The organism is Paenibacillus sp. FSL H3-0302, assembly GCF_037982245.1.
Taxonomy (GTDB): Bacteria; Bacillota; Bacilli; order Paenibacillales; family Paenibacillaceae; genus Paenibacillus_AQ; species Paenibacillus_AQ odorifer.
The window spans coordinates 1,960,829-2,018,499 of the sequence record NZ_CP150284.1; the positions used below are offsets into that span (position 1 = coordinate 1,960,829).

Genomic DNA, 57,671 nt, shown 5'->3' on the forward strand with positions numbered 1-57,671 from the left:
TTTGCTCACTGGAGCGGTAAGTGCAGGATTGATGTATGCAGGCACTTGCCTTGGTTATATCGAAGTGAAGGATTATCGGATGTGGCTGTACTTATGTCTCGGGATTGTGTTGTTCACCGTAGTTATCGGCTATATGGCAGGCCAGCGGATTCAGCGCCGGATTGATCATCTGGATCTGAATATGCTGCAGGTAGCCAAAGGAAATCTGTCCGTGCGGATGCCAGAAAGTGACGATCAGTCTTTTGCCCGAGTGTATCACGAGTTTAATGTCATGATGGATACGGTCGAGAATAAGATGCAACTGCTACAGCGATTGGGTGAACAAGAGGTTATTGAGAAGGAACAGGCAGCGGAGAGTGCGGTGTTGGAGGAAAGAAGGCGTATGGCCCGGGATCTGCATGATACGGTGAGCCAACAGCTTTTTGCCATCCATATGTCGGCTTCTTCGCTGCCTAAAGTGCTGAAGGTCAATGAAGCTCAAGGTCAAATGGTCATGGACCAGTTGATTACAATGTCTCAGATGGCACAAAAACAAATGAGAGCATTAATTGCACAACTGCGTCCGGTGGAGCTGGAAGGTCGAAATCTGTTCGAGGCGCTGGAAAAATGGTTTCCCGATTATTGCCGCCAGAATGGCTTGAAAGGAATGAAGGAGCTCGAACTTCAGGGCGAGTTATCGGAAGCAATCGAACATCAGCTGTTCCTAATTATTCAAGAGGCGATGGCGAATATCGTGAAGCATGCCGGGGCTAGACTGGTGAGTCTATCGCTGCGTGAAGGATCAAGACAAGTTGTGTTGAGTATTAGTGATGACGGTCAAGGTTTTGAACATGTGCAGCAAAAACAAGGCTCCTACGGTCTCACCACCATGCGCGAACGGGCGGAGAAACTGGGTGGGCAAGTGGAGATTATTAGCCGCAAGGGTGCGGGAACGACGATCCGTGTACATATTCCTAAGTTTGTTCAAGGGAACCCAGAATTAGAGCAGAATAGATCGTTAGGAACAGATACACAGGACGAGGAGGAGTAGAGCATGAGTGTCATAAAAGTGTTGCTCGTAGATGATCATGATATGGTACGGATGGGCCTCAAAACTTATCTAATGCTGGAGCCTACATTCGAGGTCATCGGTGAGGCGGCGAATGGACAAGAGGCGCTGGAGATGCTGCGTGCGGGTGGACATGAAGGTCTGCCTGACCTCGTGCTGATGGATTTGATGATGCCAGTGATGAATGGTGCCGAGACCACAAGAGCAGTGCTGGCTGAATTTCCTGGCCTCAAAATCGTGATCCTCACCAGCTTCCTGGAGGATGATCTTGTTGTAGATGCTATAGAGGCTGGTGCAGTCAGCTACGTGCTCAAAACAGTGTCGGCAGAAGAGTTAATCTACGCATTGCAAGGGGCTTACCGCGGCATGCCAGTCATGACGGGTGATGTGTCACAGGCGCTGACCCGTGGTATTCGCCAGCGCACCGTGCAAGGTGATTCCTCCGGTTTAACAGAGCGTGAGAAGGAAGTCCTGCTGCTTATAGCTGAGGGCAAGACCAATAAGGATATCGGTGAGGAGCTGCATATCAGCATCAAGACAGTGAAGACGCATGTCAGCAATCTTTTGATGAAATGCGAGCTTGATGACCGTACCCAGTTGGCTATTTACGCTCATCGGAAGGGCTGGGCTCAGGGGTAGGACTTGTAGACTAAGGTGCATTACTATTTGAAATGGTTTTAGAAGCTCGGGCCGCGATGTTTTTCGCGCCCGAGCTTCTTTTTTTACTTTCCTGCCTAATCTCCTCCCATTTGCCTATATCTTTTATCTGCGCTTAAATTGTTTTTAATGTGACCTTAAGGTTTAAAGTACAAAATAAGAACATGAAAACAAATTAATCCTTGTCACGGCGACAGGAAGCAGGAGGAAAGATAAACATGGACGATAACAAAAACAACTTCAATCGCGACAATGGACCAGCACCAGATCGGGAATGGGACAATAATAACAATAGCAGCAATAATAATAATTCATCTGAAGCAGGATCATCATCATACTACTATTCTTACGGACCTTTTAAATCTTTGAACAAAGATGAGAATAACGCTGACGGCGGCGCACAACACTACAATCGGATGGAGCCAGAACGTGTCGAGGTTACACCTCCACAGCCTGTAAAGCCATTACCTTATAACACATCGCTTCGCACCACTGGCTATGATGGCAATGGTGGTGGCCGCGGAGGAAATGGCGGTGGCGGTTCTGAAGGTGGCGGCGGCTGGCAATATAATAAAAAACCAAAAAGCTCGTTAAAAACAGTGCTGGTATCATTCCTAGCCGGTATGGTCGTTCTCTCGGGCTCAATGTATATGGCAGACAGAGGTAACTGGTTTACGGGAGATACAGCTACAACGGTTGCTAGCTCCGGAACGAATGGAACGGCGAAGACAACGGGCGAGAGTGCAGGTGTTGCGCCTTCTACTTCTACTACATCCTTGGTGACTGGATCTCGTGATGTGACAGGTGTTGTTGATGCGGTGGGACCAGCAGTTGTTAAGATTGAGACACTAGTTAAATCTAATTCGCGTAATGGAAGCTCATCCAGCCCGAATCTGAGTGATCCCTTCTCACAATTTTTCTTCGGGGATCAATACAGTGGAAATGGTTCTTCCCAAAATGAACAGGATTCCAAATCAGGATCGGATTCTTCATCACAGCTTATCCCTTATGGAATTGGAACAGGCTTCATTTATGAGAAATCCGGCTATATTTTGACCAACCAGCACGTAATTGACAATGCCGATGTAATCCAAGTCACCGTGGATGGCGTAACCAAGCCTTATGAAGCGAAGCTGCTAGGTTCTAGCAAAGATCTGGATTTGGCTGTGCTTAAAATTGAAGGAGATAGTGATTTCCCTACAGTAGCACTGGGAGATTCGGATAGCATAAAGGTAGGTTCAGAAGTGGTTGCTATCGGTAACCCGCAAGGCTTCGACCATACTGTAACTTCCGGTGTTCTTAGTGCAAAAGGACGCAGTATTGATATTAACGAAGAAGATGGCAGTGGAACACGTAATTACAAAAACCTGCTGCAAACCGACGCTTCTATCAACCCGGGTAACTCAGGTGGGCCGTTGCTCAACATGAATGGGCAGGTAATTGGGATGAACGTAGCCGTCAGCACGGATTCTCAAGGTATTGGTTTCGCAATCGCTGTGAATACGATTAAAGAAGTCGTAGATAAACTGGAAGCCAACCAAGCCATTCCGAAAGAGCCAGTACCTTTCATTGGTGCAACTCTTATGACGATTACAGATGAGGTTGCTAAGCAAATGGGTACGGATATTAAAGAAGGTTCTGTGGTTGCAGATATCATCTATAAATCCCCAGCGTATACCGCTGACCTGCGCCCTTACGATATCATTACCGGTGCGAATGGAACGAAGTATGCAACCAACCAAGATCTGATTACTTTCATTCAAACGTTAAAAGTTGGTGACAAAGTAACATTAAATGTTGTGCGCGACGGTAAAACCATGGATCTCTCAGTTACCATCGGTAACAAAAATGATTTTGATACAACGACTACACAACAAAGTCAGCAGCAATAATACCGGACGGTAAGTCACACGGAAGGGGCGACCCTTCCGTTTTTGTCTAATTGTGATGTAAACTGCTACAATATATAAAAAGAACTGAACAATGGGGGCTGCTTGATGCGACCGAATATTCTAATTATTGATGATGACGAAAAGATTATTTCTATGCTGCGTAGAGGTTTAGCTTTTGAAGGTTACGATGTGAAAACAGCGGTGAATGGAGCGGATGGATTACGGGCAATCTTGAGCAGTGATCCGGATGTGGTAATTTTGGATGTAATGATGCCTCAGGTGGATGGCTTTGAAGTATGTCGCCGCTTGCGGGAAGGGGGCAGTAATGTTCCTGTTCTCATGCTTACCGCGAAGGATGAAATTGAGCACCGTGTAAAAGGGCTTGATCTGGGTGCGGACGATTATCTGGTTAAACCTTTCGCGCTGGAAGAACTGCTTGCACGTGTACGTGCGCTGCTTCGGCGTAAGAGTGAGCAAAACGAAGGTGGAGAGCAAGCGGTTTCTTATGAAGATATTACGCTGGATGTGGATTCACGTGAGGTTACCCGCGCCGGTAAAAGACTGGAGCTAACAGCAAAGGAATTTGAGCTGCTTCATCTTTTTATGCAAAATCCGAAACGTGTGCTTTCACGGGATCTGATCATGGATAAAATATGGGGTTATGATTATAGCGGTGAATCTAATGTGCTTGAGGTATACATAGCTATGCTACGTCAAAAGACGGAGGAGCATGGCGGTAAACGCCTCATTCAAACGATCCGGGGTGCCGGTTACATTCTAAGAGGTGACAACTAACATGTCTATAAGATTGCGGCTGACTGCTTGGTATTCAGGGATTTTGGCCGTTATGCTGCTGGCCTTATCAGCCGCAATTTACGGTTTTGTTTATTTTAATACTTATGGGGACTTGAAGGATCGTATACAAAAACAGGGTGAGCAGCTTGTAACCAATCTCAATCCTAACTGGGCGTATGACGGTTCATTGCAAAGTGTGAGCATAAACCCCTTCTTCGGCAACAAACTGGAAGAAGCTAATATTCTGGTGCAAACCTATATCTATAATAATGAGAACCTGCAAAAGTCAGAGAACTTGCATTATCTAGATATCCAATTCGATGTTCCGAAACTGGAAGATATTGATAAAGCTCACGGGTTCAAACAGACTACGCTTGGCGGATATCATTTGATGGTTTATCAGATACCGATATATGACTTGAATAAGAGTCCTGTGGCCCTTCTGCAGGTGGCAACACCGTCAAATTCGGAAGACAAGCTCTTGGAGCGTTTAAAAAATATACTACTCGTAGGTTCTTTTGCTACCCTGATCGCGGCATTTACCTTCGGTTTGTTCCTTGCGCGCAAATCCATGAGTCCAATCGGCAAAGTAATTGAAGCTGCGAATGGGATTCAGACGGGGAATGATTTAAGCTCGCGGATTGAATACGATGGGCCGCCAGACGAGATAGGAAGACTTATTGAGACCGTTAACAGTATGCTTGGGCGTATGGAAGGGTTCTACACAGAGCTGGAGGATTCGTATGCGGCTCAGCGCCGTTTCGTTTCAGATGCTTCACACGAGCTTCGGACACCGCTCACTACGATCCGCGGAAATATTGATCTGCTGCAAAAGGTTTGGGAGATGGAACCCGGAGAAGGGAAGATGAGTGAAGCTGAGATTCGCCAGCTATCGCTTGAATCGGTGCAGGATATCGCAGACGAGTCTAAGCGTATGAGCCGCTTGGTAGCGGATATGCTCTCGCTCGCGCGTGCGGATACTGGACGTACTTTTGATATAGAGCCCGTGGCACTGGAACCGATGATGAATGAGATTGCGCGCCGCGCCTCTTTCCTGCCCCGTCAAGCCGAGTGGGTTACAGGTGATATGTCAGTCTTAAATGGCAAATATATAGTTGGGAATAAAGATTATCTACAGCAAATGCTCTTTATTTTTATTGATAATGCCTTTAAGTACACGCCTTCAGGCATCGTGAGTTTGGATACCCTCTTCTATCAGAATCAGATTGGCATTCGGATCACTGATACAGGGATTGGTATGGATAAAGATGAGGTTCCATATATCTTTGACCGTTTCTATCGTGCAGATGAATCGCGTGGAATTACGGAAGGGATTGGGCTTGGCTTATCCATTGCTAAGTGGATTATTGACGAGCATGGTGGGTCTGTGGAGGTTGTTACACGCCAAGGTGAGGGTACCACTTTTGTCATCTGGTTGCCGCTTCTCTTTGCTCCGCCGCTGGAATAGGGTATAATTTAGAAGTGTCCTATTACAGATGTCAATGAAAGCAGAAAGCTGGTGAACTCATGGAAGTCATTAAAATCTCTCCCCGGGGATATTGTTACGGAGTTGTCGATGCAATGGTTATGGCACGGCAGGCTGCGCAAAATCTCGATCTTCCCCGGCCGATTTATATACTGGGTATGATTGTTCATAACAGTCATGTCACGAATTCGTTCGAAGATGATGGCATTATTACTTTGGACGGACATAATCGTCTGGATATTCTGGATAAAGTGGATAGTGGGACCGTCATATTCACTGCACACGGGGTTTCTCCTGAGGTACGCAAGATGGCTAGAGACAAGGGTCTAACTACGGTCGACGCTACCTGTCCTGATGTCACGAAGACCCATGATCTTATTCAGGAAAAAGTAGATGACGGTTATGAGGTCATTTATATCGGCAAAAAAGGCCATCCGGAACCGGAGGGTGCTGTGGGTATTGCCCCTGAGCATGTGCATCTGATTGAAAAAGAAGATGAGATTGCTACGTTATCCATCTCTTCTTCACGTATTGTCATTACGAATCAGACTACTATGAGCCAGTGGGATATTAAACACATCATGAAAAAGCTTCTAGAGACCTTCCCAGGTGCTGAAGTGCATAATGAGATATGTATGGCTACCCAGGTACGTCAAGAGGCTGTGGCGGAACAAGCGGGGCAATGTGATCTGGTGATTGTTGTCGGTGATCCGCGAAGCAACAACTCCAATCGTCTGGCACAGGTGTCGGAAGAAATCGCTGGGGTTCCTGCCCATCGTATTTCTGATGTGTCTGAACTCCAAACAGAATGGCTAGAGGGTGTAAATATCGTCGGGGTCACTTCTGGCGCGTCCACACCTACACCTATCACCAAAGAAGTGATTAACTACTTAGATCAGTATGATTCGGCTAATCCGGAGACGTGGGAGATCAAACGTACAGTGAATATGGCGAAGCTGCTGCCACCGGTTAAGAATAAGAGTGCAAGTACTACTTAATGTATTGGGCTAGGCTCGAACTTATATATTATGAACGCTGCAACAAGAGCGCTTAACTTCGTCAGTCGAGGTTAAGTGCTCTTTTTTATCGAAAGAACGCTTCCGGCATAGGAATTAGAATATAGATTGACTATAATCGTTTTTTGAGGTAAAATTGCTTTAGTGATTAAAAGCATAAAAGCTTAAAAGCGAACACGCGTCGTAGCGCGATAGTATTTAACGGAATTATTATAAATTTTAAATGTAGAGAGGGAGTTATAAATATGATCGTCATTACATCAAATCAAACACCGGAAGAACAGGTTAAAGATATAATTGCCGTAATCGAAAAAGAAGGTTTGCAGGTGCATCTCTCCAGAGGAGCAGATCACACGGTGATAGGTTTAGTGGGAGGCGTCACTCCTAAGCTCGCCGAGCATTTGCGGCAAATGAAGGGTGTAGAGAACGTCGTGAAGATCTCCAAATCCTACAAGCTGGCCAGCCGGGATTTCCATCCTGAGGATACGATTATTGATATCAAGGGTGTGAAGATTGGTGGAGAAAACCTGGTAATCATGGGCGGACCTTGCGCCGTTGAGTCTCCAGAGCAGATTGATGAGATCGCCCGGCTTGTTAAAGCGTCTGGTGCTCAGGTACTTCGTGGAGGCGCGTTTAAGCCCCGTACAGGACCGTACAGCTTCCAAGGCGTAGGTGTGGAAGGTTTGACTATGATGGCTGAAGCAGGAAAGCGTCATGGGCTGTTGACCATTACAGAGGTTATGACACCAGAGTATGTTGATATCTGTGCGGAACATGCGGATATTCTGCAGGTGGGTACACGGAATATGCAAAACTTTGATTTGCTGCGCAAGCTGGGGACCTGTGGCAGACCTGTTCTTCTAAAACGTGGCTTCAGTGCGACCTATGACGAGTTGCTCAATGCAGCGGAGTACATTTTGGCAGGCGGTAATAAGGATGTAATGCTCTGTGAGCGCGGGATTCGCACATTTGAGACCTACACTCGTAACACGCTGGATCTATCGGCTATTCCTGTGCTACAAAGCTTAAGCCATCTTCCAGTAATCTCTGATCCAAGTCACGGAACCGGTCGTCGTGAGTTAGTTGAGCCTATGGCCAAAGCTTCTGTTGCTGCTGGCGCAAATGGTCTAATTATTGAAATGCACACAGATCCGGACAATTCCATGACAGGTGATGGTGTTCAATCGTTATTCCCTGATCAGTTTGATAACCTGCTTAAGGATCTGGAAAAGCTGGCTCCAATTGTTGGACGTAAGTTTTCAACTTCGCCAGAAGCGGTTTCGGTCCTATAAAATTTAATCTAATAGCTTCCTCGGAAGCCCTCTTAACCCGCGACCTAGTGGGAAAAGAGGGTTTTTTTGGAGTTGGATAAAATAAATGTGACATGGAAATATGCGAAAATAACAGATTTCACGAAAGCGTTAGAATATCTTACATTGCTGAAAGAAATACCTGACATAAGCATTGACGATGTTAGGTATGAGATTTATAATTACGACAGCAAAAAAAATTAAAACAAGAACATTTGCATACTGTGAGCGGCCTAATGTTCGGAACTTGGGGGAGGAAAAATTCATGTCGGTTGAAAAAGTGTTGCAAACAATTAAAGAGAACAATATCGAGTGGGTAGATTTTCGATTCGTAGATTTAGGTGGTCGTGCCCACCACATCTCTCTGCCAGCTTCTGAAGTGGAAGATGAAACTTTTGTAAATGGGGTAGCATTCGACGGTTCTTCCATCAAAGGTTTCCGTGGTATTGAAGAATCAGACATGGTTATGATGCCTGATCCGAATAGTGTATTCATAGATCCGTTTACAGCTCATCCAACGCTGAACGTGATGTGCGACATTTTCACTCCTGATGGCGAACGTTATGAGCGCGATCCTCGCGGTATTGCTGTGAAAGCAGAAGAATTCCTGCAAAAAAGCGGAGTAGGTACATCTGCATTCTTCGCGCCTGAATCAGAATTCTTTATCTTTGACGATGTTCGTTACGAAAGTGGCATGAACAGATCCTCATTCTTCGTAGATTCTGAAGAAGCGGCTTGGAATACGGGTCGTAAAGAAGAGGGCGGCAACTTGGCATTTAAAGTTGGCGTTAAAGGTGGATATGTTCCTGTAGCACCAGTTGACTCCCAACAGGATATCCGCAGTGAAATGTGCCGTCTGCTCGCTGAAGTTGGACTACGCATTGAACGTCATCACCATGAAGTAGCCACTGCAGGTCAAGCGGAAATTAACTTCCGTTTTGATACCTTGAAGAAAACTGCTGATAATCTCATGACTTATAAATATATTGTACAAAACACTGCACGTCAGTATGGCAAGGTAGCAACCTTCATGCCAAAACCGCTGTTCGGTGATAACGGTAGCGGAATGCACGTGCATCAATCCATCTTTGACGGAGACACTCCTTTGTTCTACGAAAAAGGCGCTTATGCTAACCTGAGCGAAATGGCTCTTCATTATATCGGTGGTATTTTGTACCATGCACCAGCATTGATCGCTTTGACTAACCCAAGCACCAACTCCTTTAAACGTCTGGTTCCTGGCTACGAAGCACCGGTTAACTTGGTTTACTCCAAAGGAAATCGTTCTGCAGCAGTTCGTATCCCGGTAGCAGCTGTGACACCAAAAGGCTGTCGTATCGAATTCCGCACACCGGATTCCACAGCTAACCCTTACTTGGCATTCTCCGCAATGCTGATGGCAGGTCTGGACGGAATCAAGAACAAGATCAACCCGCAAGAACTGGGTTATGGTCCTCTGGATAAGAACATCTATGAATTGTCTGATGCAGATAAAGAAAAAATCCGCAGCGTTCCAGGCAGCCTGAGCGAAGCGCTTGATTCTTTGGAAGCTGATTACGAGTTCCTAACAGAAGGCGACGTATTTACTAAGGACTTCATCGATAACTATATTGCTCTGAAACGTTCTGAAGCACAAGAGGTTGCCATTCGTGTTCATCCACATGAATACGCCTTGTACTTCGATCTATAAGATTCCTGCTATTATAATCTTTATAATAAAAGAAGCTATCTCAAAAGTAGTGAATTCTACTTGGGGCAGCTTCTTTTTTATGAATCAGGAAAAGTAATGGATTTTACTGTGCCCTATGACTTTATGCTAAGAAAGACTACACTAGCCCCCGTTCAGGAGCGCCGCAGGACTCTCTAATGATAAGCTCTGGCTCCACGCTGAAAGAACTCGTGCCGGATTGGTTGTTTATTAGATCATATAGCATTAGCGCTGCTAGGCGGCCGATCTTATCTTTATTTTGGCGGATGGTAGTCAATAGGGGGGTTGTATAATTGCAGGCCTCGATATCATCACAGCCAATAATTGCGACAGTTTCAGGAACGGCGATAGAAGCCTCTTTAAGAGCACGCATCGCCCCTATAGCAAGCTGATCGGACGCCGCGAAGATCGCTCTAGGTAAATTTCCATTCTCAATCATTCTACGCATCGTCTCATACCCGCTGGCCTCAAAGAAGTTACTTCCGTTTAAGAACCAATTCTCGTTAATAGGCAGTCCTAAATCTTCAAGAGCTTTGCGATAACCACTTTCGCGCATATTGGAGATGTCTGAATCTGAGGAACTGCCGATGTAGCCAAGCTCTCGATAGCCCAGTAAGTAAAAGTGTTCCACCACTTTGGAGGACATTTTGAAATTATCCGACATGATAAAACCAGAGTTGTCACCGGTCAGCTTTAAATCTACGCCGATACACGGAATTGCACTGTTGTCTAATTCGCTGATAGAGGTTTCTAGCTCCTGTCCGGATAGAAGCACACACCCATCTACATTAAAATGCTGGCAACGGGCAAGATAATCGTTAGTATCGCCACTTTGGAATTTTTCATTGGAAAAAAAGATAAGGTCGTAACCTAGTAATCCCATTTGTTTTTTGAATGAATTTAGCACCTCGATGAAAAAAGGGTGGGTAAAGTCGACATTCAGCATTCCGGCAAAAATCACTCCGATTAGATTGGATGATTTCGTAGCCAATGTTTTAGCTGAATTGGAGGGGGTATATCCAGTTTCTTTTATAATTTGTTGAACCCTTGTCTTGGTATCTTCCGAAATATCACTGTAGTTATTAATGATTTTGGATACTGTCGAAACAGAAACTCCAGCAATTTTCGCTATATCTTTGATGCTGTAGGCCAAATTAAGTCCCCCTTATAGTGAAAAATGTTCCGTAATATATGTTTAAAATCTACTCAAGGCTATTTTTTATGACTTGAATTTATGATTTACGAAATAGTTTCGTTACTTATTTTATAGTTCAATAAGATTATAGTCAATGGGATGTTTACTCTTAAACTAGGATTATGCTTGGTTTTAAAGGTTTTTTTGAATATTTGGTTCAAAAAACGTTCAAAAACGAACAAAGAAAAAAGACTTTACAAAGACAAATAACGATGTAATAATAAAAACACCGAAACCGCTTTCTGTGATATCGTCCTTACTGTTTCGTGATTTTCAGGAATTAACATGTGGTTTCGTTAAAAGGGTCATAACAAATTATCTGGGGGGTAACAAAATGGTAAAGAAGCTTTCTGCGGTATTGTTGAGCTCAGCGCTAGTGCTCTCATTAGCAGCATGTGGAAACAGCAATAACAACGCGAATGGTGAGGCTACTCCGGGCAGCGGAACAAACAAGCCTGCATCTGGTGATAAGAAAGTGATTAAGATCTTACACTGGAAACAAGAGAATATTAACAAGGTCATTACAGAAATTAATAAAAAGTTTGAAGAAAAATATCCGGAATACAAAGTGGAGTACACAACCACGGGTCCGGATGATGAATTCAAACAAGCACAAAGAGCAAGAATTACAGCTGGTGACGTAGATGTTCTTGCCGATCTATCCGGTATGAGATTGTCCCCGAAAGATTGGACACCAGGTGCGAAAGTGCCAGACTGGCAACAATGGATTGATTCCGGACTGATTGCTGATCTGAGCAACGAAGCTTTCGTTAAAAACTACAATGCGAATGATATTGCTAAAGCCGGCACTTATAAAGATAAAGTGTATGCAATCCCAACCGGTAAAGTAGCAATGTCAGGATTCTTCTATAATAAAGAAATTTTTGAACAAAACGGTCTGACTGTACCTACAACTTGGACAGAGTTCATTAGTGTTCTAGATACATTGAAAGCTAAGAGTATTGTTCCAATCGTAGTGGCTGGTAAAGACGTATGGCCATTGAAACTGCCAGTGTTCGGTTTGCAAGCTAAGATTCTGGGTGGCGGCAACCAACAACAATGGATTGAGGGCGTTTGGAAGGGAACTTCGGCATTTAACGATGCTGAGGCTGTAGAAGTATTGGAGAAAATGAAGACGCTTCAAGATAACTACATCATCGACGGTTTCTTGGGTATCGACTATGCAACAGCACCTTCGTTTTTCGCAACAGGAAAAGCAGCTATGATTGCTGACGGAACTTGGGATGCTCCTACGATCGCGGCAGCAAATCCAGATGTGAAATTTGGTTACTTCCCAATCCCAGCTACAGAAGATGCTGCTAAGAATAATTCTCTTGTCGGTAAATACGATGTAACTTGGTATGCAGCAGAAAAAGGCCCGAACAAAGAAGGTGCTTTGAAATGGCTGGAATTCTTCTCTGAACCAGAAAACTACACAGAATATGTTAAAGCAGCAGGATTCTTGCCTACACAAGACAATATTGCCACTGAAAGTGATTTTATTGACAAAGAACTTGCTCCATACATGACTGGAGATTTCGAGCTTGCTTATGAAATTATGATGATTAACCGTGACAACGTTGGTGAACACATTGCAGCTGAAGGCGTTCACACTGAGTATTTGGCACCAGGCGGCGAGTTTAAAACCGCTAAAGAGCTTGCAGACGTACAACAAAAAGAATGGGAAGCAGCAGCACCTAAATAAGTAGCTATCCCAATAAATAAAAAAGAATCTACAACATACTGTACACCAAACATGTTTTACAGCTTCGGGGTCTGTTTTGTGCAGGCCCCGATCATTTTATTGAATTAGGATTGGGTAGGTGAGAGAAATGTATCCGTTCGGGAAAGGTTTTAAACGATATATACCGCTTCTGCTGCTAATGATTCCATTATCATTGTATGTAATTTTCTATTTTGGCCCATCTATGATGACGGTCATCTATTCATTTACAGATATCACTAACGTTCCTGGAAGCAAGATGAGTTTCGTAGGCCTTGACAATTATTATGATGTATTTTACTCAGGAAATTCAGGCGAGCGTTGGGATTCCATTATACGTACTATTTATTTCATGGTTATTGTAACCATTGTACAGAACGGTGTCGGTCTGCTTATGGCCGTAGTTATCAATCAGAAGCTGAAAGGCGATTATTTCTATCGCGCGGTATTCTTTTTACCGGTTGTGCTTGGTGTGGCGGTAGTTGCACTGGTATGGGGCATGATGTTCGATCCGCTGAGTGGTCCGGTTAACCAACTGTATGATTCTTTGTTCGGTTATAAAGATATGTTCTTTGGAAGCTTCACTCATGCGTTCGGTTATATTATATTTACGCAAATTTGGATGTATATGGGATATTCAATGTTGATTTTCCTTGCGGGACTACAATCCGTACCCAAAGATTTGTATGAGGCTGGATATATAGACGGAACTACGAAGTGGCAATCTTTTAAAAATATCACATTCCCACTTATCGCTCCATCCTTTACGATTAACATTATTTTGTCTATTATCGGTGCGATGTCCACCTTTGATATTATTCTCGCAACTACGGACGGTCGCTTTAACACAAGAACGATGGCATATGACGTTTATAAAGAGACGTTCCGTGGTTCTCTACAGATGGGACTTCCTTCCGCGCTTTCCGTGGTTCAGTTCCTTATGATTCTGGTGTTTGTAGTATTTGCAGTGAAACAAATGCGTAAGAGAGAGGTGGAATATTAATGAAGGATTCCAAAACCGCCAAAACTCTCTCTTATATTCTGATTGCAGTGTTGCTTGTTTTGTATATCATGCCGTTGTTATTTGTAATCAATATTTCATTCAAGTCCTTTACAGAATATCTGTTAGATCCTATCGGTCTCGTAAAAAGTATTCAATGGGATAATTATAAAGAAGCTTGGCTACAGGGTAATTTCTCTAATTATTTCTTAAACAGTCTGCTGTATACAGCCGTAGCAACAGTGCTGACCCTAATTGTTTCGTTATTCGGGGCCTTCCCGGTGGCGAGAAATTATGTGAAGTGGAGCGGATTTATTTATTTGTTCTTCTTGATGTCTCAGTTCCTGCCGAATCCAATGGTCGCACAGTTCAAGCTGATGCTTACCATGAAACAGGAGCTAGGATTTGTAGGTTATGACACGAAGCTGGGTTACATTCTCCTTAAAACAGGCGGAACGGGTATCGTGTTCATGATGTTTGTAGGTTACATCAAAGGAATTAGCCGGGAGATGGATGAAGCAGCAGGTATGGATGGCGCTGGATATATGCGTTATTTGTTCCAGATCATCATGCCACTTATGAAACCAGTAATTGCTACAGGTGTTATTCTAACAGCAATTAGTATCTGGAATGACTTCGTGGGGCCGGTCATGTATTTACCGAGTCCAGAAAACTATCCAATCACCTTCGGGCTTAAAGAATTCCGCGGTCAATACGGAAACAACTGGCCTATGTTGGCGTGCGGGATCATGATCGTATCTGCACCGCTTATCATCCTATACACCTTCATTCAAAAGTATATCGTTGACGGTGCATTGGCAGGTGCGGTTAAAGCTTAAGTAGTTGTGTAAATGAGAGGATGGAGAGAATGGATCGTAATAAAATTCATGGCTTCGAATTCACCGGAAATGATGGGGAATTCAGGCTTCAGCAACCGGATCGCAGCAGTTTTCTATATTTCCCTCTAGTGAATGAAGGGGGAATGATGTCGACAGTAACTCCAAAACTTCATGGTCAGGTTACCACAGGTCATAATTCATTTTTAACACCGCCATTATCTGTTGAAGATTTGCATAATTCGCGGGCTTCCCGCAACTTCTGGGTATACGTAGACGGCAAGGGAGCTTGGTCGGCAGTGGGGAACTCCGCTAAGCAAAATGCCGATTTTTATACATCGTCTACTGATGAAGCAGTACTAGAGGCTGGTTTCTTGTGGCAACGCGTAACGCGTTGTAACGCAGAGATGGGTGTTAAAGCTGAAATCACCAGCTTTGTGCCAAGTGGTAATGATAAAGTCGAATTAATGAAGGTTACGTTGACCAATACAGCAGCAGAGGCTATTACGCTGACACCGACAGCGGTAGTTCCGATTTACGCGCGTTCGGCGGATGATCTGCGCGATCATAGACATGTAACCTCCTTGCTTAACCGGATTTATACTTCACCCTATGGTGTTGAGGTTCAGCCTGCGCTCTCCTTTGATGAGCGGGGACACCGCATCAATCACACTTCTTATGGAGTATTTGGTGCAGAGGGTGACGGCAGTCAACCTGCGGGGTTCTTTCCGGTGCAGGAGGAGTTCATTGGAGAAGGTGGAAGCCTGGATTGGCCGGAAGCTGTTATCCTGAACAACACGCCGGAGATTGGCAAGGGCGGAGGCGTACAAAGAGAGGGATATGAGGCTATCGGGGGTCTTCGTTACGAGACGCTTACTCTGTCTCCTGGTGACAGCCATTCTTATATAGTAGTTATGGCGATCCATAATGAGAGAATTGATGTGGATGCTTTGATGAACAAATATGGTACATCTGAAGCCTTTGATCATTTGCTTGAGGAGACTAAAGCCTTCTGGGCAGATAAAGTGAATATGGTAGAATTTCATACCGGTGATTCAGATGCTGACCAATGGATGAAATGGGTTACGATTCAACCCGTGCTGAGAAGACTTTATGGTAACTCCTTCTTGCCTTATCATGATTATGGAAGAGGCGGACGTGGCTGGCGGGATCTTTGGCAGGATTGTCTAGCACTCCTTATTATGGAACCGGCTGAAGTACGCAGCTTACTGCTGAACAACTACGCTGGGGTAAGAATAGATGGTAGTAATGCCACTATTATCGGTCAACAGCCTGGTGAATTTATTGCCGACCGTAACAACATCCCGCGGGTGTGGATGGATCATGGGGCTTGGCCGTTCTTAACTACTATGTTATATCTGGATCAGAGTGGTGATCTTGATTTCTTATTGCAGGAACAGACGTATTTCCGCGATACCTTTATGAGTCGCTGTAAGGAACGTGATACTTCATGGGATACCTCGCTAGGAAGTGATCTCAGAACAACTTCTGGTGAGGTTTATAAAGGTACGATTCTGGAACATATCCTGCTGCAAAATCTGGTTCCGTTCTTTAATGTTGGAGAGCACAATAATATCCTGCTGGAGGGTGCAGACTGGAATGATGGTCTTGATATGGGCGCAGACCGGGGTGAGAGTGTAGCTTTCACAGCATTCTACGCAAGTAACTTATTGGATATTTCTCGTGTGCTGCGTACGCTAAAGACTTCTAAAGGGCAAGAGACAGTTGAATTGGCAGAAGAAATGAAACTATTGCTAGATTCGCTTGGTGAGCAAGTGGATTATGAATCTGTATCAGGCAAGCATGAAAGACTTAATCAATATTATGCTGCCGCTCCGAACAAAGTTAGCGGTATTCGTGCAGCACTCGACATAGAGACAGTAGCGGACGATCTGGAACAAAAAGCAGAGTGGATCTTTAATCACTTGCGCCGCAATGAGTGGGTGGAAAGTGAACAAGGTGGAGGCTGGTTTAACGGTTATTATAATAATGATGGAGAACAAGTGGAAGGGGAATTCGCAGAAGGCGTTCGAATGACGCTTACAGGTCAAGTATTCCCGCTGATGGGTCATGCAGCTGCGCCAGAGCAAATTCCGCATATCATTGCCGCCGTGGATCGTAATCTACTGGATGACAAAATTGGGTACAGACTTAATTCCCGTTTTGGAGGCATCCAGCAGAATCTGGGTCGCGCCTTTGGCTTTGCCTTTGGACATAAAGAGAACGGTGCTATGTTCAGTCACATGACCATCATGTATGGCAATGCGTTGTATAAACGCGGATATGTGAAAGAAGGACATAAAGTATTAGAATCTCTGTATAGCTTAAGTACTGACTTTGCAAAAGCCCGCATATACCCAGGAATTCCTGAGTATATTAACGAGCAAGGCAGAGGGATGTATACGTATTTAACAGGATCAGCAAGCTGGCTGCTGTTAACTATGGTTACTGAAGTATTTGGTGTAAAAGGTAAGCTAGGCGATCTTTTGTTGGAACCGAAGCTTGTTAAAGAGCAGTTTGATTCTGAGGGAAAAGCCTCTATTAAGACAATCTTCGCGGATCGCGAGTTTGAAGTGGTCTATAAAGCCACAGGAAGCTTAAACTACGGGGAGTACCAAATACACGCTGTTACCCTGAATGGCAGCGAGGTGACGCTGCAGCGCGGCTCAGGAAGTGCGATTATTCCGCGTGAAGAGTTGCTCTCTCTGCAGACAGAGAAATGCCACTTGATTGAAGTGACATTGGCGTAGCTTTATACGATATTTTAAGACGTCTGCACCGTTATTCATAGCGGCTGCAGACGTTTTTTTCAATAATGAATATTTATTCATTGTAACAATGAACGAAAGGGCGCGTTAGGTATGGGTTACAGACTGTCAAATGGCATATTAACTGTCGATATCGCTGATATCGGAGAGTATAAGGGCACACGTTTTGACTGGACAGGATTTATTACACAGGTGACATTAGAAGAGGGGAAACATACGTTTTGTGTGCCGGAAAGCTTGAAGCCAGGCGAAGGAACTGGGGGCAAGGGGCTTTGTAATGAGTTTGGCATTTCCCGGGCAATTGGATATGATGAAGCACCAATCGGAGGCTGGTTTCCAAAAATCGGAGTCGGATTGTTACAAAAAGGAAATTCCCTATTATACAGTTTCAATGAGGAGTTCCCCTTAACCTCTTTTAGTAAGGATATCGAAGCAGGGAATGATGCGGTCACCTATACGATCCACCCGATGGAAAGCAACGGATATGCTGTGCAGCTAACCAAAACGATTTCTTTACAGGGGGATCAATTAATAATTGCATATGAACTGCATAACAAAGGGCAAAAGCCTTTCCATACGGAGGAATATATTCACAACTTCATCGGAATCGACGGGTTGAATATTGGGCAGGATTTCGAACTGCGTCTTCCGAGGGAACTCAAGGTAGTAGAACCAGAATCCTCCTATACGAAAGAATTGCTAGAGGTATCCGGGAATACCCTTACTTGGTCAAAGGAACCGGATAAACCCTTTTATTGCAAGTTGAGCGGTTGGGAAGGTGAGGAAAATGAGTTCACCTGGGAGTTGGTTCATAAGCCTAGTGGAACAGGCGTGCGAGAGAGTGGGGACTTTCCAGTAGAACGTATGGCCCTGTGGGGAGAAGGTCATGTAGTCTCTCCTGAAGTATTTGTGAACATTAGTCTTTTACCGCGTCAAAGCAAGAGCTGGCGCCGATCTTACCGGTTTTTCACTGCGAAATGAGTACCGTCTTAACCTTTTATGTGAATAATTATACTTGCTGGTGCGGGAGAATATTGCTATCATAACCATATCCATATTGATAGGAGAGAAAGGGTGGGGAGCAGTTTTGAATAAGAGAGCATACAATTTTAATGCCGGACCGGCAGCATTGCCGCTTACGGTACTGGAACGCGCACAAGCGGAGTTTGTTGATTTCCGGGAAAGTGGAATGTCTATCATGGAGATGTCGCACCGTGGTGCAATTTACGAATCCGTGCATAATGAAGCGCAGGAACGTCTGCTTTCGCTCCTCGGCAATCCGAAGGGCTATAAGGTATTGTTCGTACAAGGCGGAGCAAGCACACAGTTTGCAATGATCCCTATGAACTTGATTTCCGAAGGCCAAGTAGGTAGCTATGTAATGACAGGTAGCTGGGCAGATAAAGCTTATAAAGAAGCCAAATTGGTAGGAGGCGCTCATGTTGCTGCTTCTTCCGAAGATAAGAAATTCTTGGCTATACCTGAATTAAGTTCGATCAAAGCTGCGGAGAATGCTGCTTACCTTCATGTTACTTCCAACGAGACCATTGAAGGAACGCAATATGCAGAATTTCCGGATGCAGGCTCGATTCCGTTAATCGCGGATATGTCCAGTGATATACTTTGCCGTCCAATCGATGTGAACCAATTCGGAATGATCTATGCCGGAGCACAAAAGAACCTTGGACCTTCAGGCGTGACTGTAGTTATCGCGAAAGAAGAATTGCTTGCAGAATCACCTTCTAACATTCCTACTATCATGCGTTACAGCACTCATTATAAGAATAACTCTCTTTACAATACACCTCCATCTTTCTCTGTATATATGGTGAACGAAGTATTAAAATGGATTGAGGAGCAAGGCGGCTTAGCTGGCATCCATTCCAAGAACCTTGAAAAATCGGGTCTGTTATATGATCACATCGATGGAAGTGACGGTTTCTACCGTGGTGTTGCAGAACAAGGCAGCCGCTCTATTATGAACGTTACTTTCCGGATGCAATCAGAAGAACTCGAAAAGCAGTTTGTCAAAGCTGCTGAACTGGAAGGTTTTGTCGGCTTAAAGGGTCACCGCAGTGTTGGGGGCTTGCGTGCTTCCATCTACAATGCAGTTCCTTACGAAAGTGTAAAAGCACTATCCGATTTCATGAACCATTTCCGGCAAACTCAAGGTTAATGAATTCTATCTATAACCTTCCGCCTTCTTGGTGGAAGGTTTTCAGTTTGTTTGGAGAAGCTATGGTTAGGCACTAGAGTAAAACATCTGGCTATTAAGCCTTTAGAGAGGAAGGAACCATATAATGGCACTCCATATCGTATTAGTCGAGCCGGAAATTCCGGCCAATACTGGCAACATTGCGCGTACTTGCGCCGCTACCGGCACTCATCTTCACTTGGTTCGTCCACTCGGATTCCGTACAGACGATGCTACATTAAAAAGAGCAGGATTAGACTATTGGCATGCTGTTACTATTGAATATCACGACTCCTTTGCTGAGGTTTTGGAGAAATATAGCGAGGGGCGTTTCTTTTACGCAACGACGAAAGCAGAGAAAAGATACAGCGACTTTAAGTTCCAAGATGGCGATTTTTTTGTTTTTGGCAAGGAAACGAAGGGGCTTTCTGCAGAGATTCTAGAAGCAGGTAAAGAAACAAAAATGCGCATGCCAATGAGTGATGCTGTGAGATCTCTGAATTTATCCAATTCGGCAGCAATTATTGTGTACGAGGCGCTTCGACAATTGGATTTCCCTAATCTTATTTAAAAAAAGACAAATTTTTTATTTTTTTCAGCAGGATTCGACAATTAGGTAACGAAATATATTGAAAGAGCCGAAATAAGTAGTAGCTACTAAATAATTTTTCTTGAACAGGAGAGGTGTACGTTAGTTATGAAACCTGCTGGTGTAGTTCGCAAAGTGGATCAGTTGGGTAGAATTGTTCTGCCTAAGTCCCTGCGTAAAAGGTATCAGATGAATGAAGGCGACCCGGTTGAAATTTTGGTACAGGGTGACCATATCATCTTGGAGCGTTACCGTCCAAAATGTGTTTTCTGTGGATCGATGGATGGTGTAAGCGAATATAAAGATCGTTATATTTGTTCTGCATGCCTTTCGGAAATGACTCAATTGCCAAGACATGCCTAAGAAGTACATATTTTGAATTTTGACAGCCAAGAGCTTATAAAAAAACTGTCCTCTTCGTAGAACTCTTCTACTTGGGGGGCAGTTTTTTTATGATACGAAAAATGCCCCCGCACCAAGTGGCTGCAGGGACACATCGGCTTTATAGGACTTTTGTTTTGTCGTCGTTGTAAGATGAGGTAAGGATGCCGACCGTAAATAACACAAATACGAACATTACGATCCAAAAGGTTAATGAGAACGACATACTAACACCTCCAATAGCGAATGTATTCGTTATCAAGATTATAACCTGCAATTTAATAAAAATAAACGCAAATGTGATATGTTACATAGACAATTTACTATATTATTTAAAAAACAGAAAATTCGTTGGCACAGCTCTTAGATTTCCATCGGATGGTTTATTGATAACTCTTCCGTTAAAGATCAATGAGGAAGAGCCACCACCATCTAAATTATAAGCATCTACGAGACCCATATTCGATAATTTGTTCTGAATCTCCTCCAGCTGTGCACCAGAGCTGCCATACTCATTATATCCATCCGCTACAAAAAGCAGGATCTGATCATCTTTATATTTGCCGATCACGGTACGTGGTGCCCGATTAGGGGATGTTTTCCACTTTTCGGGTATGGGTGTTTTGATGTTGTTTTTAAGGAGGACAGGCACAAAGGTGGCGCCGAATACCGGATCTAGCTGATCTAATTGTGCGCGACTGTAGAATTTCCCGCCGATTAATTGCCCGGATTTGTTCAGCCCAACAAAACTTAGGTCCTTGTACGTCGGCTCAAAACCGTATAAATACTTTCCATCCACTACAGTTGTGCTTAAGGGATAACGTTTTCCGGATTGATCTGCAAAGCCGCCCGCATTAATACCAGCAATTGCACCATTACGCTGTACGGCATGCATAGTAGTTTCCGCACCGGAGGCTGTCTCCGCCAAGCTCATCTTCATAGCGGTCGGGTCCTTCAATTTGATTTTCAACGCATAAGCTTTGTAGTTTCCTGGATTCAATCGATATAACTCAACTCTTATACGGTCGCTAGTAACGATCTCTGAAGGTATACCAAGCTTGGCTGAAATCCTGCGGTTATAGATCAGTTCAGGCCGGGTCGCCTGAGTCTGTGCTGTTTCGACCAGCTTATTCATCGTAGTGGTAGTCTCTTTATATAGCTTGGCACTAGCGCTGACAGCATCAATGGTGTAAGCTGCGGAGGCCTCTGCCAGCGTCAGCTCTTTTTTTAAGGAAGCTGTTTCATTCACTGGCCCAGCGCTTGGTGTGAATTGTCCTACATCAAGGTCTAGCTGTAGCGGTGGTCGATACCACGACATACAAATAACCAAGCCTATGAACGGTGCAGTTAGAAGCATGAAGAAGCGGTTTACTCTTTTGACTGGCGTCATCATTTGATCAGATCCATTTCTTTCTTCAAAGCTTCTAACTGTTTGCTTACCTCACTCAATTGCGTATATAGCTTGTTGCTGTTATCTGTCTTGGCACTAGCATTATCTTTAGTGAAGGTTAATAGTTCGTTAAAGCTTTGCACTGTATTCTGCAATTCCTTCACTTCTTCAGAGAGAACGGCAATTTTTGCTTCATAGTCGGTCTTCAAAACGGTAAGCTGCTGCTGGCTCTGAGTACTAAGTTCGGTAAGCACCTGTTGCTTCAGATGGTTCGTGTAGCTGTATACAGCATATACGCCGAGTCCGATCATCATAATCCAGAACAGTAAAAACCATTTTACGGAAGGGCCGTTTCTCGCAGTAGTAGAGCGCGAGCGTACCGGGGACGTTTCCGCTAGCGGTTGCATTTTATCACCTCGGGTTGGTCTTTTTTTCAAGTCCCCATTCTATCAGACTTTGACAAGATTCGCAAAAATGTAAGAGAGTATGAAAACTAGAAAAAGTAATTGCATCCTATTAAACTACTGCGATACAATTTCTATAGATTGGAATTCTGATAGACGTACACAAGGTAACCAGCTAGAGATTATACAGACAAGTCATCATACAGCCTTGCTTGCGTTTTAACCGGAAACGCTGCGGCGCTTTCCTTTCTAGATGATTATATATAGAGCAGGGGGTCAGGGCATTAATGATGAAGGTTTGGCAGGTGGTCATTGTGGGGTGTCATCCTACAAGTATGCTGGGGACAAAATTGATTTTGGAAGAGGAAGAGGGGCTTAAGGTTCTGGGAATGTATTCCACTTGGGACGAAGGCGCTACCATCGTAAGGGAAAAAAATCCCGAGCTAGTGCTAGTAGATTATCATATGCCTGAGGGAAATATTGAGAGTGTGCTGTTAAATATGAAAAAAAGCTCACCAAACTCACATTTTGTCGTGATGACAGACGAAGACGGGCGAGAACTGCTTCAGCCCCTCGTAGAACTAGGAGCCAGCGGGATATTCTCGAAGGGAGCTTCTCCCCGTCAGCTTTTACAGCTGATCCTGGGTTTACGGGAGGGTTTTCTTTCAATGCCGTTGGAATGGATTGAAAAAGGAGCTTGGCCGATTTCGACATTTAAAGGATTAGATGATGTTCTGCAACTGACGGAGACAGAGATGTTTATCATGGAGCGAATCGTTCAAGGGATTACCTACGATAAAATTGCGCTTGAAATTGCGGTAAGCCGTCGGTCCATTGATAATTATTTGCGCAAAATCTATGTAAAGCTAGATGTTTCGACCCGGGCACAAGCGATTGAGAAATTCGCGCTCTTCTCAAGACAAAACAGGCAAATCTACGCCTAACCCACGCTTTACGACATAATGACGTATGGGGTGGAATATTCTTGGAGTAGAAGTAAGAATATCATGTTGAATGGGTAACCATCCCATCCTTGGATGAGGATGACGAAGCCGTTTCTACTTGGTAACAGGGAAGGGGGATTTCGCATGATTTACGAATTTTCTGCTCGCGCACACACATTGTTGTCGTCATCGCTTCTTAGTATCCGCACCCAAACACGGAGAAGCTCCATGATATCGCTAGCTGAAGAATTACCAGCGGAAGAACTATTCCCATTGTCACTGCTTGCTGAAGCAGCATCTACGGTGATTTCAGCAGATGCGGGAGCACTGCAATATGGTGATCCTGCAGGGTACGGACCGCTTCGGGAGTGGCTTGCAGGGGATTGGCTTAAAGAAAAAGGGGTAAATGTTGTTGAAGGTGGAGTTCTGCTAACAACGGGTAGCCAGCAAGCCATTGATTTGTTGTCGCGGGTGTATATTGATCCAGGAGATCGTGTATTAGTAGAAAATCCGACCTCTCCAGGATTTTTGCAGACTCTTCGGATGCAGGGGGCCGTTATTATTCCTGTACAGGGTGATTTGGACGGGCTTGATCCGGAGCATTTGCGGAGCCAGATCGAGCTGCATAAGCCGAAAATGCTGTTCGCAACCCCTAGCTTTACCAATCCAAGCGGCATTTTATGGAGTTTGGAGAGACGCCGCGCAGTATTGGATTTATGTATCGCATATAACATCTTGATTGTGGAAGATGATTCTTATGGGGATTTGCACTTCCAGAAGCAGGGTGAACACAAGGCTAAAAGATATCCGTCTTTGTATGCACTGGAAAATATCAGCGATGGCGGACACGTGCTTTATATCGGTTCGTTCAGCAAGACCGTTGCGCCCGCGCTGCGGACGGGCTGGGCGGCAGGCAGCCGAGTCTTGATCAGAATGATGTCTGCGGCTAAGCAGATGGCCGATTGGCAGTCGAGCGCATTAAATCAGCGGCTGCTGCATCATTTATTGGATGTGTCTGCGTTTGATCTGCGTGAGCATATCGCGCAGCTGAATCGAGAGTATAACACCCGTCTGAAGCTTATGGTGGAACTGCTCAAGCGGCCTGCTTGGAAGGGCAGCTCCTATGACCTTCCATCAGGAGGCATGTTCCTGTGGGTCGCACCACCAGAGGGAATGGATGTTATGGCGTTGCTCAAATGTGCGCTGGGTAAGGGAGTGGCTTTTTTGCCAGGTCCGTTATGTAGTGTAGATGGAGTCAGCAATCACCTTCGCCTTAACTTTAGCCATCCCGGCAGGGATGAGCTGCTGCTTGGCATGAATCTGATGAGCGAAGCGGTTAAGGAGTTCACAGCACGGAGTTAGGTAGTGGAATGAAAGTTGTGAATGAAAGATTGAAATGAATGACATGATGAAAACACAAGACACTTTTAGAGCTAAAACAAGGACAGAATTACAAGTCGGGCAAGACGAAGTTCGTGATGTGAGATTAATTAGGGAAATCCTCCCTAAAACTGGTCGATTTGAACTCTAAAATGGACTGTTTAGGGAATTTCTCCCTAAAAAATCAAGGGATTCCCCGTTTTAGGGGTAAATCTGGCGAAAATCAGGGAGGAATTCCCTAAAATGCAGTTTTTAGCGTGTGAATCGAAGAATATTGGGGAGGATTTCCCTAATAACTTAGTGTGCCCTTTTCGGAATGGTGTTTTTAAAGCTTATTTTGCTTTGAATGATTCAGCAAGAGTAGCTTGTTAAAGCAAGAGTAGAGAAAATAGTAATTAGTAAATAGCGCTCGTGTTCGAAGATTGTAAATAAGTTAGTTAAGTACAGTCAAGTAGAGCTGGATGAGGTACGCATGAGACATGAACGTGGTAAGAGTGAGATGCAGACATGTAACGTGGGAAGAGCGAGTTAAACACGCGGTAAGAATGCAATTCGAATAGGGAACGTATGAGTACTAATGAGATATGAGTAAAATAAGACATGGTACGTATGAGATACTAGTGTGTTAAAAATGTAATCTAAATGTGGTATGAGTGTAGTAAGAGCGTGGTACGCATCAGATACTAATATGTTAAGTGTAAGTTAAGAACATGGAATGCACAGAGATAGGTTTTAAATAAGATTAGACATACGAAAAAGCATCCCGTAGTTGGGATGCTTTTTGGCGTTATTTACACATGTTATGTGTGCATCAGAATAATAAGTTTAAAGTCTGAGTAAATGATTAGAACCGAGCTAAAAGAATAAGACCCGACTAAAAAGAAATAGTCGATAGAAGTACTGTCCAGGCTAGGTTAGCTAATTAATGGGATGATTGCTGTTATTGGGTACGCCGCTTGTTATCGCGGCATATTCCACCAGCGCCGCATGACCGGCTGGGGTTAGGGTGTAACGCCCACGGCTTACCCGGTGAAACCAGCCGTAGTAGTTATTCTGAAGCATAGCGGCGGCGGTGGGTACGCCGCTACGCTTCCGCAGCTCGGCCGGAGTGATGCCGGCCGAGCGGGGAGCGCTTCCTGCGGCCAATACGGCCGCTGGAAGCGTGCTTGAGGCAGCGCTAGGGGCATCGCTTCGCGTGCCTGCCGCCGCTGCCTCCCGTGCTGCCGCGTCCCCGGCAGCACGGCTCTCCGGCGCTGAGCTCAGCGCCGGAACCTGTTCAGCGGTGCCCTCCGCTGAACGTCTGGCAGCTGCGAGCGAAGCCTTCGCCGCTGCCTTCTCTGCAGCGGCGAAGGCGTCCGCCTCCGCTGCTTGCAGAGAAAGCGCGACACGCAGCGCTTTCTCGCGGTAGGCTGTCACGAGCTTGACGCGCGTGCTGCCGCCATGTTGTAGTCTCCGCTGCGCTCGCGGAACTCATAGAGCAGGCGTTCGCGCCGCCGCTTATTGCTGCGCTGCGCAGGCGGCTTCTCGTCTGGCTCTACGAGCACCTCGACCAGCGGTGCTTTGGTCTTATAAAAGATAACAGTGATCAGCCCAAGACCGAGCTTACGGCATAATCCGCTAAGCTCGCCCCAGCGCTGGTTCACCGCTCCTTTTTTATCACGGACACGTTCCACTGCGAGATAGACGGTGGGACTGAGCTTCAACCGTTCTACCCCTTGCAGCAGTAAGGCGAGATTGAATGATTTTTTCATCTCCACAATCAGAGGATGCTCAATGTCCTCCCGAATCCCCACCAAATCGCAGGTCCGAACCTCACCTTTGATGCTGTAACCCTGCTTTTCAAAAAAAATCTTCAAAGGAGCATACAGCTCCGTTTCATGTCGTACCGCCATCTTGTCACTCCCGTAGGCCCTTATTTTCGGGTTTCCCAATAAGGTTTTACAGCCATTTTCTGATTCTCTATTATAGCACAGTAAAAAAGAGGTCAACTATTCCGCGCTTGCCGCATAGGTATGTAATACACTTTTTAACGCTATAGGAGAGCAAGTAGAAGAGCAAGTAGGAGCGCAAGAGGAGGCAGCGAGCAATGGACATTTTTGAGCGTATAGCTTCGTATCGGGCTGAGAACGACCGGTTGGCGTGGAGCGGCACCTTCAAGCAGTATATAGAACTGTTGAGAAAAGACCCCTCTCCCGCAAAAACCGCTCACTCCCGCGTTTATGACATGATTAAGTCGCACGGCGTAGAGGACATAAACGGACGCAAACGGTATAAGTTTTTTGAACAGGAGATTTTTGGACTTGATCGTGCAGTCGAAAAGTTGGTCGAGGAATATTTTCACTCTGCAGCACGTCGGCTTGATGTTCGCAAACGGATTTTGTTATTGATGGGACCTGTCAGTGGGGGAAATCGACCCTGGTCACGCTGCTTAAACGTGGTTTGGAACAGTACTCGCGGACAGATGCGGGTGCGGTATACGCAATAGAAGGCTGCCCGATGCATGAGGACCCGCTGCATTTGATCCCGCTGGAGCTCCGTCCGGAGATTGAGAAGGAACTTGGTGTACGTATTGAGGGCAACTTGTGCCCATCCTGCCAGATGCGTCTAAGAAATGATTATGCTGGTGACATTGAGCAGGTTAAGGTGACGCGTGTTATTCTGTCAGAAGAAGAGCGGGTAGGGATTGGTACTTTTAGTCCCTCTGATCCGAAGTCTCAGGATATCGCCGATTTGACAGGAAGTATTGATTTTTCGACCATTACTGAATTTGGTTCGGAATCTGATCCGCGTGCCTACCGTTTTGATGGGGAGTTGAACAAAGCTAACCGTGGGCTGATGGAATTTCAGGAAATGCTCAAATGCGACGAAAAGTTTTTATGGAACCTGCTGTCACTGACGCAAGAAGGCAATTTCAAGGCTGGCCGCTTCGCGTTGATAAGTGCGGACGAAATGATAATTGCTCATACAAATGAAACCGAGTATAAGTCGTTTATTTCTAATAAAAAGAATGAAGCGCTCCAATCCCGTATGATTGTTATGCCTGTTCCGTATAACCTCAGAGTTTCGGAAGAGGAAAAAATCTACGCGAAGCTGATCGCCCAGAGTGATATGAGTCATGTGCATATTGCACCACATGCGCTGCGTGCCGCCGCTATTTTTTCTATCCTAACCCGTCTTAAAGAAAGCAAAAAACAAGGTATGGATCTGATCAAAAAGCTGCGGATGTACGATGGCGAAGAGGTCGAAGGCTATAAAGAGGCCGATCTTAAAGAGATGCAAACGGAGTATTTAGATGAGGGCATGTCCGGAATTGATCCGCGTTATGTTATCAACCGCATTTCCAGCGCTCTGATCAAAGGAGATCTGCAGTGCATGAACGCACTGGATGTCCTGCGGGCGATAAAGGATGGCCTGGATCAGCATCCGTCGATTACAAAAGAGGAGCGGGAGCGTTATCTGAACTTCATCTCCATTGCCCGCAAGGAATATGATATTTTAGCGAAAAGTGAAGTACAAAAGGCATTTGTCTACTCCTTTGAGGAATCTGCGAAGACACTTTTCGAGAATTATCTAGATAATATCGAAGCTTTCTGCAATTGGTCGAAAATTCGTGATCCGCTGACGGATGAGGAAATGGAGCCGGATGAGCGGTTAATGCGTTCGATTGAAGAGCAAATTGGAATCTCTGAGAATGCAAAAAAAGCGTTCCGTGAAGAGATCCTGATCCGGATTTCCGCGTATTCACGCAAAGGGAAGAAATTCGAGTACAACAACCACGACCGTCTGCGGGAAGCGATTGAGAAAAAGCTGTTCACAGATCTCAAAGATATTGTCAAAATCACCACCTCGTCCAAAACACCTGATGAAAGTCAGCTCAAACGAATCAACGAGGTATGCGCCAGACTTATTGATGGACATCACTACTGCCCAATTTGCGCCAACGAGCTGTTGAAATACGTGGGAAGTCTGCTTAACCGTTAAAAAAGAATTCATTTATGCGGGGTGTTCCAAAAGCCATGAAAATGGCTGTGGAGCACTCTTTTTTTGCCCTTCCATGTTGTATCTTCCTCCTTTTACCCTCCTAATGTTAATCTAAACACCGCAACCCGTCTGACTAATTTGGCTGTTGTGCGTAAGAAGTTGCTAAAGGACACAGGTGACCCTAAACGTAGATTTTGAGCATATTTCGCAGGCTATCGGACCCCATGGTCGCTATTAGCAGGAAAAACCCTAAATATGAGCCGTTTTTGACTAATAGCTGCACTGGAGTCCGAAACTCCGCTCAAAAGGCGATGTTTTTGCAATTAACGTCATCTGGGTCCTTTAGTCAGTCGTTGGGAGCAACAGAACTGAAGAGTAAGTAGTTACGTGGATCCAGCGTTGTCTACTTCGAGGCTTACCCAAAATGATGGTGACTAAGAATACGCAGAGTTGTGATCCTTTTGTAAATGGAGGATCACTGCTCTGTTTTTCTATACAGGCAATAATGCAGCTCAGCAAAACAGGAACAGTCCATTTCCAGCGCAGTTGATATAATGAAATCACCGTACGGGGAAAGGCTGGTGCTGCACTTGAATTACAGTAAAGATATAGAAAAATGTGTTGAATATATAGAAGCTCATATTAAAGAAAATATAACGGTTGAAGAAATAGCGACGGAGGTCGGATATTCGGTGTATCATTTTTGCCGAGTGTTTAGCTTGTGCAAAGAAATGTCTGTGATGGAATATGTGCGGAGCCGAAAATTATCCTTAGCCTCAATTGAATTATTTGCTGGAAAAAAGATCATTGATATTGCGCTGGACTATGGTTTTGAAACACAAAGTGGCTTTACTAAAGCTTTTCGCAAAACCTTTGGTTATAGTCCGACACAATATGCGGCACGGATGGATGGGTTTAGTAAAGGAAATTCAATATTTGATATCGGAGGTTATATTATGAATCCTGTTTTTGTTCGTAAGCCTGCTTTTAAGGTGGCTGGTTATGGTATCCAAACTAATGTTGCGGGTAGTATGTACACTAAGGATATTGCTTCTTTTTGGAGCCATTATGAGGGTGAAAACCTGGAGTCCAAAATGTATAAAATACTAAACCCGCCTAAACACGGAGAAGTTGGTTTATGTATTCCGTCTTCAGATAACGGCAATGCCACCTATCTTTTGGGTGTTATTGTTGAGGACTACTCCAAGGTAGAAGCTGATATGTTGACGATGGATGTGCCAGAAGCCGAATATGCCGTGTTTACAACACCTCCAGTGGATACTTCAACGGATACAGAGCAAATAGAGTTTGCCCAAGTCATAAAAAGCAGCTGGAAGTACATCTTCGAAGAATGGTTTAAGGACAGTGGTTACGTTTATGACGAGACTAAGCTGGATTTTGAGTTTTACGATGAACGCTGCCATTCGCGGCCAGATACAGTGATGGAGATTTACGTTCCTGTGAAAAAGTTGACTGAATAGTCGATAAGGGCAAAGACCGCGCGGTGATAATTGTAATTTCAGAAATGTTTGGACTTTAGGTCGCTGACAAAGGCGAACGCTACGGACCTACATTTTCAAACTTCCTTACGTTACGTTCACCTGAGCATTTGCCATGTGCAGTTATTAAGTTGATATGAGGGTGTCGATGGAGGTCCGCAGCGTATTACCGCTGTGGGTCTCCTTTTTTAGGAACCTCCATATGGAAACCAATGATACTTTTGGGGTGTTTTTTTATCTAATCAGTTTATGTTTGACGAGTATGTTCTTCCGTAGTGTAATAGAGTCAATTAGAAAGGTAATTCGAAAATAACGGGGAGTGGGGCAGATGATTAGAGAAGCGAGAGCTGATGACTGGAAAGACATAGCGGAATTATTAGAACAGTTGGGATATCCAGATACAGAAGTGTTCATGCAAGAAAAAATAGAAAAGCTAATCCTACATCCGGACGAGGAATTATTGGTTTTTGAGGAAGATGATAAAGTGGTAGCTTGTATTTCCATGCATTACATATCCCAATTAGGTCTGGTAGGAGAGACTGCAATTATAAGTTATCTTGTGGTGAGTAATGCCATTAGGAGCAAAGGAATTGGACGAAAGCTTGAGGAGTATTGCGCTGATTTAGCTAGAAAAAGATACTGTGATAAAATTCAGGTTCATTGTCATTCCAGAAGAACTGATGCGCATAGATTTTATGCTCGACAAGGATTTGTTGAGGCTCCAAAATATTTCTCGAAGTCGTTAAAAGTATCTGAATCCTCATTTTAGTCATAGCAAAAAACGGCAGACCAGGGTGTTAATACCCGTTTAGGTCTGCCGCTTTTTTTAGTTTAAATAAACTTCCGCTGCACCTTTTTGCCATCGTATGAAAAACGCGCCTTTTTGTCTTCCACAACCGTCTGTAGATGAACCGTCCGCCCCCATAAAGAGTAGATGTGAGGGAGTGTGCGCTCCAGATACTTCAGATCCAGCTCGATACTTTCATAGCGATGAGTTATAAATAATTCACCATTCTTCTCGAAGTCTGCGTCCTCAATGACCAAGTAAGGAGACCCGCCATTGACCCGGGCGAGCACCAGTTGATCTCGTACATTTTCCCATGCTTTATCGGTGATTTTCCATTCGGGGCCTTTTTTCTCAAAAACATAAAGATCGAGGTCGTTCACCAATTCCTTCGACAGATAGCTGCGGATAAAGGAGGTATCGGATTCCAACTCACGTACTTCAAAGATTTTCTCACGGTCCCAGCGGCGTTCGATGTCTTCAAAGATTTTCAGCCCCAGATAGTAAGGATTCAGGCTTTGCCGTGAGGGCTGCACGACGGATGAATTCAATTTTGCGTATTCCACAGTTTCCTCTTCGGTCAGATCTAGTTCGCGAACGATGCGCTGATGCCAGTAGGAAGCCCAGCCTTCGTTCATGATCTTCGTCTCCATCTGCGGCCAGAAGTAGAGCATTTCGTCATGGAGCATCGTCATAATGTCACGCTGCCAATCCTCCAAAACAGTGGAATATTGCTGGATAAACCAGACCATATCTTTTTCTGGCTCCGGGGGAAAGCACGGTTTCCAGAGGGTGCTTCCTGTGGCCCGGTATTGCTTTTATCTAAATTCCATAATTCGTCATAAGGATTGGATGATTTCGAGCCGCCTGGAGGGGCGTCTTTGAGCTCCTTCATCTTAGCTTCCAGTAGGTGAGTTTTGCCCAGCTTGCGTGGCTGGATCAGACTGGGGTCTATATGCTCCTGGATAGCCAGCACTGAATCGATGAAGCTCTCCACAGCATCAGTTCCGTAAGTTACAGAATAATAAGCAATCCGATCTGCTGTAGCTGACATGCTCTCGACCATATCTCGGTTGGACATGGAGAAACGCATATTATTTTTGAAAAAATCACAGTGCGCTAGCACATGGGCAACGATCAGCTTATTCTGAATCAGTGAATTTCCATCCAGCAGGAAGGCATAACAAGGGTTGGAGTTAATAACGAGCTCGTATATTTTGCTCAGTCCGAAATCGTATTGGGATTTCATTTTATGAAAGGTTTTTCCAAAACTCCAGTGTCCAAATCGTGTAGGCATTCCATAAGCGCCGAATGTATAAATAATATCTGCGGGGCATATTTCATAACGCATGGGATAAAAATCTAAACCGAAGCCAGTGGCTATTTCCGTAATCTCGGCAATGGCCCGCTCTAGCGCATTAATTTCTTCGCTTGGCATGAATCTTTCTCTCCTTCCTACTCTGGGCACCGCCTGTATGGGGCAGAACCTATATGAAATGCGGATACCTGTATCGAAAAATGCTATTCATACTATGTATATGGGAGGAGGGGAGGCAATATGACGGGGGAACTATCGTAGCCACCACCCAAACGTATTTATAAATAGATGATTCCTCATTCAGAAATTTGGCGAATTCTTCCTCGCTGTCACTGTATGTGGAAATTCCATCCTTGCGATCCTTCTGAGCTTGTTGAAGTTGAGACAGGACACCTTCATTGTTGAAAATGACTGAAGTCATTCGCTTCTTCTCCAACAAAGATAATACAAACGAAAAGTATAACAGCGAGAGAGATTTTCAAGGCGTCTTGAAGTAAAGAAGAAACTATGGGGTGGAGAATTTATAGAATGGTTTCTATACTAGCCTAAAATGATATTTGTCAAACGGTTTACCGCCGTATGCAAAGTTTCTTTCCCCTCTACACAAGCCATTGCAACCCCGTAGATGCCCCAACTCCAAAATGTAGCCAGTAAATAATGTTCTTCCTTCACACCATGCTCTTTATCTAATAAAGTTTGAAGTGTTTCCGTCAATCGTTGTTTAATTTCATAGTCCATTTTCGATTTGAATTCTTCAAGAGCATGTTGACATTGTAAGGATAAATTTATTTGAGAACTCATAATAGCTTGGAGGGACATAATAATTGTTTGTTCATTGATGACTTCTTGTAAGGCTACTTCATTAAAAATTTCTTTCGTAAGAACTTCTCTTTGAATCACATCGATTAAATCGTATTTATCCACAAAATGATAGTAAAATGTTGAACGGTTAATCTCTGCTTCTTGTGTAATATCACTAATGGTAATATCACTAAAATCTTTTTGTTTAATCAGTCTCATAAAACCATTCATGATATTTTCTCTTGTTCGTTGAATCCGCGGATCTTGTTTTTTCATTTGTACCTTCCTTCTTAAAATACTAATACTTTTTGACACTTGTTGGATTAATGGGTGACCCCATTATAACAGAAAAAATTTTCGAAAAAAACACTTCATGGTCCATTTTTTGTATGGACTACGAAGTGCAGTATAAAGATAATAAACGATTAGAAGCTTTGTGCTAATTGCTTGGCACGCAAGATGCCTGCTGCTTTAATTTTCTCGGCATTATTTGGCATTTTAGCTTGACCTTCAATAAATAAACCTTCATATTCAGTAATACCCATGAAGTTCATAATATGTTTTAAATATCGATCGCCTAGCTCTTCATCTGCTAAATGACCTTCTGAATAAAAATCACCGCGAGCTTGAATATGAAGCACTTTCTTATTATGAAGTAAGCCAACAGCACCAGTCTCCGTATATCTAAACGTCTTACCAGGTACAGCTACGGCATCGATGTATGTTTTCACAACGGATGGGAATGAGAAGTTCCACATCGGCGTTACGAATATCATTTTATCCGTTGCAATAAATTGATCGAGAATTTCGTTTAGGCGACTAACTTTCGCTAATTCCTCAGTTGAAAGAGCGTCAATATGCTGTCCTGCACGAAGTTTCCCCCAACCACTCATAACATCTGCATCTAAATTTGGAATATCTTCTTTGAATAAATCCAAGGTCACGATTTCATCCGTTGGGTTGGTCTCTTTATATGTTTCAATAAATGCCTTTCCTGCTGCCATACTAAACGAACGATTTTCGTCATTTGGATTTGCTGTAATAAATAATACCATAGTGATAATAATCTCCTCTATTCTTTTATGTTTACAACAATTGTTGTTAAAGTTAGTATAAAACGATTAATCTACTAAACAAACCATCAATTTTATTGAATTGTTGCAAATCCAACACTCAGCTAGCATTGATTGAAATAGTTTTGGAAAAAGAGAAGCGGCCAATCGGACACAATCCACGAAGGGGATGAATCTGAAATAAAAAAGCTCTCCATAAACGATGCTTCATCGTTTGTAGAGAGCCTTTTTGCGTAAGCACCTTAGCTGACCGAAGCCCAGCCTTCGTTCATGATTTTTGTCTCCATCTGTGGCCAGAAGTAGAGCATTTCGTCATGGAGCATCGTCATAATGTCACGCTGCCAATCCTCCAAAACAGTGGAATATTGCTGGATAAACCAGACCATATCTTTTTCTGGCTCCGGGGGAAAGCACGGTTTCCTGAGGGTGCTTCCTGTGGCCCGGTATTGCTTTTATCTAAATTCCATAATTCGTCATAAGGATTGGATGATTTCGAGCCGCCTGGAGGGGCGTCTTTGAGTTCCTTCATCTTAGCTTCCAGTAGGTGAGTTTTGCCCAGCTTGCGTGGCTGGATCAGACTGGGTCTATATGCTCCTGGATAGCCAGCACTGAATCGATGAAGCTCTCCACAGCATCAGTTCCGTAAGTTACAGAATAATAAAATCCGATCTGCTGTAGCTGACATGCTCTCGACCATATCTCGGTTGGACATGGAGAAACGCATATTATTTTTGAAAAAATCACAGTGCGCTAGCACATGGGCAACGATCAGCTTATTCTGAATCAGTGAATTTCCATCCAGCAGGAAGGCATAACAAGGGTTGGAGTTAATAACGAGCTCGTATATTTTGCTCAGTCCGAAATCGTATTGGGATTTCATTTTATGAAAGGTTTTTCCAAAACTCCAGTGTCCAAATCGTGTAGGCATTCCATAAGCGCCGAATGTATAAATAATATCTGCGGGGCATATTTCATAACGCATGGGATAAAAATCTAAACCGAAGCCAGTGGCTATTTCCGTAATCTCGGCAATGGCCCGCTCTAGCGCATTAATTTCTTCGCTTGGTATGAATCTTTCTCTCCCTCCAGCTTGGGCTTATGCTGCAACCTATTCTGACAAGGCTGCAAAGGTTCCGCGACAACGTCCGGGACTGTTCCATTTAAGTATATGGGAGAGAAGATGAGTGTATGACGTTCTGAATTTCTGAGTGGAAATAATGTGATTTTGTATACATTATTGGAAGGAAGCACTAGCTTTTTTTGTATGCGAATTCTATCAACGGTATCCTTCTCGGTGAATTCGGACTCAGATGACGTTATTTGCAAATTTCCAGCCTTTTGAGCAGGGTTGCGGACCCCACAGACGCTATCCCGCAGAAAGAGGCTCATATGTGGTGTCTTTCTTGCCAATAGCGGCTATGGGGTCCGTTAGCATACCAAAAGTGGAATAATACTGCGATTAGTGTCATCTGTGTCCGATAGGTGCCCAATAGGTGCCCAATAGGTGCCCAATAGGTGCTCCATATGTGTTCGAGGAGCAGTTCCATAGGTGCCCGATAGAAGCTCCACAAGTATCCGATTAGTACTCCATAAGTGTTCGAAAAGTGCTCCACAAGTGTCCAATTATTGCTTCACAAATTCCCAATTGCTCACCACACAAGCATAAGCAGTCGAGAGAACTTAACCTTCCCCAGAGTACCCAAACCCTCAATAGACAAACCGCCGTTGCGCCCAATAGCTGAAAAGGAAGATTGAAGCCTCGGTCAGTAGCTTGGCGGCGACAAGCGGAATAATCAGCTTTTCATTATAGAAATAGAGTAGCCCATAGTTGAACAACAATACGAGGATCACCAGCGCAAAATATTTGGGAAGCGAAGCCTGAATCTTGGAGCGTTTGCCGCCTGTGAAGACGTATTTTCGGTTCATAGAATAGTTAAAGACAGAGCTGCACAATCTCGCGGCCGCGACGGACAGGAATAGGTTATGGCTGAGCCTCTGAAACAGGAATAAGAGTGTGAAGTCGAGCAGGGCTGACAGCAGCGAAGAAGTGCTGAACATCAGTATCGGCAGATAAATCCGGAAGGAGTCCATCAGAGGCCGGAAATGGGATGATTTATTATCGTCCAGATAGACGGTATCGATGTACTCTTCCGTAATGGTGTATCCCTCTTTATGGGCAGTCAGCAGCATGTTCATTTCATATTCAAACCGTTCGCCGGGAATCTGGCATAGCCAATCAAGCATTGATAGGGGGTAGCCGCGCAGCCCAGTTTGTGTATCATAAATCTTAGTACCTGTAGTTAAGGAAAAGACCGTCCGGGTTACAGAGTTGCCGAAGCGGCTGCGCAGAGGAATGGTTCCGGTGAACCGGCGGCTGCCGAGTACGATTCCCGGAGTAGTCTGGTTCCGCAGAGATTCAACGATCCGGTTAATATCATAAGGCAGATGTTGGCCGTCGCTATCCGCGCAGACTACATAATCCGGCAGACCGGCCTCCTGAATATACTGGAACCCTGTCTTCAGAGCACGTCCTTTTCCGAGGTTGACTTCATGGGTTAGGACAGTGCAGCCGAATGCTTCGGCCATATCGAAGATTCCACGGTAGTGCGGGCCGCTGCCGTCATCCACAAGAACAATAGGTTCAAGCTGGAAATTATGCAGCTGTAAAATCAAATCGAGCAGTCGTTCATCGGGCTCATAGGCTGGGATCAGTATAGTCATGATGTTGCATCCTCCTTGATATAAAGAATGTCGCTGACGCCCCGCTCCTTGTTTTTGCCCTGCGGATTATTTACGACCCGTCCCATGAAGTACATAGTGGATGAACCACCGCCGTCCAGATTGTAGGCTTCTGTGGCGCCAAGGTCGGACATTACATCAGCTAGCTCAGTAAGGGTCATCCCACGGCTGTACCCTTCATTGCGCCCGTCAACTACGACAAACACATAATGGTTTGGTGCGATCATACCAACTGCGGTGCGGGGATTCGCGTTCTGGATGGAATGGTTGCCGAAGTTGGTATCGATTTTGACATTGCTGAAATCACTGGCAATCTCCCCGTCCTGAATCAGAATCGGACCAAAGGAAAGGGTATCGGTGGCCCCTTGCGCCAGCAGTTCAGAGGAAGAAATCTCTTCCTCGTTATAGGTTTGCATTGTCCCATCATCGAACAGCGCCATTGCATCCCGCACAGGATCATCACGATACACCGTGCCGTTACGGATTATCACTCCGTCATTGCGGAAGCCATAGTAATCACCATTGATGGCAAAAATCGCATGGTTCGCGGAAGCAATGTCCGAGGTATCCTCAGTGATGTTTGTTCCAAAGCTGTTGTCGGCAAAAGCAGTGCGCAGACTGCTCGCTTCCTTGAGGACGATATCAGCGACAAAATAAGTGATCTGGTCTGATCCGGAACCGGTCTGCACTTGGTCGATCTGGATCTGAATATCATCGCTGGAGTAATTCCAGTCGTCAGAGGTTGCGTTAACTTCGGCAGCTGTAACGGCTGTAGCTCCTGAGCTGCTAGTTGTAGCTGCATCATCTGCAACCACGACTTCGACATGTTCGATTAAGTAACGATCTGCCAGACTATATATCACTGTGCCGAGAAGCAGGAGGACAATGATCATCACGATCAGCAGCTTTCGTTTGAAGCTCCAGGCTTGCTTACTTCTCTTGTTCAACATTGAAGCATCACCTCATTTTGTAAGTTGTTAAGGCCATAATACCTGGGCTACCTTTAATGAAACTGAAATAAAAGCTGAAATAAAAACCGAAATAGTAAGAGCTCCGGGAAATTGGTATAATTTAACGAAGAGGTTTTCGACTACGGGGAGGTTTGGACATGCCACAGCGTGTGCTGCTGATTGAGGACGACGAAGCAATCAGTGAAATGGTCAGGTCTTATTTGGTAAAAGAAGGTTATGAGATTGAAGCTGTATTTGACGGTGAAGTAGCGGAGAGAACATTTCGGACCGGTGGTCCATTTGATCTTGTACTGTTAGACCTTATGCTGCCGAAGCGTAGCGGGACTGACATTCTTCAGACTATTCGTGCGGGGAGTCTGGTTCCAGTGTTGATCATGTCCGCTAAAGACAGTGATGTAGATAAAGCGCTTGGGTTAGGCTTTGGGGCGGATGATTATATTACGAAGCCCTTTTCTATGATTGAGCTAGCGGCTAGGGTGAAGGCAGCGATCCGTCGTGCAGGTTATGCATCTCCCAGTATCCAAGTGGAAGATCAAGCTCCGGTGAAGCAAATGATCTCCATTGGCCGATTGACTGTAGATTTAGATAACTTCTCTGCGTTGAAGAACGGGGAAGAAGTAAAGCTAACGTCGAAGGAATTTCATATTCTTAAGCTGTTTGTGACGCATCCGGGCCGAGTATTTACCAAAGCGCAGATTTATGCGAGCGTATGGGAGGATGATTATTTCGGGGATGAGAACGTCATTAATGTACATATGAGAAGATTGCGTGAAAAAATAGAAGACGATCCCTCCCATCCCGAATACATTAAGACGTTATGGGGCATCGGGTATAAGCTGGGAGAACAGCTATAATGATTGCGGTGCTAGGTGTTGTCATTGTGCTCTTACTCGCCGTCATTGTGTGGCAATATCAGAATTCGCGTAAAGCTTCTAATGATTTGCGATATATGCATGATAAGTTAAGCAGCATTATGGAGGAAGGCTCACATGAAAGATTGCTGCTGTTCAGCGGTAATTTGGAGCTGCAGAGCGTGCTGATTGACCTGAACCGGCTGCTGGATATCAATCATAAAGGAAGCATTGAGCGCGTAAGGCTGGAGAAATCCATGCGTAATATGCTGTCTAATATTTCTCATGATCTTAAGACTCCGCTAACGGTTGTGCTTGGTTATATTGAGACCATTCAACAGGATGAGCATTTGCCGGCCGGGGAACGGGAACGAATGATGAAGATGATTCATCAAAAAGCCAATGAAGTGATCCAGCTGATGAACAAGTTTTTTGATTTGTCCAAGCTGGAATCAGGGGATCGGGAAATTGCGCTTTCACGAGTTGAGGCAGGTGAAGTATGCAGACGCAACATCCTTTCTTTCTATGATATCCTCAGCGCTAAGGGCAGTGAGGTGGAGATTGAGATTCCGGATGAGGCTGTTTACTTCATGGGAAATGAAGAGGCTCTTGATCGAATATTGTCCAATCTGTTGTCGAACGCAATTTCTTATGGCGACGCTGGGAGCGTATTAGGATTAAGGCTCTATAGTGATGAGAACAAAGTATACATAGAGGTGTGGGACCGGGGAAAAGGCATCAGTGAAGTACACCAGGATAAAGTATTTGAGCGTCTGTATACGCTGGAAGATTCAAGAAATCGGGCTTATCAAGGCAGCGGTCTAGGTCTGACGATCACCAAAAGATTAACGGAGCAAATGAATGGAACGATTACACTGGTTAGTCAGCCGTATGTGAGAACGGTGTTTACCCTTACTTTTCGCAGATTACGCTTCTAAGGAATAGAATTGTGCGCAGCTTAAGATTTTCGTAAGAAACGAGTAATAAAAAAGAAAATTCTGCTGTGTACAATAAGAACTAAGGAAGACGAGACGAAAACAAAGGGGAGCGCGGAATTGACTACAATACTTCGGACAAGAAATTTAACGAAAACCTATCAAGGTAAAGAAGTCGTCAGCAATGTGAATATGAATATTAAGCAAGGTGAAATTTACGGGTTTCTTGGACCCAATGGTGCTGGCAAAACTACCGTGATGAAAATGGTCACGAACCTCGTTAAACCTACGAGTGGAGAAATTGAATTTTTTAATGAAAAAATGACTGAGCATTCTTACGAAATGCTGAAGCGGATGGGCTGCATCATTGAATATCCAGTGTTTTATGATAAATTGACAGCCAAAGAAAATCTGATTTTGCACGGAGAGTACATGGGCTATTATGATCCGCAAGCGATTGGTGAAGCGCTGGAGCTGGTAAAGCTCACAGGTGTCGATAAAAAGCCGGTGAAGCAATTTTCACTTGGGATGAAGCAACGTCTGGGTATTGCCAGAGCCTTCATGACGAAACCTGAGCTGCTCATTTTGGATGAGCCGATTAATGGGCTAGATCCTGTGGGAATCAAGGAGATGCGTGAAGTGTTCCGGATGCTTAGCCGTGAATATGGAATGACGTTACTTGTATCTAGTCATATTCTGGGGGAAATAGAGCAGATTGCTGATACGATCGGTGTGATCCGGCAGGGTGCTCTGGTAGAAGAAGTGGCGATGGATTCCATTCGTGGCCAAAATACTGAATATATCGAAGTGGTTACGAATGAGATTAATAAAGCAGTGTATGTGTTGGAGCATAAGCTTGGGCTTAATAATTTCAAAGTGCTGGACCATATTACAGTTAGAATATATGACGGTGGAATCTCACAACGTGATCTGAATAAGGCGTTAGTGCTAGCAGATGTGGAAATTGAAAGTATCAGCAAAAAACAACATACGCTGGAAGATCATTTTCTGCAATTGATTGGGGGTGAAGGCATTGCTTAAATTAATATCTTTGGAGATTCGGAAGAATAAGCTAAAAACGCTTCTTACAGGTGCAGCAATCGTCAATCTTGCGATTCTTGCGTTTATGATTATGGTTTTATTCGTTGATCAAAATGAGAGCGAACCGTCGTTTGCTTCTTATGCAGAGTTGTTTGAGGGCGTGTTCGTTTTTGTAAAGGCTGCTTATATTATTTTCGCTTCGGTTATTATTAGCAAGCTGGTGATTGATGAGTATAAGAACAACACCATTACTCTTCTCTTCATGTATCCTATCTCACGTAAAAAGCTGATGACTGCGAAAATATTGATAGTGTTCGCCTTCACATTTGTTGCCATAATCGTGGCAGACATTGTAGTCGGCGCTATCCTAATAGGATTCAATTCCTTTGCAGGGCTTATTCCGGGTGAACTGACCCTTCATGTAATCACTTCAGAGCTGATTAAGTTAGGCGCAAACGCTTTTTACGCAGCGGGTATTGCTCTAATCCCATTGTACTTTGGAATGAAGAAAAAATCGGTCCCTGCCACCATCGTCTCAGCTGTGTTAGTTACCTCCTTAATTTCTGGGGGATTTGATCAAGCTCGCTTAGGTAATTTAGCGGCGGTGTCGATCTCACTTGGATTGCTAGGAGCAGGTATTGCCTATATGGCTATTCGCAACATTGAACATAAAGATATAGCCTAATAGATTCGGAATTCACCCCCTTTTATAACCCTTTTGTAACGATGAAAAAGCATCGTGATTGGGGTTATAAAGGGGGGATTTGACGTTTATCTACGACTGATTTCCGTAATTTTGATATAATAGATATGAAATATATTTTAAATTTTAGATGAACATTGCTCGTTTAGGGGTAATGATAATGGATGAGAGAGCCTGAGGGGATGTGAACTGTGGATAAAGACTGGACGTCCATTCTGAGACGGTTGCTTTCGGAAGAGAGCGCTTATAAATCGTTATATGACCAACATCCTGATTTGATATTCGTTCTGGATAGACAAGGTCGCTGCGTAGGAACCAACCGAACTTTTCATCTAGGCTTGAGCGCAGAAGCGAAGTTGCAAAATACAAGTCCGATATCAGCAAAGAGAAAAAATCTTGGCAATATTGCTAGTTTTGAGGCTGCTCTGCAGGGGAACTCCTCAAGCTTTGAGCTACAAGATTTAGAGAATCCCAAAAAAGGCTCGGATTGCGTAGGCGTTAAACTTTTACCCATCAGAACGGAAGAAGGGATCGCCGGGGTATTCGCGATTACCCAAGTGGCTAACGGAAGCGCTCTTTTACATGCGGAATTGTTACAAGACTGGCTAGATGAATTAGCGGACACCTTAGATACTGAATTACCTATCACGGGCGAAGTGGAGATAAGCTCCAAAGATAGCTCAATAGTAGCTGTGAAGGATCAACAATCGAGCCTCATTCTGAATTCCGTCTCCGCGGGAATCTTTGTGCTGGATACAACGGGGCGTGCTCTATTTATTAACCGTGAGGCAGCGGATATGTTAGGCTACCAACCAACAGAATTGATGGGTCTGAAGCTTATGGATTATATCCATCATATCCAAGGTGATGGTTCGCGTTATTCGACACCTGATTGCCAGATTAGTCTTACGATAGAGGATGGAATCATCCGCAAGAAAGATGATGAGATCTTCTGGCGTAAGGATGGCACCAGTTTTTTTGTTAATTATCGGGTAGCACCTCTTATTGATGAAGGGCTGATCGCAGGTGCGGTTATTGCCTTCAGTGATATTACGAATGAGCGAGAAATCATTCGTGCGAAAGAATCAGCAGAGCAGGCAGCGCAAGCCAAATCTGATTTCTTAATGATGATGAGCCATGAAATTCGGACGCCGATGAACGGGATGATCGGAATGGCTGATCTATTGTTGGATACTGAACTTGGAGAAGAGCAGCGAGGTTATGCCGAGATTTTACGCAGCAGTAGTTATACGTTATTACAGATCTTGAATGACATTCTTGATTTCAGCAAAATGGAAGCAGGTAAAATGTCACTGCAATCCGAGAAGTTTGATCTCCGCGAGATGATCTCAGACGTCATTGATTTATTTGCACCGAAAGCGGAAGAGAAGAAGCTGGCATTACGTTGGTGGATGGATACTAGCGTTCCAACCATAATCATTGCTGATCCGATCCGCTTGCGGCAGATTGTCGTGAATCTGGTAGGCAATGCGCTGAAATTCACGGAACGTGGGAGCGTGACCCTATCGGTGAAGAACATTCCACTATCTGATGAACAAGAATTTTTGTTGGAATTTTCAGTGCGGGATACAGGTGTAGGAATTGCCGGTAACAAACTCAATCTATTGTTTCAATCTTTCTCACAGCTGCATCCGTCCATAAACCGTAAATATGGAGGCACAGGCTTAGGACTGGCGATTTGCAAGCAGCTTGTGGAGCTGATGGGTGGGACGATCTTTGTAGAAAGTGAAGAGAATCACGGTTCTACGTTTCGTTTTATGTTGCCTTGCAGAGCAGAAGATATAGAGCTGGAAGTAACTTCAAACTAGGGGGGTTACACACAAATCTCCGGTCCATTTGCTTAAGAAGCAATGGCCGGAGATTTGTGTGTTATTAGTCCTGAAGCATATACATGAGACCTACAGTATGCGGCCCACAATGGCTGCCAATTACACAACCCGCATGGAGGATTGCTATTTCATTAACTTGAGTTTTCTCTCGTAGTGCTGCCTCCAGATAGAGCGCATCTTCTTCCGCCAAGGTATGGACCACGATGAGCAACTCATTATCCATTCGATCGACATGAACCAAAGCGTTCTGGAGCATTTGTTCCACAGCTTTTTCTTTTTTGCCACGGATTTTGCTGGTAGGTATGATGCTTCCATCTACCAGTCTAAGAACAGGACGGATTTTGAGCAGACTACCGATGAAGTTCTGCATGCCTGAACAGCGTCCACCCATATATAAGTAATCTAGCGTATCCACAACGAATTCAGTTTCCACAAGGCTGCGGCTGTGCTCCAGCATGGCTGCAATCTCTACGGCAGAGTGGCCCTTTTCAGCAGCTCTGACAGCCTTCATAACAAGGAGGGCAATGCCTCCGCACAAGGTTTGTGAATCTATAACCTGTACGCGTCCCTCAGGAAATTCCCCGGCAGCCAAAAGTGCATTCTGATATGTAGAGGATAGTGAGGAGGAGAGACTGATATATACAATATCTTGTCCGCTGCTAATCACGGGTTGAAATGCAGCAATGAAATCTGCTGGCGAAGGTGCTGCCGTTTTCGGCAATACTCCACTAGCGGCTACACGGCGATACACTTCCTCGGGTGTAATATCTTCACCATCTTTGTAGGTACCTTCTTCAAATACAACATAAAGAGGAACGATGCCGATGTCATAAGTATCCTTCCAGTTTTGAGGTAAATCGGAAGTGCTGTCTGAAAATATTTTTACAGTAGACATGAAATTCTCCTTCACCGATAATTCGGATGACAATAATCAATAATCATTATAGAACTACATAATCTATTTATTATACCAAGACTATGCCAATTCTCAAAATGAAATAGTAGGCAATCACAAGAAAAAAGACTATCGGGATTTCGATAGTCTTTTTAGTTCTATTCTTTTTTCGTAACAGGGATCCATATCTCACAACGATAGTCCTCTGCGTCTGGTCTCCCTGGAAGATATAGCTCAAACTCAGGTCCGCCTGTGTGCTCGTAGCCTGTGGAAGGGAACCACTCCTGGAAAATGCGTGCCCATACCTGCTGGATCGCATCAGGCATCGGCCCTACTGAGGTGAACACAGCCCAACTTGCAGCTGGGATTGTTGTAGAAGCAAAGCCCTGTGCATCAGTCTCTGGAGTAGCTTCGACAGCGATCCAATAGGAGAAGGTTTCTTTATCATGGTTCATGTCAGAGCAGATGCCTAATAAATCCTTATCTTCACCGAGCTCAATCAGCTTATCTGACGTACCATTTTCATTAGCTTCTATCCACAACTGAGGGATGCGGCGCAGATTCTCCCCATCCTTCGTTGTCATTTCCTCTACTAGTCCGATAACATTAAAAGCGTCTCTTTTCTCAATTCTGTAGTCCATTTCTTTATCTCCCTTCAGTGATAGATGGAAGGAGAGTCTAGGGAAAGCCTTGAGCTGTACCCCTGACTCCCGCGCAGCAGAAGGAGTAATTCCATGTGCCTTGCGGAATGCTTTGGCAAACGACTCGGGCGAGTCATATCCGTATTTCAGTGCAACATCCAGCACTTTAACTTTAGAAATAGCAAGCTCCTGTGCAGCCAGAGTTAATCTGCGCTTACGGATATAGTCTTTGATAGATACTCCGGTAAGCATATTGAACATGCGCTGGAAATGAAAGGGGGAGGAGTAAGCAACCTTGGCGATTTCTTCAATGGTCACAGATTCCTCCATCTTGCTCTCCATATAATCTAAAGCTTCTTTCATGCGGATAAGCCATTCCAAGTCCGTCATCTCCCTTTAAGTTCATACTATCAGGCTGCATTTGCAAAATCCTGTTATTCCGTGCTCTCTAATGACAGGTAGCAGGCAGAAGGATAATCTCATAAAAAATCATCCTAAATAGTATAACTCAGGAAGATAGACAAAGTTAGTCTTTCAATCGATACACTCTTGCTTCATAAGGTCGTAATAATTCCCGTGTGGGTGCATCATCAGGGTAATTTCCAATAATAAGTTCCGTAGCCTTACTTAGCTCTGCGGAAAGATCAACAGTCTGTGGAACCTCATTGAAATTGAGCAGCACCAGCCACTTCTCGTCATCCAGAGTACGCGTATAGGCATAAATATCCTCATGCTCTGGCAAAAGTAGCTTGTATTCGCCATAAGCCATGATCGGATTTTTTTTGCGCAAAGCAAGCAGCCTTTGGTAATAATAGAAGATGGAATCCGAATCCGCCAGGGCCTGCTCCACGTTAATTTCCTTGTAGTTCGGATTAACTTTGAGCCACGGCTCCCCTTCAGTAAAGCCGGCATTCGCAGAATCATCCCATTGCATCGGAGTGCGCGCATTATCACGGCCTTTGATATGAATAGCGTTTAGCACGCTGTTAGGATCAGCGCCGCCTTCGGTAACCTTTTCGCGATACATATTGAGGATTTCAATGTCTTTATAATGTTCAATGGCTGTGAACTTTACATTAGTCATCCCGATTTCTTCGCCTTGATAAATATAGGGTGTCCCTTTCAGCGTGTGCAGTAAGGTAGCGAGCATTTTGGCAGAGATCACACGATACTTACCGTCATCCCCGAATCTTGAGACCATACGTGGCTGGTCATGATTGTTAAGATAAAGACTATTCCAACCCTTATCCGCCAGACCCACTTGCCATTTATGAAGAATATCGCGCAGCTTCGACAACGTCCACGGGGCTACGTCCCATTTGCCGTCAGGACCCGAGTCCACATCCATATGCTCGAACTGGAATACCATTTGCAGCTCTTTGCGTTCCTCGTCCGTGTAAAGGATGGCATCTTCAACTGTAGCGCCAGGAGTTTCGCCGACAGTCATAATGTTATAGTTGGATAACACTTTGTCATTCATTTCATGTAAAAACTCATGAACACGTGGTCCATTCATATAATATTCGCCACCCCAAGCAAGTTCCCCGGGAGCAAGGCCGTCTCTATGAGAGGAAGGGAGACCTTCCACTTTGGAAATCATATTGATTACATCCATTCGTAGACCATCCACACCCTTGTCGAGCCAGAAGGTGATCATCTTGTATAACTCCTCACGCAGCTGCGGATTCTCCCAGTTGAGATCCGGTTGCTTGCGCGAAAACAGATGCAGATAGTATTCACCAGTGGTTTCATCCAGTTCCCAAGCCGGGCCGCTGAATACAGAACTCCAATTGTTGGGGCGCTCACCATCTGGTCCACCCGGACGCCAAATGTAGTAATCGCGATATGGATTATCTTTTGAAGAACGGGATTCTACGAACCAGGGATGCTCATCTGAGGAATGATTGATTACAAGGTCCATCATCAGTTTTAGGCCACGGGCGTGCAATCCAGTCAGTAATTCTTCCCAATCCTGCAATGTGCCGAACTCATCCATAATATCTTGATAATCGCTGATGTCATAACCGTTATCGTCATTTGGTGATTTATATACAGGTGACAGCCAAACTACGTCGACACCTAGCTTTTGCAAATAATCCAGACGTGAAATGATTCCTTGCAGATCTCCAATCCCGTCACCATTGCTATCTTGAAAGCTGCGGGGATAGATTTGGTAGACAACGGCTTCTTTCCAAAAGGTTCTGTTCATTCAAAATCACTCCTTATATAAGTTATCTTCCTAAAAAATAAAGAGACCCCAAAAGCATTAAGCTTCAAGGGTCTCTTGGGTGTAAGTTTTATACTGTAACGGAATTGCTATCAGCAGTGATGCTGCTTAGTCCGTTTACGGTATATTCTTTGTCGTAGATAGTAATAGAAGCAGGGATATCAGTTTCATTCGTAACAGTAACTTGTGCATCCGTAACACTTACTTTCAGACGGGAGCCGCGGAACATGATTTTAAAAGAGTAAGCGGTCCAGTGACCTGGGTTAGATGGGCTCAGTGTCAGTCTGCCGTCATGCACGCGGAGTCCGCCGAAACCATGTACGATTGACATCCAAGTACCAGCCATGCTAGTGCTGTGCAAGCCGTCTTCTGTATCATTGTTATAGTTATCAAGATCCAGTCTTGAAGTACGCAAGTACATTTCATAGGCCTTATCCTTATATCCCAGCTCACTGGCTAGAATGGAGTGGATACAAGGGGAAAGGGAGGACTCATGAACAGTGATCGGTTCATAAAAGTCGAAGTTACGTTTTTTGGTATCGAGATCGTAACGGTCACCCAGGAAATATAATCCCTGCAGAACGTCTGCTTGTTTAATGAAGCAAGAACGCAGGATACGGTCCCATGACCATTTTTGGTTGAGTGGCAGATGCTCACGTTCCAGATCTTTGACTTGAATGATCTCTTTGTCCAGGAAGCCATCTTGTTGTAAGAAGATACCCAGCTCTTCATCCGCAGGATAATACATCTTAGCAATGATGTCTTTCCATTTTGTAGTTTCGCTCTCTTGCAGCCCTAGTTTGTCGACTAGCTCAGCATAACGAGTAGGCTCATTTTCTTGCAAGTATGCCAGTGCTTCCATGGTATATTCCATAGTCCACGAAGCCATACGGTTCGTATACCAGTTATTATTAACGTTATTCTCATATTCATTCGGGCCCGTTACGCCGAGCATTACGTATTTGTCTTTGCGTGATGCATAGTGAACACGTTCTTCCCAGAAGCGGGAGATTTCCACGAGAACCTCAAGGCCATATTGTCCCAGATAAGCTTTGTCTCCGGTGTAGTTCACATAGTTGTAAATAGCGTAGGCAATGGCACCATTCCGGTGAATTTCTTCAAATGTAATTTCCCACTCGTTGTGGCATTCTTCACCGTTCATCGTAACCATTGGGTATAGCGCACCTTTTTTGAATCCAAGCTTACGGGCATTTTCTTTAGCTTTCTCTAAGTGCTTGTAACGGTAGATCAACAAATTGCGGGCAATGGAGGAGTCCGCCGTACTGAGATAGAAGGGAACGCAATACGCCTCAGTATCCCAGTAAGTGCTGCCGCCGTATTTTTCACCGGTAAAGCCTTTCGGGCCAATGTTCAGGCGGTCATCTTCACCATTATAGGTTTGATTGAGTTGGAAAATATTAAAGCGAATCGCTTGCTGAGCCGAAACGTCACCTTCAATGATGATGTCGCTTTCTTTCCATTTTTCTCTCCAAGCTTCAATTTGTTCGGTCAAAAGAGTTACAAATCCGGCTTCCTTAGCAGCTTGCAGAGCAGTTTGGGCGGCGTCGACCAATTGTCCCAGACCGTGATTCCGAGAAGTAACATTGGCTACATATTTATAAATGACGATTTGATTGCCCGCTTGTGCGGTTACGTCCAGTTTGCTGGCTACATATTTCTCTTGTTCGATCGCTTCTGCTTCGGCAGTTACCTTCTCACCATTGACAAGGATATCAAAAGCCATAGCAGAGGTGACATGGAAGTCGAGTTTCTTAGTCTTAAGAGTGAGATGTCCATGATCAGGTCCCGCTTGTTTCTCAACTTCATTCCAGAATTTCTCGTCATAGTTGGAATCCTTGTTCTTCACATCACCATCAAGATAAGGAGTAATCGTAATCTTGCCTGAGAAATTAACAGGAATGATGGAATAGCGAATCGCGCCGATTTCTTGACGAGTCATGCTTACGAACCGGATACTTTCTACTTTAACTTCCTTACCATCTTCGAGAGTGGCAGTGAAGCTACGGGAGAGCGTTCCTTCTTTCATATTAAGTACACGGCGGAATTCGGAAACGGTGCACTTTGCCAGATCAAGGGGGGTACCCTCGATATCAATGTTAATACCGATCCAGTTCGTGCTGTTAAGTACTTTGGCAAAATATTCAGGATAGCCGTTTTTCCACCAGCCAACACGTGTTTTGTCAGGGTAGTAGACGCCCGCCATGTAGCTGCCTTGCAGGCTGTTGCCGCTATATTGCTCTTCGAAATTGGCCCGGCCACCCATAAATCCGTTACCAAGACTAAATACGCTTTCAGAAATTTCTTGCGTCTGTGGATCAAAGGATTCCTCAATAATGGACCATTCATCAATTGTTAAATATTGTTTCACGATAACCGCTCCTTTAAATATGTTAGGGGGATATATAAAATGAACAAATCTTTTGTTAAACTTCCGGTGATATAAAAGTGACTGCGATGAATCTTTGGACTTTCGATCGCTGTTATAATCAGATTTCTATATTTAAACCACATTTTGCGGATGAAATCTGATTATAAAGGCGAACGCTATGCTTCTACAGTTCCAAAATTCCTCTCCGTCACTTCATCACCAGAAAGTTAACGATTAATTATTAGTTCATTTAATCTCTGGTAGGAATGTCCATAACAACTCAAATCAGTACTATTTGAGTTCATTATGTTCACTATATTTATGCAAAAGATTCTTTGAGCATGGACACACTCATATGAGCGAGCGATGGAACCACAATATTCGCGGCACTGAGGGTTTCCGGCGAACCAATGCCAACACTGAACATACCGGCCCGGGTAGCGGCCTCAATTCCCGCTTCTGCATCTTCGAAGACTACACAATGTTCAGGTGCGGCATCCAGTGCATTGGCTCCTAACAGGAACACTTCCGGATCTGGTTTAGCAGCACTAGTATGAGTTCCATCGATGATTGCATCAAAGTAAGGGGTTAATCCGGTATTATTCAAGATCGTCATAGCGTTTTTACTGGCAGAACCGAGAGCGACTTTGATGCCATTCGTACGGCACTCTTTTAGGAAATCAAGCGCACCTGGCAGAATCTCAGAACTGTCCATTTTTGCAATATATTCGACATAACGATTATTTTTCTGTTCCGCAAGCTTAGCTTTCTCTTCTTCAGCAATCGTTAGTCCACCGATTTCCAGCAAAATATTTAGTGAAGCCGTTCTGCTGACTCCCTTAAGGCGTTCGTTATCTTGTTCTGTGAAAAGAAACCCCAGTCCATCTGCAAGCTCTTTCCAAGCGATATAATGGTATTTGGCTGTATCGACGATTACTCCGTCCAAGTCGAACAAGCAGGCTTTAATTTCCGACATTGTAGTACCTCCTAAAAGTTTTGACAGCGTCGTGATCCAGCGGATGCCGTATTAGAATCTTATTAAACCGTTTAAACTTTGATTAAGATGTGTAAGTTTATCCTAACCTAAGATCCTAGAAATCACCCATAAAGAACTGGATCATTAAGTATTGTATGATTTAGCGCAAACGTTTGTACAGATTTTCAAAAAATAAATGAAGCGATTAAACGCTTCACTTATTCATTCGGTTTTATGCTTTGCCTGAGAGTGCATGGATGACTCTCTCACGATCAGACGATGGGGAATGACAAATCGGTTGGTATGACCTGAACCGTTATCCGGACTCTTGATATTTTGGATAAGTACTTGTGATGCGGTGTAGCCAAGATGATAAATTCCTATATCAATACTGCTGATCGGAGGACTAGATAATTCAGATAATGGAATATTGTTAAAGCTTACAATGGCGAGATCGTCTGGAACCTTGTATTTCAGTTCATTCAACCCGCGCAAAATTCCGAACGATACCATGTCATCCACCGCTACCAGCGCAGTGGGTCGATTCGGCAAATTCATGAAAAAGGACATCGCTCTATAGCCGCTATCCTGTAGAAATTCACCCTCTACAATCCATTCATCCCGCATTTCTAAACCGCTATTCTGCAATGCTTTACGATATCCGGCGAGACGGTCACGAGAAACGATTAGATTAGGTGGTCCACTTACGAAGCCAATACGTTTATGCCCCATGGAAATGAGGTGGTTCGTAGCATCGTATGCTGCCATCACATTATCATTATCGACTGATAAAATATTCTCATATTTATCACTCCGGCCAACAAGCACGAATGGATAATCGTTGCTCTCTAGAAAATCAATAACGGCATCATCCGTACGAGAGTAAAGCAGAATAACGCCGTCAACACGGCGACCCTTCAGAAGTCGTGAAACGGCTTCCAGTTCTTCTTTCTCGTTCGCTCCGGAGCTTATCAGCACATCATAACCGGAACGGCTGGCTTGTGTAACGATCCCGCGAATTAATTCCATAAAAAATAGATTAGAGAACAGCTCTTCAGCAGGTTTAGGAAGACTGAAGCAGATGCTGTTAGTAGTTTTCGACACCAAGCTCTTAGCCATCATGTTAGGGGTATAGCCCATATCCTCCATAATAGCTTTAACTTTGCGGGAAGTTTCCAGGCTGATTCTGGGATGGTTGGACAATACCCGGGATACCGTGGAGGGAGATACTCCCGCTTTCTTGGCCACATCCTTAATGGTAACTGTCATTGAAACCTCCTTATGGAACCGTTTGCTTTACACAGTAATATTAATCTAAGAGTTCTAAATTGTAAATAGATAAAGTCATTCAAAAGGAGGAAATTGCTACTTTTGGAAGGAACACAAGAAATTTCAATGCAATATTGTTGCTTTTCACCAAAAAAGTATGAATGATTCGGGAATTTTGATCTTAATATGTATAAATGCGGTCTGAATTTTGTGAAAAGAGCATTCGCTGAATGCAAACGTATGGCTTAAAGGATGCAAGAACTTAGCTGAAAGGAAGGGAAGAACAAGTTTCGTTTTTATTGCGGCTTTAAATTGAGATTTTATTTTAGAAAATACTGGTTGACAATACCGTAAATTCGGCATTAGTATGTAAATCAAAATACAGCAAGCGTTTTCATTGGGTATTTTTAGGTTGTAATCAGTTGCGCTAACGATCGGGTTTTATGGACTAGTGTTTGTGCATAGCTTTTTGCAAACGATTGCACTAATTTTGACATGATGTATCAAGCTTTTACTTTGATAGAAGGATGGTGACAGCGTTGAATTGGCTTGACGAGCCCTACATATAGACCTTCTTCACCTTCAGAAGGAATTCGCATGATTTATAATCTCATAAATTGGTGGGGTTTGTGAAATCATGTATCCGCTTGCAAAAAGGGAATTCATAATTATGGGAGGTTTTGCAAAAATGAAAATAACTTTATGGGGGAAGAGGGCATTTGCGATCTTTATGATCATTGCTCTCGTGTTCTCTGGTCTTGGACTACATCCTGTTAATGTTACAGCAGCAACGACGAAGGTTGTATTGGTTGGGGATCTGCAGTCTAAATTTACATCGACAGATGCGGAAGCGCCGGGTAAGGATTGGGATGAGACATCGGTAGTTACCCAAATGACCTATTCAGATAATGGCCTATATTCTTTTACAGGCACACTGCCGGCAGGAGAATATAACTACAAGGTTACTCTAAATGATTTATGGGATGAGAACTATGGATTCACAAGTTACACCAATCCTCAGGGGAGCAATGATGGGGAGAATATTCATATCAAGCTAGAAACAGAGACTGCCGTGACCTTTTATTATAATGACTTAACTCATAAAATAGCCGATTCCACGTATTACACACCGATTGCTTCCGCTAAACTACCAAGATTGACAGGAAACCTGCCGGCAGAAGCACTTACCACATTATCTGATCCTGATTTTGATGATGTTTACAGTACGGTGGCTACCCTTCCTAAGGGAGATTACACCTACCAAGTTTCTGTTCCAGGAGACGGTGAAGCCGGGGATCAATTGTATCCCGAAACTGCTAATAATCTGAGTCTTCCTTCCGATCTGCCGGTTACCTTTAAATTTAATCCACTGGATGGCAGTGTGACAGCTGAATATAAAATTCCTTCTGAACCTGTTGAGGTTACCCCTGTTCCGGCTGGACACATCCGTATTCACTACAATCGGACAGCTGGTGACTATGAAAATCAGGGATTATGGACATGGGATGATGTTCAATCCCCTTCCGCAAATTGGCCAACAGGGGCAACTTCATTTCCTGAAGGGCAAATCGATTCTTATGGTGCTTATGTTGACGTGCCAGTGAAGGATGGAGCCAAGAAAATTTCGTTCCTTGTGGTAAACCGAGTCACTCAGGCTAAGGATGAAGGCGATAAACTCTTTGCTATTAACACGCCTGAGACGAATGAAATTTGGATCAAGCAAGGGTCAAATGATGTAACACCGTATGAACCAGTTGCACTTGCTCCTAATACAGTGCGAATTCACTATACCAGAGCTGATACAAATCATGATCAATACGGACTGTGGCTGTGGGATGACGTCGTAGCCCCATCCGAAAATTGGCCGTCTGGTGCCACTCCTTTTGTGGCAGATCAAACAGATCGTTATGGTGCATATGTTGATGTTCCGCTTATTGAGAACGCGAAGAAAATTGGCTTTATTGTGATGAAACCTTCGAACGGTGATAAGGACGGTGACAATAAAACCTTTAGCCTGCTGGATCGATACAATCAGCTATGGGTTAAAGAAGGAGACAACAATGTTTATGTTTCTCCGTTTGGAGAGACACCAATTGGCTTAGTATCCGCAGAGGTGTTGTCGACGAGCAAAATCCTTCTCGGCTTCACACTGACTGACGGTTTGGATCCAGCAGCCTTAAAGTCAGCAATTACAGTTAAGGATAAAGAGGGTGCTGCAGTCCCGATTACTGCTGTAACCCTTACAAGCAAAACTTCAATCGAAGTGGATACAGAAGCTTTTGATTTGGAAAAAGTTCCGCTTAGCGTTACCTATTCAGGTAAAACAGTCTCCGCCGCAAGTGGCTGGAGAATGCTTGATGAAATGTACAATTATACAGGAGACGATCTTGGAGCTACGTATAATGCTGACAAAACAGCCACATTGAAATTATGGGCACCTAAAGCAAGCGGAGTCGTTGTAAATCTTTACGATAAGAATGACTCTAACGTGCAAGTGGGTAGTGTTGCTTTAACACTCGGCGAGCAAGGGGTTTGGTCAGTCCAGCTGAAGCCAGCTGATTTGACAGGCACAACGGCAACAGATGTAAGGGGCTTCTTTTATCAATACGAAGTAACGAATGACGGTGTAACCCATAAGGTCCTTGATCCTTATGCTAAATCAATGGCGGTATTCACTGTGGATACCACAGGTGCTGCTGGTGCCGGCGGGGATACAGTGGGCAAAGCGGCTATCGTTGATTTAAGCCAGACGAACCCTGATACCTTTGGGTATGCTGATATAAAAGGCTACGAAAAACGTGAGGACGCCATCATCTACGAAGTCCACGTGAGAGATTTTACATCGGATGTATCGATCGAGGATAGTCTGAGTGGGGAAAGATGGGGTTCTTATAGCGCTTTTGAAAAGAAACTTGATTATATTAAATCTCTTGGTGTAACGCATGTTCAGTTGCTTCCTGTGATGGCTTGGTATTACGGGGATGAGACGAAGATGGGGACTAGAGAGCCAGATTATTCCGCAAAAAACAATGAATACAACTGGGGGTATGATCCTCATAGCTATTTCTCTCCGGACGGGGCTTATTCACAGAATCCTGCCGATCCAGAAGAGCGGATTAAAGAACTAAAAGGTTTGATTGATGCCGTGCATGAAGCTGGAATGGGTGTCGTTCTGGACGTAGTGTATACTCACATGGCTAAAAAAGAATTTTTAAACGACATCGTACCTAATTACTATGCCTTCCAAGATGCAAACGGCAACTTTATCGGGGGGTTCGGCAACAATTTAGCCACCAACCATAAAATGGCTGAGAAGCTGATGGTTGATTCGGTAAAATACTGGTTTGAAGAGTATAAGATTGATGGAATGCGCTGGGATATGATGGGCGATGCGACAGCTGATGCTGTTCAGCATGCTTATGATGCCGCGGCAGCAGTGAATCCGAAGGCACTCTTTATTGGTGAAGGCTGGAGAACATTCGGCGGCGCTGCGGCTGATCCTTCTCTCGCTGGGCAAGGTGCAGATCAGGATTGGATGGACAAAACGGATAGTGTCGGTGTTTTCTCCGATGAATTCCGTAATGAATTGAAGTCTGGTTATGGTTCCGAAGGTCAGCCTAGATTTATTACCGGTGGAGCACGTCCGATCGCTACAATCCTGGACAATATTAAAGCTCAACCTTCGAATACACCAGCAGATGATCCGGGTGATATCGTCCCATACATCGAAGCTCATGATAATCTGACACTTCATGATGTCATAGCACAATCGATCAAGAAGGATCCGGATATTGCTGAGAATGAGCTTGAAATTCAGCAGCGGATCAGATTAGGAAATATGCTCGTATTAACTTCTCAAGGTACAGCCTTCATCCATGCCGGTCAGGAATATGGGCGGACTAAGCAGTGGAAGGGCACAACGGATCCTGAGGATAAATTCACAGAGATGTTCGACAATAACAACCAATCGTTTGGCTATTTCATTCATGATTCTTACGATTCATCGGATGCAGTTAACATGTTTGATTGGACCAAAGCAACGGATGAATCTAAGTTCCCAGTACAGAACACGACAAGAAAATATACGTCGGGTCTGATGGAGCTAAGAAAATCAACGGATGCCTTCCGATTGGGCGATAAGGATTTGGTTGACTCTAACATTAACCTGATCCCTGCTCCAGAAATGAAGGATAACGATCTTGTCATCGGTTATTCCAACAAAGCAACAGATGGTACTGGCATCTATTATGTCTTCATGAATGGTGACAGCACAACTAGAAAACTGACCTTATCTGAGGATTTGACGGGTGGTCAAGTGCTTGTGGACAACGATGAAGCTGGTGTTACAGCGATACCGGCTGCGCAGCAGACAGGTTTTATTTTGACAGCAAATTCAATTACATTAGAGCCTTTGACGGCTGTGATTATTCAAAAGGAAGCTGCACCAGTTAAGCTGACCTCTTTGGAAACAGATAGTGCAAGCTACACGCTGGCAGCAGGAAATACGCATCAAACCGCTGTTTTTGCGAAATATGATGACAATAGCAGAAGTAATGTTACTAAGAAGGCTACTTACCTTTCCAATAAACCTGAAGTGGCTACAGTAACTGATAAAGGTCTAGTCAAAGCGGTTGGGCTAGGAACGGCAACCCTTACTATCTCTTATGAGGGTGTTTCCACAACCGTCACCGTTAAAGTTACTGACAAACGATATGTTCAATTCACTTATACCCGTAGCGATAAGGACTATAAGGATTGGAATATCTGGGTTTGGAACACTGGAGCTAAAAATGACCAGATTGATTTCACAACCTTTAAGAATGGCACAGCGAGCGTTCTGATTGAGGTTGCGGAGAATGCAACAAGCGTTGGATTTGTCCTGCGCAAAGGTACGGATTGGAACACGGGAAAACAAGACTACCCGGACGATCGTGTCATACCGTTGACCCCTGGTGAACCGTTCACTAAAGTGTATGTAACCAGTATGGTTAAAGAGCTTGATATCAAACCAAGTATTAGCGGCCCCATTTTAAAAGATGGAACGATTACTTTCAGATACCGCGACGACGCTTTGTTCCGTACTGGAAATATGGACGCAATAACAGCTGCTAAAGTAAAAGTGAACGGCACTTCGTATCCAATGATCTATGATCCGGCTAACGAGTGGTTCACTTATACACTGGCTGATTTAAAAGAAGGTATGTATAAATATACTTTCTTGATTACTAAAGACGGCGTCACTACCGAAATTACAGATCCAAAGAATACGGTGAATGATGAATCTGTTATTGATTATCATCAACCTGTCGTTACGATTACGGCATCCGTAAGTCCAGAGGCAGTCACATCCAATCAGAATGCTGTTGTAAGCATCAACGCTTCCTCTTCGGAAAAAGTAACTTACTCTGAAGCATATATGGATTTAACCAATCTTGGAGGACCTAGCAAAGTTAAGCTGGATACGGAACTCTTGAGACAAACGGTTGCTGTGAAAGACACGGTGTCAGCGGGCATCAAGGATATTCCGATTACGCTCGTAGACCAATACGGCAATGCACATAAGGAAAAGGCTACACTTGAGGTGAAAGCAAGAACCTATACAGGGGATAAGCTGGATTTTGATTGGGATGAGGCCCGGATTTATTTCGCGCTTACAGACCGGTTTAAAGACGGTGACCCAACGAATAATGAGAATGTAAATAAAGATCATCTGGAAGCTTATCATGGTGGAGATTTCCGGGGGATGATCGACAATCTCGATTATTTGCAAGAGCTAGGAATTAACACGTTATGGATCACGCCAATCGTAGATAATATTGATTTTAACAAAGGCGTTGACTTTGGCAGCGAACAATATGGATACCATGGGTATTGGGCAAAAGATTTTACCAAGCTCGACGAGCATCTTGGCGATATGGCAACCTTCAAGGAGCTGATCGAAAAGGCGCATGACAAAGGGATCAAGATCATGGTTGACGTTGTACTCAATCA

General features: G+C 44.2%; 39 protein-coding genes and 5 pseudogenes (2 of these 44 running past the window's edge). 27 read left to right on the forward strand and 17 right to left on the reverse strand.

The genetic code is table 11. From position 1 onward, the window contains the following. From MHH50_RS08545 to glnA, 8 genes are all read left to right on the forward strand, one after another. Window positions 1–1,030, forward strand: the 3' portion of a protein-coding gene (locus tag MHH50_RS08545; RefSeq protein ID WP_076126420.1) for a sensor histidine kinase. Its footprint begins 47 nt before the window's first position; 1,030 of the gene's 1,077 nt are visible here — the last part of the coding sequence; the start codon falls outside the window, past its left edge; its stop codon occupies window positions 1,028–1,030. A 3-nt stretch (window positions 1,031–1,033) separates the two neighbouring features. Then, a complete protein-coding gene (locus MHH50_RS08550; RefSeq protein WP_036684464.1) occupies window positions 1,034–1,687 on the forward strand; it encodes a response regulator transcription factor in 654 nt (217 codons plus the stop codon). 236 nt (window positions 1,688–1,923) lie between these two features. Next, window positions 1,924–3,597: a trypsin-like peptidase domain-containing protein gene (locus MHH50_RS08555; RefSeq protein ID WP_076126421.1), complete on the forward strand. Its 1,674-nt coding sequence runs from the start codon at window positions 1,924–1,926 to the stop codon at window positions 3,595–3,597. Window positions 3,598–3,702: 105 nt separating this feature from the next. Further along, window positions 3,703–4,392, forward strand: a complete 690-nt coding sequence (locus tag MHH50_RS08560; RefSeq protein ID WP_076126423.1) for a response regulator transcription factor — start codon at window positions 3,703–3,705, stop codon at window positions 4,390–4,392. 1 nt (window position 4,393) lies between these two features. Beyond that, complete coding sequence (locus tag MHH50_RS08565; RefSeq protein WP_076126425.1) at window positions 4,394–5,860, forward strand: HAMP domain-containing sensor histidine kinase; 1,467 nt, start codon at window positions 4,394–4,396, stop codon at window positions 5,858–5,860. Window positions 5,861–5,919: 59 nt separating this feature from the next. Beyond that, window positions 5,920–6,876: a 4-hydroxy-3-methylbut-2-enyl diphosphate reductase gene (locus MHH50_RS08570; protein WP_076126427.1), complete on the forward strand. Its 957-nt coding sequence runs from the start codon at window positions 5,920–5,922 to the stop codon at window positions 6,874–6,876. A gap of 263 nt (window positions 6,877–7,139) precedes the next feature. Continuing rightward, on the forward strand, window positions 7,140–8,186 hold the full coding sequence (gene aroF, locus MHH50_RS08575; RefSeq protein WP_076126429.1) for a 3-deoxy-7-phosphoheptulonate synthase: 1,047 nt from the start codon (window positions 7,140–7,142) through the stop codon (window positions 8,184–8,186). 283 nt (window positions 8,187–8,469) lie between these two features. Beyond that, window positions 8,470–9,894: a type I glutamate--ammonia ligase gene (gene glnA, locus MHH50_RS08580; protein ID WP_036684454.1), complete on the forward strand. Its 1,425-nt coding sequence runs from the start codon at window positions 8,470–8,472 to the stop codon at window positions 9,892–9,894. Between the two features lie 136 nt (window positions 9,895–10,030). Here the strand turns inward: glnA and MHH50_RS08585 are convergent, their stop codons facing one another. After that, window positions 10,031–11,065, reverse strand: a complete 1,035-nt coding sequence (locus MHH50_RS08585; protein WP_076101584.1) for a LacI family DNA-binding transcriptional regulator — start codon at window positions 11,063–11,065, stop codon at window positions 10,031–10,033. A gap of 376 nt (window positions 11,066–11,441) precedes the next feature. Here MHH50_RS08585 and MHH50_RS08590 point away from each other — a divergent pair, with 376 nt between their 5' ends. The 8 genes from MHH50_RS08590 to MHH50_RS08625 all read left to right on the forward strand — a co-directional run bounded on the left by MHH50_RS08590 (window position 11,442) and on the right by MHH50_RS08625 (window position 20,601). Further along, window positions 11,442–12,812, forward strand: a complete 1,371-nt coding sequence (locus tag MHH50_RS08590) for an extracellular solute-binding protein (RefSeq protein WP_076126433.1) — start codon at window positions 11,442–11,444, stop codon at window positions 12,810–12,812. Between the two features lie 127 nt (window positions 12,813–12,939). Further along, a complete protein-coding gene (locus MHH50_RS08595; protein ID WP_076126435.1) occupies window positions 12,940–13,833 on the forward strand; it encodes a sugar ABC transporter permease in 894 nt (297 codons plus the stop codon). After that, the gene (locus MHH50_RS08600; protein ID WP_036684447.1) at window positions 13,833–14,669 is read left to right on the forward strand and encodes a carbohydrate ABC transporter permease; all 837 of its coding nucleotides are present in this window, start codon (window positions 13,833–13,835) and stop codon (window positions 14,667–14,669) included. The genes MHH50_RS08595 and MHH50_RS08600 overlap by 1 nt, the downstream gene beginning before the upstream one ends. A 29-nt stretch (window positions 14,670–14,698) precedes the next feature. Next, a complete protein-coding gene (locus MHH50_RS08605) occupies window positions 14,699–17,437 on the forward strand; it encodes a cellobiose phosphorylase (protein ID WP_076192810.1) in 2,739 nt (912 codons plus the stop codon). 111 nt (window positions 17,438–17,548) lie between these two features. Next, on the forward strand, window positions 17,549–18,436 hold the full coding sequence (locus tag MHH50_RS08610; RefSeq protein WP_340034195.1) for a hypothetical protein: 888 nt from the start codon (window positions 17,549–17,551) through the stop codon (window positions 18,434–18,436). Window positions 18,437–18,542: 106 nt separating this feature from the next. Then, complete coding sequence (serC, locus tag MHH50_RS08615) at window positions 18,543–19,631, forward strand: 3-phosphoserine/phosphohydroxythreonine transaminase (RefSeq protein WP_036684441.1); 1,089 nt, start codon at window positions 18,543–18,545, stop codon at window positions 19,629–19,631. Window positions 19,632–19,755: 124 nt separating this feature from the next. Beyond that, window positions 19,756–20,220, forward strand: coding sequence for a tRNA (uridine(34)/cytosine(34)/5-carboxymethylaminomethyluridine(34)-2'-O)-methyltransferase TrmL (trmL, locus tag MHH50_RS08620; protein ID WP_076218323.1), 465 nt, complete (start codon window positions 19,756–19,758; stop codon window positions 20,218–20,220). A 126-nt stretch (window positions 20,221–20,346) separates the two neighbouring features. Continuing rightward, a complete protein-coding gene (locus MHH50_RS08625; protein WP_036684437.1) occupies window positions 20,347–20,601 on the forward strand; it encodes an AbrB/MazE/SpoVT family DNA-binding domain-containing protein in 255 nt (84 codons plus the stop codon). Between the two features lie 346 nt (window positions 20,602–20,947). Here MHH50_RS08625 and MHH50_RS08630 read toward each other — a convergent pair whose 3' ends face one another. Both MHH50_RS08630 and MHH50_RS08635 read right to left on the reverse strand, forming a co-directional pair. After that, entirely contained in the window at window positions 20,948–22,012 is a 1,065-nt protein-coding gene (locus tag MHH50_RS08630) for a phosphodiester glycosidase family protein (protein WP_139331019.1), read from the reverse strand. Then, entirely contained in the window at window positions 22,009–22,416 is a 408-nt protein-coding gene (locus MHH50_RS08635; RefSeq protein ID WP_036684435.1) for a hypothetical protein, read from the reverse strand. Before MHH50_RS08635 ends, MHH50_RS08630 begins: the two co-directional genes overlap by 4 nt. A gap of 284 nt (window positions 22,417–22,700) precedes the next feature. Here MHH50_RS08635 and MHH50_RS08640 point away from each other — a divergent pair, with 284 nt between their 5' ends. Beyond that, window positions 22,701–23,357 (forward strand): response regulator transcription factor, encoded by a 657-nt coding sequence (locus MHH50_RS08640; RefSeq protein WP_036684433.1) that lies wholly within the window; start codon window positions 22,701–22,703, stop codon window positions 23,355–23,357. Between the two features lie 144 nt (window positions 23,358–23,501). Beyond that, complete coding sequence (locus tag MHH50_RS08645) at window positions 23,502–24,719, forward strand: PLP-dependent aminotransferase family protein (protein WP_036684431.1); 1,218 nt, start codon at window positions 23,502–23,504, stop codon at window positions 24,717–24,719. Between the two features lie 936 nt (window positions 24,720–25,655). Here the strand turns inward: MHH50_RS08645 and MHH50_RS08650 are convergent. Together MHH50_RS08650 and MHH50_RS08655 are read right to left on the reverse strand one after the other, a co-directional pair. Next, a pseudogene (locus MHH50_RS08650) lies at window positions 25,656–25,850 on the reverse strand (DUF2161 family putative PD-(D/E)XK-type phosphodiesterase); the annotation flags it as partial. A gap of 255 nt (window positions 25,851–26,105) precedes the next feature. Beyond that, window positions 26,106–26,629 (reverse strand): annotated as a pseudogene (locus MHH50_RS08655) (DUF2161 family putative PD-(D/E)XK-type phosphodiesterase); the annotation flags it as partial. A 194-nt stretch (window positions 26,630–26,823) separates the two neighbouring features. Here MHH50_RS08655 and MHH50_RS08660 point away from each other — a divergent pair. From MHH50_RS08660 to MHH50_RS08670, 3 genes and pseudogenes are all read left to right on the forward strand, one after another. After that, window positions 26,824–28,718, forward strand: a pseudogene (locus MHH50_RS08660) (PrkA family serine protein kinase). Between the two features lie 554 nt (window positions 28,719–29,272). After that, a complete protein-coding gene (locus MHH50_RS08665; protein ID WP_248547664.1) occupies window positions 29,273–30,199 on the forward strand; it encodes an AraC family transcriptional regulator in 927 nt (308 codons plus the stop codon). 346 nt (window positions 30,200–30,545) lie between these two features. Next, window positions 30,546–30,986, forward strand: coding sequence for a GNAT family N-acetyltransferase (locus MHH50_RS08670; protein ID WP_340034196.1), 441 nt, complete (start codon window positions 30,546–30,548; stop codon window positions 30,984–30,986). 62 nt (window positions 30,987–31,048) lie between these two features. On the opposite strand, the pseudogene MHH50_RS08675 reads toward MHH50_RS08670, so the two are convergent. The 6 genes and pseudogenes from MHH50_RS08675 to MHH50_RS08700 form a co-directional block, all read right to left on the reverse strand. Continuing rightward, a pseudogene (locus tag MHH50_RS08675) lies at window positions 31,049–32,439 on the reverse strand (SpoVR family protein). A 420-nt stretch (window positions 32,440–32,859) separates the two neighbouring features. Further along, window positions 32,860–33,396, reverse strand: a complete 537-nt coding sequence (locus MHH50_RS08680) for a TetR/AcrR family transcriptional regulator (RefSeq protein ID WP_340034197.1) — start codon at window positions 33,394–33,396, stop codon at window positions 32,860–32,862. A gap of 149 nt (window positions 33,397–33,545) precedes the next feature. Then, a complete protein-coding gene (locus MHH50_RS08685; protein ID WP_340034595.1) occupies window positions 33,546–34,181 on the reverse strand; it encodes an FMN-dependent NADH-azoreductase in 636 nt (211 codons plus the stop codon). A gap of 263 nt (window positions 34,182–34,444) precedes the next feature. Beyond that, window positions 34,445–35,262 (reverse strand): annotated as a pseudogene (locus MHH50_RS08690) (SpoVR family protein); the annotation flags it as partial. Between the two features lie 638 nt (window positions 35,263–35,900). Further along, the gene (locus tag MHH50_RS08695; RefSeq protein ID WP_076195076.1) at window positions 35,901–36,914 is read right to left on the reverse strand and encodes a bifunctional glycosyltransferase family 2/GtrA family protein; all 1,014 of its coding nucleotides are present in this window, start codon (window positions 36,912–36,914) and stop codon (window positions 35,901–35,903) included. Beyond that, window positions 36,911–37,882, reverse strand: coding sequence for a phosphodiester glycosidase family protein (locus MHH50_RS08700; protein WP_076195078.1), 972 nt, complete (start codon window positions 37,880–37,882; stop codon window positions 36,911–36,913). The genes MHH50_RS08695 and MHH50_RS08700 overlap by 4 nt, the downstream gene beginning before the upstream one ends. Before the next feature lie 158 nt (window positions 37,883–38,040). Between MHH50_RS08700 and MHH50_RS08705 the strand changes: the two genes are divergently transcribed. The 5 genes from MHH50_RS08705 to MHH50_RS08725 all read left to right on the forward strand — a co-directional run bounded on the left by MHH50_RS08705 (window position 38,041) and on the right by MHH50_RS08725 (window position 43,262). After that, window positions 38,041–38,757, forward strand: coding sequence for a response regulator transcription factor (locus MHH50_RS08705; protein ID WP_036684414.1), 717 nt, complete (start codon window positions 38,041–38,043; stop codon window positions 38,755–38,757). Beyond that, a complete protein-coding gene (locus MHH50_RS08710) occupies window positions 38,757–39,692 on the forward strand; it encodes a sensor histidine kinase (RefSeq protein WP_076277543.1) in 936 nt (311 codons plus the stop codon). Before MHH50_RS08705 ends, MHH50_RS08710 begins: the two co-directional genes overlap by 1 nt. Before the next feature lie 117 nt (window positions 39,693–39,809). Continuing rightward, window positions 39,810–40,730 (forward strand): ABC transporter ATP-binding protein, encoded by a 921-nt coding sequence (locus MHH50_RS08715; RefSeq protein WP_076126453.1) that lies wholly within the window; start codon window positions 39,810–39,812, stop codon window positions 40,728–40,730. After that, the gene (locus MHH50_RS08720; protein ID WP_232061220.1) at window positions 40,714–41,415 is read left to right on the forward strand and encodes an ABC transporter permease; all 702 of its coding nucleotides are present in this window, start codon (window positions 40,714–40,716) and stop codon (window positions 41,413–41,415) included. The genes MHH50_RS08715 and MHH50_RS08720 overlap by 17 nt, the downstream gene beginning before the upstream one ends. A gap of 209 nt (window positions 41,416–41,624) precedes the next feature. Then, a complete protein-coding gene (locus tag MHH50_RS08725) occupies window positions 41,625–43,262 on the forward strand; it encodes an ATP-binding protein (protein WP_076281056.1) in 1,638 nt (545 codons plus the stop codon). A gap of 64 nt (window positions 43,263–43,326) precedes the next feature. Here the strand turns inward: MHH50_RS08725 and MHH50_RS08730 are convergent, their stop codons facing one another. The 6 genes from MHH50_RS08730 to MHH50_RS08755 all read right to left on the reverse strand — a co-directional run bounded on the left by MHH50_RS08730 (window position 43,327) and on the right by MHH50_RS08755 (window position 51,680). Then, window positions 43,327–44,178 (reverse strand): DegV family protein, encoded by an 852-nt coding sequence (locus MHH50_RS08730; RefSeq protein WP_076126458.1) that lies wholly within the window; start codon window positions 44,176–44,178, stop codon window positions 43,327–43,329. A 158-nt stretch (window positions 44,179–44,336) separates the two neighbouring features. Then, window positions 44,337–45,200, reverse strand: a complete 864-nt coding sequence (locus MHH50_RS08735) for an AraC family transcriptional regulator (protein ID WP_175618914.1) — start codon at window positions 45,198–45,200, stop codon at window positions 44,337–44,339. Window positions 45,201–45,345: 145 nt separating this feature from the next. Continuing rightward, complete coding sequence (locus tag MHH50_RS08740) at window positions 45,346–47,028, reverse strand: alpha-glucosidase (protein ID WP_340034198.1); 1,683 nt, start codon at window positions 47,026–47,028, stop codon at window positions 45,346–45,348. Between the two features lie 88 nt (window positions 47,029–47,116). Beyond that, window positions 47,117–49,435 (reverse strand): glycoside hydrolase family 65 protein, encoded by a 2,319-nt coding sequence (locus MHH50_RS08745; protein ID WP_076126463.1) that lies wholly within the window; start codon window positions 49,433–49,435, stop codon window positions 47,117–47,119. A gap of 319 nt (window positions 49,436–49,754) precedes the next feature. After that, entirely contained in the window at window positions 49,755–50,411 is a 657-nt protein-coding gene (pgmB, locus tag MHH50_RS08750; RefSeq protein ID WP_340034199.1) for a beta-phosphoglucomutase, read from the reverse strand. A gap of 222 nt (window positions 50,412–50,633) precedes the next feature. Then, window positions 50,634–51,680: a LacI family DNA-binding transcriptional regulator gene (locus MHH50_RS08755; RefSeq protein ID WP_076195090.1), complete on the reverse strand. Its 1,047-nt coding sequence runs from the start codon at window positions 51,678–51,680 to the stop codon at window positions 50,634–50,636. Window positions 51,681–52,368: 688 nt separating this feature from the next. Here MHH50_RS08755 and MHH50_RS08760 point away from each other — a divergent pair. Then, window positions 52,369–57,671: the 5' portion of a pullulanase gene (locus MHH50_RS08760; protein ID WP_340034200.1), read on the forward strand. It continues 2,476 nt past the right edge of the window; only the first 5,303 of its 7,779 coding nucleotides appear in the window; the start codon lies at window positions 52,369–52,371; its stop codon lies beyond the right edge, outside the window.

Excerpts from the sequence above, each read along its gene's own strand:
- MHH50_RS08550 (WP_036684464.1), top strand. The coding sequence starts at position 1,034 with ATGAGTGTCATAAAAGTGTTGCTCGTAGATGATCATGATATGGTACGG.
- MHH50_RS08555 (WP_076126421.1), top strand. The coding sequence starts at position 1,924 with ATGGACGATAACAAAAACAACTTCAATCGCGACAATGGACCAGCACCA.
- MHH50_RS08560 (WP_076126423.1), top strand. The coding sequence starts at position 3,703 with ATGCGACCGAATATTCTAATTATTGATGATGACGAAAAGATTATTTCT.
- MHH50_RS08565 (WP_076126425.1), top strand. The coding sequence starts at position 4,394 with ATGTCTATAAGATTGCGGCTGACTGCTTGGTATTCAGGGATTTTGGCC.
- MHH50_RS08570 (WP_076126427.1), top strand. The coding sequence starts at position 5,920 with ATGGAAGTCATTAAAATCTCTCCCCGGGGATATTGTTACGGAGTTGTC.
- aroF (WP_076126429.1), top strand. The coding sequence starts at position 7,140 with ATGATCGTCATTACATCAAATCAAACACCGGAAGAACAGGTTAAAGAT.
- glnA (WP_036684454.1), top strand. The coding sequence starts at position 8,470 with ATGTCGGTTGAAAAAGTGTTGCAAACAATTAAAGAGAACAATATCGAG.
- MHH50_RS08590 (WP_076126433.1), top strand. The coding sequence starts at position 11,442 with ATGGTAAAGAAGCTTTCTGCGGTATTGTTGAGCTCAGCGCTAGTGCTC.
- MHH50_RS08595 (WP_076126435.1), top strand. The coding sequence starts at position 12,940 with ATGTATCCGTTCGGGAAAGGTTTTAAACGATATATACCGCTTCTGCTG.
- MHH50_RS08600 (WP_036684447.1), top strand. The coding sequence starts at position 13,833 with ATGAAGGATTCCAAAACCGCCAAAACTCTCTCTTATATTCTGATTGCA.
- MHH50_RS08605 (WP_076192810.1), top strand. The coding sequence starts at position 14,699 with ATGGATCGTAATAAAATTCATGGCTTCGAATTCACCGGAAATGATGGG.
- MHH50_RS08610 (WP_340034195.1), top strand. The coding sequence starts at position 17,549 with ATGGGTTACAGACTGTCAAATGGCATATTAACTGTCGATATCGCTGAT.
- trmL (WP_076218323.1), top strand. The coding sequence starts at position 19,756 with ATGGCACTCCATATCGTATTAGTCGAGCCGGAAATTCCGGCCAATACT.
- MHH50_RS08625 (WP_036684437.1), top strand. The coding sequence starts at position 20,347 with ATGAAACCTGCTGGTGTAGTTCGCAAAGTGGATCAGTTGGGTAGAATT.
- MHH50_RS08630 (WP_139331019.1), bottom strand. The coding sequence starts at position 22,012 with ATGATGACGCCAGTCAAAAGAGTAAACCGCTTCTTCATGCTTCTAACT.
- MHH50_RS08635 (WP_036684435.1), bottom strand. The coding sequence starts at position 22,416 with ATGCAACCGCTAGCGGAAACGTCCCCGGTACGCTCGCGCTCTACTACT.
- MHH50_RS08640 (WP_036684433.1), top strand. The coding sequence starts at position 22,701 with ATGATGAAGGTTTGGCAGGTGGTCATTGTGGGGTGTCATCCTACAAGT.
- MHH50_RS08645 (WP_036684431.1), top strand. The coding sequence starts at position 23,502 with ATGATTTACGAATTTTCTGCTCGCGCACACACATTGTTGTCGTCATCG.
- MHH50_RS08665 (WP_248547664.1), top strand. The coding sequence starts at position 29,273 with ATGAAATCACCGTACGGGGAAAGGCTGGTGCTGCACTTGAATTACAGT.
- MHH50_RS08670 (WP_340034196.1), top strand. The coding sequence starts at position 30,546 with ATGATTAGAGAAGCGAGAGCTGATGACTGGAAAGACATAGCGGAATTA.
- MHH50_RS08680 (WP_340034197.1), bottom strand. The coding sequence starts at position 33,396 with ATGAAAAAACAAGATCCGCGGATTCAACGAACAAGAGAAAATATCATG.
- MHH50_RS08695 (WP_076195076.1), bottom strand. The coding sequence starts at position 36,914 with ATGACTATACTGATCCCAGCCTATGAGCCCGATGAACGACTGCTCGAT.
- MHH50_RS08700 (WP_076195078.1), bottom strand. The coding sequence starts at position 37,882 with ATGTTGAACAAGAGAAGTAAGCAAGCCTGGAGCTTCAAACGAAAGCTG.
- MHH50_RS08705 (WP_036684414.1), top strand. The coding sequence starts at position 38,041 with ATGCCACAGCGTGTGCTGCTGATTGAGGACGACGAAGCAATCAGTGAA.
- MHH50_RS08710 (WP_076277543.1), top strand. The coding sequence starts at position 38,757 with ATGATTGCGGTGCTAGGTGTTGTCATTGTGCTCTTACTCGCCGTCATT.
- MHH50_RS08730 (WP_076126458.1), bottom strand. The coding sequence starts at position 44,178 with ATGTCTACTGTAAAAATATTTTCAGACAGCACTTCCGATTTACCTCAA.
- MHH50_RS08740 (WP_340034198.1), bottom strand. The coding sequence starts at position 47,028 with ATGAACAGAACCTTTTGGAAAGAAGCCGTTGTCTACCAAATCTATCCC.
- pgmB (WP_340034199.1), bottom strand. The coding sequence starts at position 50,411 with ATGTCGGAAATTAAAGCCTGCTTGTTCGACTTGGACGGAGTAATCGTC.
- MHH50_RS08755 (WP_076195090.1), bottom strand. The coding sequence starts at position 51,680 with ATGACAGTTACCATTAAGGATGTGGCCAAGAAAGCGGGAGTATCTCCC.